Below are 56,751 nucleotides of genomic sequence, written 5' to 3' on the forward strand. Positions count from 1 at the left end.
TCCTTCAAGGACCTGCTCGGCGGCGGCTTCTTCTTCAAGCCGATCGTGTGGGTCGGCATCGGCCTGTCGGTCTTCCAGCAGTTCGTCGGCATCAACGTGGCCTTCTACTACTCGTCCACGCTGTGGCAGTCGGTGGGCGTCGACCCGACGGACTCGTTCTTCTACTCCTTCACGACGTCGATCATCAACATCATCGGCACCGTGATCGCGATGATCTTCGTGGACCGCGTCGGCCGCAAGCCGCTGGCGCTCATCGGCTCCGTCGGCATGGCGATCGGCCTCGCCCTGGAGGCCTGGGCCTTCTCCTACGACCTCGTCGGCGGCAAGCTCCCCGCCACGCAGGGCTGGGTCGCCCTGATCGCCGCCCACATCTTCGTGCTGTTCTTCGCCCTGTCCTGGGGTGTGGTCGTGTGGGTCTTCCTCGGCGAGATGTTCCCGAACAAGATCCGCGCCGCCGCCCTGGGCGTGGCCGCCGCCGCGCAGTGGATCGCCAACTGGGCGATCACCGCGAGCTTCCCGTCGCTGGCCGACTGGAACCTCTCCGGCACCTATGTGATCTACACGGTCTTCGCCGCGCTCTCCATCCCGTTCGTCCTGAAGTTCGTCAAGGAGACGAAGGGCAAGGCGCTGGAGGAGATGGGCTGACGCCCCCGAACTCGGGGAGAAGGGCCAAGTCCCCGCTGCCCTCTCCTCGACCCGTCCGCCGCCCCCGCCCGGCCACTGCCCGGGCGGGGGCGGCGGTGTCGTGTCACCCGGGACGATCAGCGTCGTGGCCCGCCACCGTCCGCGCGAACAGGCGCAGGCTGCGCCAGGCCTCCTCCACCGGCATCCCGCCCACCAGCGGATGCAGCACCAGGGTGTCCAGCCCCAGCCGCGCGCACTGCTCCGGAGTGACGATCCGGTACACCCCCTCCGCCCGCAGCTCCGCCACCGTCGTGGCCGCCGACCCCACCGCCGAGCGGACGCCGCCGGACTGCCAGGAGGTGTACGTCCGGGCCTCGTGCAGGAAGTGCTCCCCGTACAGCGCCCACGCCCGGTCCGGATCGTCGGCCAGGTGCAGCAGCGGGGTCTCGGCGCCGGGCATCAGCACCCAGCCCTCGGTGCCGTACTCCGCGAGCCGCTCCTTGTAGTACGCCTCCAGCTCGGGCAGGTGCGCGCTGGGGAAGAACGGCAGGCCGAGCCGTGCCGCCCGCCGCGCGGCGGCCCGGGAGGAGCCGCCCACCAGCAGCAGCGGATGCGGCTGGGTGTACGGCCGTGGGGTGACCCGCACCCGCCGGCCCCGGTACTCGAACTCCTCCCCGGACCACGCCCGCACCAGCGTGTGCAGGAGCTCGTCCTGGAGCCGGCCGCGCTGCCGGAAGTCGCGGCCGAACAGGGCGTACTCCTCGGGCCGGTACCCGATGCCCGCCACCGTCACCAGGCGCCCGCCGCTGAGCAGGTCCAGTACGGCGATCTCCTCGGCGAGCCGCAGCGGCTCGTGCAGCGGGCCGATCAGCGCGGACACCGTGACCGTGATCCGCCGGGTGGCCCCGAACACCGCGCCCGCGAAGGCCAGCGGCGACGGCAGCCAGTTGTCGCCGGAGCCGTGGTGCTCCTCCGTCTGCACCATGCCGATGCCGTGCTCGTCGGCGTAGGCGGCCATCTCCAGGGCCGCGCGGTAGCGGGCGGCCAGCTCGGCGGGGGAGGCGCCGGGAGCGACGAGGTTGAACCGGACGACCGTGACGGGCATGGAAAATCCCCCTCCGCAGGCGACTTCGCCGACGGAGGGGACAGTAGCTGACGGTGCGTCAGACAGCCAGGGTCTCGCGCTCCCGGTCCGCCTCGGCCGCCTGCGGGCCGGCGACGGCGGGCTTCGGCAGGACGAGGTACAGCAGCCCGGAGATCACGACGGTCGCGATCCAGCCCAGGCCGTACTCGCCGATGAAGTTGTTCTTCGCCAGCGGCCCGGTGAACCAGTCGGACGTGGTGAACATCAGCCCGGCGACGAGACCGGCCGCCCAGGCGACGACCGCCGCGGGGGAGAACCCGCCCCGGTACCAGTACGCACTGCTGCGCGTGGTGTCGGCCATGGCCGCACCGTCATACTCCTCGCGCCGCAGCATGTCCGCGCCGAAGACGCCGACCCACGCCGAGAAGGCGACGGCGAGCAGGGACAGGAAGGCGATGAAGGACCCCATGAAGCTGGTCGCGACCAGCATCAGCACACCGCCGAAGACCAGCGAGATCACGGCGTTCACGGACACCGCCCAGTGGCGCGGCACCTTGAAGCCGAGGGTCTGCGCGGTGAAGCCGGCCGAGTACATCGACATGGAGTTGATCAGCAGCATGCCGATCAGCGCGATGAGCAGGTAGGGCACGGCGATCCAGGTCGGCAGGATCTCGCCGAGGAAGGACACCGGGTCGGACGCCGACGCCAGGTCCGGCGTGGACACCGCCATCACCGCGCCCATCAGCACCATCGGCAGCACGACGATCCCGGCGCCGCCCACCGCCGTACCCACGATGGCCTTGGACGACGCGGTACGCGGCAGATAGCGGGTGAAGTCCGGAGCGGACGGGATCCAGCTGACACCGCCGGCCGCGATCATGCCGATACCGGTGATCACCGCGGCGGTGGAACCGGCGGAGTGCTCCATCACCTTCGACCAGTCGGTGTTCACGGCCAGGTACACCAGCACCAGCACCGAGAACGCGCCGAACAGATAGGTCGCGTACTTGTTGCACTTCTGCACAGCGTTGATGCCGAGGCCGGAGATCGCGAACGTCGCGACGACGAACAACAGCAGCATGACCATGTCCAGCACGCTGTTCGCGCCGATGCCGAAGACGATCTCCAGGATGGTGAGCATGGCGTAGGCGCCGGTCACCGCGTTGATCGTCTCCCAGCCCCAGCGGGCGACCCAGATCAGCGAACCGGGCAGCAGATTGCCGCGCTGCCCGAACACCGCGCGCGACAGCGCCATGCCGGGCGCCCCGCCGCGCTTGCCGGCGATGCCGATGAGCCCGACCAGGCCGTACGACACGACCGGCGCGACGGCCGCGACGACGAGCGCCTGCCAGATGTTCAGGTGGTACGCCACGACCAGGCTCGCGCCCATGGTCAACAGCAGCACGCTGATGTTGGCGCCCACCCAGGTGGGGAACAGCTCGCGGGTCTTGGCGGTGCGCTCGGCGTCCGGCACCTGTTCGATGCCGCGGGTTTCGAGAGCGCCTTCGGTCTCGGCGGTCTTACTCATGGAAAGGGGGAGCCTCAAGGTGGGGGGACAGGGTGACGTCGGGACTCTACGCGCGTTGATGTAGGGACCACCATCGTACTTTGGGCCGACTCCTGCCCTCCAGTGGCGTTTGTCTCTCAGAGGAAGCCACAAAACAGCTCTGGCGCACCCCCATGGCTGATACTGGACGAGTTATGGAAACCGTCATCCTTGCTGTAGTCATCGCCGTGGTCGCGATCGTCGCGCTCGGCGGGCTCGTGGTCGGCAGCCGACGGAAGAAGTCGCTGCCCCCGCCGCCCCCCGCCGCGCCCGACATCACCGCCCCTCCGGCCGAGCCGCACGTCGGCGACGAGGCCGAGACGCCGCGGGAGGAACCGCGGCGCACCATCGAGGAGGTGGATCTTCCGGGCGGCCCGGCCCCCGTCGTCGTAGAGGAACCGCCCGCCGAGGCCCCCGAGGCCCTTGTCGAGGCTCCGGAGATCGAGATCCCGGAGCCCACCGCCGGGCGCCTGGTGCGCCTGCGCGCCCGCCTGTCCCGCTCGCAGAACGCCCTGGGCAAGGGCCTGCTCAACCTCCTGTCCCGGGAGCACCTCGACGAGGAGACCTGGGAGGAGATCGAGGACACCCTGCTCACCGCCGACGTCGGTGTGCAGCCCACCCAGGAGCTGGTCGAGCGGCTGCGCGAGCGCGTGAAGGTGCTCGGCACCCGCACCCCCGCGGAACTGCGCGGCCTGCTGCGTGAGGAGCTGCTCACGCTGGTCGGCCCGGACATGGACCGCGTCGTCAAGACCGAGCCGGCCACCAGCAAGCCGGGCATCGTGATGGTCGTCGGAGTCAACGGCACCGGCAAGACCACCACCACCGGCAAGCTGGCCCGCGTCCTGGTGGCCGACGGCCGCTCGGTCGTCCTGGGCGCCGCCGACACCTTCCGCGCGGCGGCCGCCGACCAGCTCCAGACCTGGGGCGAGCGCGTCGGCGCCTACACCGTGCGCGGGCCGGAGGGCGGCGACCCCGCCTCCGTCGCGTTCGACGCGGTGAAGGAGGGCAAGGAGATGGGGTCGGACGTCGTCCTCATCGACACCGCCGGGCGCCTGCACACCAAGACCGGCCTGATGGACGAGCTGGGCAAGGTCAAGCGGGTCGTGGAGAAGCACGCTCCGCTGGACGAGGTGCTGCTCGTCCTCGACGCCACCACCGGCCAGAACGGCCTCGTCCAGGCCCGCGTCTTCGCCGAGGTCGTCGACATCACCGGCATCGTGCTGACCAAGCTGGACGGCACGGCCAAGGGCGGCATCGTGATCGCGGTCCAGCGCGAGCTGGGCGTCCCGGTCAAGCTGATCGGCCTCGGCGAGGGGGCGGACGACCTGGCCCCGTTCGAGCCGGAGGCGTTCGTGGACGCCCTGATCGGCGACTGAGGACCCACCGGCCCCGACCGACGCGAAGCGCCCGCCCCCGACATACAGCCGGGGGCGGGCGCCCGCGTATCAGGAGTGCGTGTCCGTCACATCGACCCAGGTCAGGCACGCGACCTGTGCGCCACGTACGCCAGCGTCCCCAGCACCAGCCGGGCCGCCGGTGGCCGGGTCGCCGAGTCCAGGCCCGGCGGCCGCAGCCAGCGCACCGGGCCCCGGCCGCCCCGGTCCGACGGCGGGGCCGTGATGTACGTGCCGGGGCCGAGGCCGCGCAGGTCCAGCGCCGGGTCGTCCCAGCCCATCCGGTACAGCAGTTTCGGGAGTTCCGCCGCCGCCCCCGGGGCCACGAAGAACTGCGCCCGTCCCTGGGGCGTCGCGGTCACCGGTCCCAGCGGGACCCCCATCCGCTCCAGCCGCACCAGCGCCCGCCGGCCCGCTGCCTCCGCCACCTCGATCACGTCGAACGAGCGGCCGACCGGCAGCATCACCGACGCACCCGGCACCTCGCCCCACGCCCTCGACACCTCGTCCAGCGTCGCCCCCGCTCGGACCTCGGACGCGAAGTCGAGCGGATGCGCGCCCGGCGCCGGGCAGTCGCCCCGGCCGCACGAGCACACCCCCGCCGCCGCCCGCGCGCCCGGCACCACGTCCCAGCCCCACAGGCCGGTGAACTCGGCCACGGCGGTGCAGTCCGACGAGCGGCCGCGACGGCGCGAGACGGACCGGATGTCGCGGATGCTCCGACTGCTGCCGATCGTGAAGCCCATGCCCCCTCCAACGGGTCCGACGCACCGGTGGTTACGAAAGACACTCAACCCGCTACGGAGCGTGTCCCCGACCCTGCCGTGGACGGCGTCCGGAAGTACCCGCGGTGGTGCAGTCGGCGACACGCGCCCCCGAGTGCATCCGTCCGCTCACTCCCGGCTGTCCTATGTCAAGTGAATCGCGGGAAGGCCACCGTGAGTTCATTCGAAGGGGTGGCGAATGGTGGCGTTTCCAGGATCGCCATGGCCGGACGGGTGATCGTAGGATTACTTTGAGTGCACGGTACCCCCGGGCACATGCGCTCGTGGGTATGCCGGAGGCAACTCGGCATTCCGTTCGAAGGGTGACAACCGCCGGACGGAAGCCGCGAGAACCGGCATTCTGATAGGGCTTGGCGCAGCGGCGCGGCAGGCGGTCTAGAGGGATGGGGGCGTTCCAGTGGGCGGCAACGGCGGTAGCGGGACGAACGCTGAGAAGCGCCCCAACGAGCTGCTGGGAAACTGGTTCGTGCGCAGCGGCTGGTCCAAGGGCGAGCTCGCCCGCCAGGTGAACCGCCGCGCGCGCCAGCTGGGCGCCAACCACATCTCCACCGACACCTCGCGCGTACGCCGCTGGCTGGACGGCGAGAACCCGCGCGAGCCCATCCCGCGCATCCTGTCCGAGCTGTTCTCCGAGCGCTTCGGCTGCGTCGTCTCCATCGAGGACCTCGGCCTGCGCGCGGCCCGGCCCTCCGCGTCCGCCTCCGGCGTCGACCTGCCCTGGACGGGCCCGCAGACGGTCGCCCTGCTCGGCGAGTTCTCGCGCAGCGACCTGATGCTGGCGCGGCGCGGCTTCCTCGGGAGCTCGCTGGCCCTGGCCGCGGGCCCGTCGCTCATCGAACCGATGCAGCGCTGGCTGGTGCCCACGCCCGCGCTGCCCGGCCAGCGCCACGAGCCCGACGCCCAGCCGGTGCCCACCAGCCGCGCCCGCGGCCGGCTGTCCAAGCCGGAGCTGGACCTGCTGGAGTCCACCACCGTGATGTTCCGGCAGTGGGACGCCCAGTGCGGCGGCGGCCTGCGCCGCAAGGCGGTCGTCGGCCAGCTGCACGAGGTCACCGACCTGCTCCAGGAACCCCAGCCCGCGTCCACCACCCGGCGCCTGTTCAAGGTCGCCGCCGAGCTGGCCGAGCTGGCCGGCTGGATGTCGTACGACGTCGGACTCCAGCCGACCGCGCAGAAGTACTTCGTCCTCGCCCTGCACGCGGCCAAGGAGGCCGGCGACAAGCCGCTCGGCTCCTACATCCTGTCCAGCATGAGCCGCCAGATGATCCACCTCGGCCGGCCCGAGGACGCCCTGGAGCTCATCCACCTCGCCCAGTACGGCAGCCGCGACTGCGCCAGCCCGCGCACCCAGGCCATGCTGTATGCGATGGAGGCCCGCGCCTACGCCAACATGGGCCAGCCCGGCAAGTGCAAGCGGGCCGTCCGCATGGCCGAGGACACCTTCGCCGACGCCGACGACTGGGACGAGCCGGACCCCGACTGGATCCGCTTCTTCTCCGAGGCCGAGCTGCACGGCGAGAACAGCCACTCCTTCCGCGACCTCGCCTATGTCGCCGGCCGCAGCCCCGCCTACGCCTCCCTGGCCGAGCCGCTGATGCAGCGCGCCGTGGAGCTGTTCGCCCAGGATGCCGAGCACCAGCGGTCGTATGCGCTGAACCTCATCGGTATGGCCACGGTCCATCTGCTGCGCCGCGAGCCCGAGCAGAGCACGGTGTACGCCGCGCAGGCCATGCGGGTCGCGAAGAAGGTGCGCTCCGAGCGGGTCAACACCCGTATCCGCAAGACCGTCGACACCGCCGCCCGCGACTTCGGCGACCTCGTCGAGATCGTCGACCTCACCGACCAGCTCGCCGCCGAACTGCCCGAGGCCGCCGAGGCGGTCTGACCACCGCACCAAACAGCCCGCACGACCCGCACCACCCCGCTGAACCCCGGCCGCGGCCGGCCCTCCCGAACTGCCCGACTCGGCTCCCCCATGCCAGGTCATCGGAAGGCCGACCGCGGCCGGTCCCGTCTCCCCGGCCGGGCCCGGCCGGGGAAGATTGCGCCACGATAACGATCGCTCGGCCGCCCATCCGGCAATTCATCGGCGCGTAACACGCGCGGCGCCTTCGTCACCCCGGCGAAACAACGGGGGGCTTCCACCGAAACGGCACTGCGCCAATCTCGTGGCCCATAACCGGCCCACCCCTCATCCCGCCCAGGGATCCGCCGAGGCATTCCGCTCAGGCTTCGCCCGCACGGGGCCGTACAACCACGAGGAGACGCCGATGGCACCAGCAGCCATCATGCTCGCGGCGGACGCACCCAAGCTGTCGTCCGCCAACACAGGCTTCATGCTCATCTGTTCCGCCCTGGTGATGCTCATGACCCCGGGCCTGGCCTTCTTCTACGGAGGCATGGTCCGCGTCAAGAGCACCCTGAACATGCTGATGATGAGCTTCATCAGCCTCGGGATCGTCACCATCCTGTGGGTGCTCTACGGCTTCTCCCTCGCCTTCGGCACGGACTCCGGCAGCCTCATCGGCTGGAACTCCGACTGGCTGGGGCTGAGCAACATCGGCCTGACCGAGCTCTGGGACGGCTACACCATCCCGGTCTTCGTGTTCATGGTCTTCCAGCTGATGTTCGCGATCATCACGCCCGCCCTGATCAGCGGCGCGCTCGCGGACCGCGTGAAGTTCAGCGCCTGGGCGCTGTTCATCGCGCTGTGGGCCACCGTCGTGTACTTCCCGGTCGCCCACTGGGTCTGGGGCGCGGGCGGCTGGGCCTACGAACTGGGCGTCATCGACTTCGCCGGCGGTACGGCCGTGCACATCAACGCCGGTGCCGCGGCGCTCGGCGTGATCCTCGTCATCGGCAAGCGCGTCGGCTTCAAGAAGGACCCGATGCGCCCGCACAGCCTCCCGCTGGTCATGCTGGGCGCGGGCCTGCTGTGGTTCGGCTGGTTCGGCTTCAACGCCGGCTCCTGGCTCGGCAACGACGACGGCGTGGGCGCGCTGATGTTCGTCAACACCCAGGTCGCCACCGGTGCCGCCATGCTGGCCTGGCTGATCTACGAGAAGATCCGCCACGGCGCGTTCACCACGCTGGGCGCCGCCTCCGGTGCCGTCGCCGGCCTCGTCGCCATCACCCCGTCCGGCGGCGCGGTCTCCCCGCTCGGCGCGATCGCCGTCGGCGCCATCGCCGGTGTGCTGTGCGCCATGGCCGTCGGCCTGAAGTACCGGTTCAACTACGACGACTCCCTCGACGTCGTCGGCGTCCACCTGGTCGGCGGCATCGCCGGCTCGCTGCTCATCGGCTTCTTCGCCACCGGCAAGGGCCAGTCCACCGCCACCGGCGTGTTCTACGGCGACCACACGTGGGACCAGCTGTGGAAGCAGTGCGCCGGTGTCGGCGCCGTCCTCGCCTACTCCCTGATCGTCTCCGCGATCCTCGCCTTCCTCCTCGACAAGACCATCGGTATGCGGGTCACCGAGGACGAGGAGATCGCCGGCATCGACCAGGCCGAGCACGCCGAGACCGCCTACGACTTCAGCGGCGCCGGTGGCGGAGCCGCCCGCACCAGCGCCGTCCCGGCCCCCGTGGCCGAAGCCGCGACCCGAAAGGTGGACGCATGAAGCTCATCACCGCCGTCGTCAAGCCGCACCGGCTCGACGAGATCAAGGAAGCCCTCCAGGCCTTCGGAGTCCAGGGCCTGACGGTCACCGAGGCCAGCGGTTACGGTCGGCAGCGGGGCCACACCGAGGTCTACCGCGGTGCCGAGTACACCGTCGACCTGGTCCCCAAGATCCGCATCGAGGTGCTGGTCGAGGACGACGACGCCGAGCAGCTGATCGAGGTCGTCGTGAAGGCGGCCCGAACCGGCAAGATCGGTGACGGCAAGGTCTGGTCGATCCCGGTCGACACGGCCGTACGGGTCCGCACCGGCGAGCGCGGCCCCGACGCGCTCTGACCGCAACGAGAACAGGAGTCGCTGGGTGACGAGTACGGACGTGCACGGCAAAGCAGAGGACTCCGGCCCCAGCGGCTACGCGGCGGCCCGGCTGCACCTCCTCACCGAGGGGGAGCAGTCCGGGCCGCCGCGCCGTACGGCCCTGTCCCAGCTCACCGACGACTGGCTGGCGGAGCTGTTCACGGCGGCCGCCGGCGATCTCACCGGGGTGTCGCTGGTCGCCGTCGGCGGCTACGGGCGCGGCGAGCTGTCCCCGCGCAGCGACCTCGACCTGCTCCTGCTGCACGACGGCGGCGCCCCCAAGGAGGTCGCCGCCCTCGCCGACCGCCTCTGGTACCCCGTGTGGGACCTGGGCCTGGCCCTCGACCACTCCGTGCGCACCCCGGCCGAGGCCCGCAAAACGGCCGGCGAGGACCTCAAGGTCCAGCTCGGCCTGCTGGACGCCCGCCATCTCGCCGGCGACCTCGGCCTCACCGCCGGCCTGCGCACCGCGATCCTCGCCGACTGGCGCAACCAGGCCCCCAAGCGCCTGCCCGAACTGCAGGAGCTGTGCGCCGAGCGCGCCGAACGCCAGGGCGAGCTGCAGTACCTGCTGGAGCCGGACCTCAAGGAGGCACGGGGCGGCCTGCGCGACGCCACCGCCCTGCGCGCCGTCGCCGCCTCCTGGCTCGCCGACGCCCCCCGCGAGGGCCTCGCCGACGCCCGGCGCCGCCTCCTCGACGTCCGCGACGCCCTGCACCTGACCACCGGCCGGGCCACCGACCGGCTCTCCCTGCAGGAACAGGACCAGGTCGCCGCCGAACTCGGACTGCTCGACGCCGACACCCTGCTGCGCCAGGTCTACGAGGCCTCCCGGGTCATCGCCTACGCCAGCGACGTCACCTGGCGTGAGGTGGGCCGCGTGCTGCGCTCCCGCGCGGTGCGTCCCCGGCTGCGCGCCATGCTGGGCGGCGGTAAGCCGGTCGCCGAGCGCTCCCCGCTCGCCGAGGGCGTCGTCGAACAGGACGGCGAGGTCGTCCTCGCCCGCGCCGCACGCCCCGAACGCGACCCCGTGCTCCCGCTGCGCGCCGCGGCCGCCGCCGCACAGGCCGGCCTCCCGCTCTCCCTGCACGCGGTCCGCCGGATGGCCGCCACCGTGCGCCCCCTGCCGGCGCCCTGGCCCGCCGAGGCCCGCGAACAGCTCGTCACCCTGCTCGGCTCCGGCCGCCCCACGGTCGAGGTCTGGGAGGCACTGGAGGCCGAGGGGCTGATCACCCGGCTGCTGCCCGACTGGGAGCGGGTGCGCTGCCGCCCCCAGCGCAACGCCGTCCACGTGTGGACCGTCGACCGGCACCTGATCGAGACGGCCGTGCGCGCCTCGGAGTTCACCCGCCGGGTCAGCCGCCCCGACCTGCTGCTGGTCGCCGCGCTGCTGCACGACATCGGCAAGGGCTGGCCCGGCGACCATTCGGTGGCCGGCGAGATCATCGCCCGCGACGTCGCCGCCCGCATCGGCTTCGACCGTGCCGACGTCGCCGTCCTCGCCACCCTCGTCCGCCATCACCTGCTGCTGGTCGAGACCGCCACCCGGCGCGACCTGGACGACCCCGCCACCGTCCGGCTGGTCGCCGAGGCCGTCGGCACCCCGTCCACGCTGGAGCTGCTGCACGCCCTGACCGAGGCGGACGCCCTGGCCACCGGCCCGGCCGCCTGGTCGTCCTGGCGCGGCTCGCTCGTCGCCGACCTGGTGCGGCGGGTCCTGGCCGTGCTCGCCGGGGACGCGCCGGACGAGCCCGAGACCGCCGCGCCCACCGCCGAGCAGGAGCGGCTCGCCCTGGAGGCGGTCGCCACCGGCGGACCCGTGCTGGCGCTGCGCGCGCAGACCGAGCCGCCCGCCGAGGAGCCCGCCACCGACCCCGAGCCGCTCGGCGTGGAGCTGCTCATCGCCGTACCCGACCAGCCCGGCGTGCTGCCCGCGGTGGCCGGCGTCCTCGCCATGCACCGGCTCACCGTCCGCACCGCCGAGCTGCGCGCGCTGGAGCTGCCCGACGGGGTCGACGGCTCGGTGCTGCTGCTGGACTGGCGGGTCGCGGCCGAGTACGGCTCGCTGCCGCAGGCCGCCCGGCTGCGCGCCGACCTCGTACGGGCCCTGGACGGCTCCCTGGACATCGCCTCCCGGCTCGCGGAACGCGACGCGGCCTACCCGCGCCGGCGCGGCGTCCTGCCGCCCCCGCCCCGGGTCAGCGTCCACCCGGCCGCCTCCCGCCTCGCCACGGTGATCGAGGTCCGCGCCCAGGACGCCCCGGGCCTGCTGTTCCGCATCGGGCGGGCGCTGGAGGACGCGAGCGTGAGCGTGCGCAGCGCCCATGTGTCGACGCTGGGCGCCAACGCGGTGGATGCCTTCTATGTCACAGGACCGGAGGGTGCGCCGCTGCCCGAGGAGGAGGCGTCGGCGGTGGCGAGGAAGCTGGAGGAGACCTTGCGAGGGTGAGCCCGCCCCGGTGACTTGTGTCGCCGGGATACCCTGGAGGGCGATTCGTCAGCAGCCACCGACCCCGAGGACCGCGAGCGCCGTGTTCGACACTCTCTCCGATCGCCTGTCAGCGACTTTCAAGAACCTGCGCGGCAAGGGACGGCTCTCCGAAGCGGACATCGACGCCACCGCGCGCGAGATCCGCATCGCGCTCCTCGAAGCCGACGTGGCCCTGCCCGTCGTCCGGACGTTCATCAAGAACGTCAAGGAGCGCGCCCTCGGCGCCGAGGTCTCCCGGGCGCTGAACCCGGCCCAGCAGGTTCTGAAGATCGTCAACGACGAGCTCGTCACGATCCTCGGCGGCGAGACCCGGCGCCTGCGCTTCGCCAAGCAGCCGCCCACCGTGATCATGCTGGCCGGTCTCCAGGGTGCCGGTAAGACCACCCTCGCGGGCAAGCTCGGCCGCTGGCTCAAGGAGCAGGGTCACTCCCCGCTGCTGGTCGCCTGTGACCTCCAGCGCCCCAACGCCGTCAACCAGCTGAGCGTCGTCGCCGAGCGCGCGGGCGTCGCCGTGTACGCGCCGGAGCCCGGCAACGGCGTCGGCGACCCGGTCAAGGTCGCCAAGGACTCCATCGACTTCGCCAAGTCCAAGGTCCACGACATCGTGATCGTGGACACCGCCGGCCGCCTGGGCATCGACCAGGAGATGATGCAGCAGGCCGCGGACATCCGGGACGCGGTCCAGCCGGACGAGATCCTGTTCGTCGTCGACGCGATGATCGGTCAGGACGCCGTCAACACCGCCGAGGCCTTCCGCGACGGCGTCGGCTTCGACGGCGTGGTGCTCTCCAAGCTCGACGGTGACGCCCGCGGTGGTGCCGCCCTGTCGATCCGCCAGATCACCGGCAAGCCGATCATGTTCGCGTCGAACGGCGAGAAGCTCGACGACTTCGACGCCTTCCACCCCGACCGGATGGCCTCCCGCATCCTCGACATGGGTGACCTGCTCACCCTGATCGAGCAGGCGGAGAAGACGTTCAGCCAGGAAGAGGCCGCCAAGATGGCCTCCAAGCTGGCGTCGAAGAAGGGCCAGGACTTCACCCTGGACGACTTCCTGGCCCAGATGGAGCAGGTCAGGAAGATGGGCTCCATCTCCAAGCTGCTCGGCATGCTGCCCGGCATGGGCCAGATCAAGGACCAGATCAACAACATCGACGAGCGCGACGTCGACCGCACCGCCGCGATCATCAAGTCGATGACCCCGGCCGAGCGCCAGGACCCGACGATCATCAACGGCTCCCGCCGCGCCCGTATCGCCAAGGGTTCCGGTGTCGAGGTCAGCGCCGTGAAGAACCTCGTCGAGCGGTTCTTCGACGCCCGCAAGATGATGTCCCGCATGGCGCAGGGCGGCGGTATGCCCGGCATGCCGGGGATCCCGGGCATGGGCGGCGGCCCCGGCCGGCAGAAGAAGCAGCAGAAGAAGGCCAAGGGCAAGCAGCGCTCCGGCAACCCGATGAAGCGCAAGCAGCAGGAGCAGGAGGAGGCCGCCCGCCGCGCGGCCGCCGCCGAGAACGGCGGCGCCTTCGGCCTGCCGGGCCAGCAGGCCGGCCAGGACTTCGAGCTTCCGGACGAGTTCAAGAAGTTCATGGGCTGACCGCCCGAGTCGTACGTCCCCGGGGGCGCCCTTCGCCAGGAAGGGCGCCCCCGGCGTCGTACAGGGGGCTGCGCCCCGGCGTCGTACACCCGCATGCCTGTGCGGCTTTCCTGGCGTACCGTCCCGATATGACCAACCCTGCGCCGCCGCGGAAGTCTCCCGACCAGCCCTGGCGTACCGAGGGCACCCCCGAGGAGCCGCCGAAACCGTCGTCCGGCGGGCGGCGGATGCGGGGCGGCTGGTGGCGGCTGATCGTCGCCGCGCTGGTCGTGTACCTGATCGCCAACCTCATCCTGTCCTTCCAGGACGAGGCGACCGAGCCGACGATCTCCTACACCGAGTTCAGCAAGCAGGTCGACGCCGGCAACGTCAGCAAGATCTACGCCAAGGGCAACGCGATCCAGGGCGAGCTGAAGAAGGCCCAGGACAACCCCAAGGACTCCGGCACCTACACCAAGTTCAAGACGGAGCGGCCGACCTTCGCGGACGACCGGATCTGGGACTCGCTGACCAAGCACAACGTCACGGTCACCGCGGAACCGGTCGTCCAGCACCGCAGCTTTCTCGCCAACCTGCTCATCTCGCTGGCGCCGATGGTGCTGCTGATCGCGGTGTGGGTGTTCATCGCCCGGCGGATGCGCGCGGGGCTCGGCGGTGCCGGCGGCATGCTGGGCCGCAAGGCGCCGCCCAAGCCGGTCGAACTGGAGCCCGGTCAGCAGCGCACCACCTTCGCCGACGTGGCCGGCATCGACGAGGTCGCGGGCGAGCTGAACGACGTCGTCGACTTCCTGAAGAATCCCGACGACTACCGCCGTATGGGTGCCAAGATGCCCCGCGGTGTGCTGCTGGCGGGACCGCCGGGCACCGGCAAGACACTGCTCGCGCGGGCCGTGGCCGGGGAGGCCGGGGTGCCGTTCTTCTCGGCGTCCGCCTCCGAGTTCATCGAGATGATCGTCGGTGTCGGCGCCTCCCGGGTGCGGGAGCTGTTCGCGGAGGCGCGCAAGGTCGCCCCGTCGATCATCTTCATCGACGAGATCGACACCATCGGCCGGGCCCGAGGCGGCGGCGCGAGCGTCGGCGGCCACGACGAGCGGGAGCAGACCCTCAACCAGATCCTGACCGAAATGGATGGGTTCTCCGGCTCCGAGGGAGTCATCGTCATCGCCGCCACCAACCGGGCCGACGTCCTCGACCCGGCGCTCACCCGGCCCGGCCGCTTCGACCGGATCGTGCAGGTCTCGCCCCCCGACCGGGGCGGCCGCGAGGCCATCCTGCGCATCCACACCCGCGAGATCCCCCTCGCCGGCGACGTCGACCTCGCCCAGGTCGCCAAGACCACCCCGGGCATGACCGGCGCGGAACTCGCCAACCTCGCCAACGAGGCCGCGCTCCTCGCCGTCAAACGCGGCCAGCGGCACGTCACCCAGTCGGACATGTCCGACGCCCTGGAGAAGGTGCAGCTCGGCGCGGAGCGCGCGCTCGTCATGCCGTACGAGGAACGGCGGCGCACCGCCTACCACGAGAGCGGGCACGCGCTGCTCGGCATGCTGCAGCCGGGCGCCGACCCGGTCCGCAAGATCACCATCGTGCCGCGCGGCCGCGCCCTCGGCGTCACCCTGTCCACACCGGACGCGGACAAGTACGCGTACACCGAGGAGTACCTGCGCGGCCGGATCATCGGCGCCCTCGGCGGCATGGCGGCCGAACAGGTCGTCTACGGCGTCATCACCACCGGCTCCGAGAGCGACCTGGAACAGGTCACCCGCATCGCCCGCGGCATGGTCTCCCGCTGGGGCATGAGCGAACGCGTCGGCCGGCTCTCGGCGCTGCCCGACGACGCCCAGCAGGCCTACGGCCTGGCCGCCGCCCCGCAGACCCTCGACGCGATCGACGAGGAGATGCGCCGGGTCGTCGACGAGTGCTACGAGGAGGCCCGCCGCAAGCTGCGCGAGCACCGCGGGCAGCTGGACGCCCTGGCCGAGGCGCTGCTGGACCGCGAGACGCTTCAGGAGGCCGACGCCTACCGCATCGCGGGCGTCCCGCGCCTGGCCAAGGACGAGTCCTGAAAGCCTCTTACCGCACGCGGGCTATCAGGTAGCGGAAGACGTTCGGCATCCATACCGTGCCGTCCTGCCGCCGGTGCGCGTGCAGCGCCTCGGTCAGCTCCTTGTCGACCTGCTCCTGGTCGGCGGCCGCGATCGCCGCGTCGAACAGCCCGGTCGACAGCATGCCGCGCACCGCGCTGTCCACGTCGGCGTACCCGAACGGGCAGGCCACCCGTCCCGAGCCGTCCGGGCGCAGTCCCGCGCGGTGGGCGACCTCCTCCAGGTCGTCGCGCAGGGCGGGGCGCCAGCTGCCCGGGCTGCGCAGCGGATCGGCCAGCTTCCCGGCCACCCGCAGCACCGACGAGGTGGCGCACCGCTCGGGCGGCCCCCAGCCGGCCAGCACCACGGGGGTGCCGCGCTCGGCGAGCGGTACGGCCCCGGCGAGCAGCTCGGCGAGCCCGTCGGAGTCGCCGGCCGTGCACCCGATGGGCTCGAACGCCGTCACCAGGTCGTACGGGGCGGCCGCCCGCTGCGGGGTCTCGCGCACCAGCCTGGCTCCGCCCCGCGCGGGTGCGTCGGACGCCTCCGGACGCAGCCGCTCGCGGGCCAGGGCCAGCCGTTCGGGGGAGCGGCACTCGACGCCGGTGACCTCCGCGCCGCGCACCGCCGCCATCAGCAGGGCCAGGCCGGAGCCGCAGCCCAGGCCCAGCACACGGGTGCCGGGCCCCACTTCCAGTCGCTCGTAGACGGCTTCGTAGAGCGGCACGAGCATCCGCTCCTGGATCTCCGACCAGTCACGCGCGCGTGCACCGAGGTCCACGCGAGGGGCCGAACCCGCGTGAGGGAGGTGCTGCCGCACGAGCGTAGGTGTCATAGGTACGCGCCCCAATCCGCCGAGAGAAAGTCGCTGTGCCCGTATCGCAGGGAGTTGCCCGGTCATGCGTGGCCCCCGTTGCAGTGCGCTCGCACTGACCCCCGTATGCCAGGAAACTCCGGGCTCGGCGGTGCGTCCAGTGGAAAGCGGCCCCGGTTTGAGAGTTGGCCGCCCGGGTGGCGGGATTTCACCTGCGCGCAACACGGCGCGCACGGCGCCCGGCACCCGGCGCAGGGGCGGTGCCGGAGGCCGGCCGGACACCCGGTAACGTCGCGGTCGTCGCAGGCGCTGACCAAGGTGGCACGGCCTCACCGCACGGGTGACCGAAAGGCCCCTTGCGCAGCCGCCGGTCCCGTGGGGCGCGGCGCGTCGACACGATCTACGCGCAGGTACGTACGTACGCCTACGTCGGGCTACGCACCGGCTTGGTACGAGCTGTGCGGCATATCCGCAGATCAGCGCACCCGTCCTCGTCAGGACGCATCAGCGGCAACTGACGGGTACGTGCAAATTATTTGGGATGCCCCGGAATCGGAACACAGCGGCACCCCGGCTCGTTGTCATTACGTGAGCACGACACAGACACCACCTGTTCTCGCCGCCGAGCTGGCGCAGGCGTGGGCCGACATTCAGCGGCACCACCCCGAGCTGCCGGACCTGGCCGCGCCGGAGTCCCTGATCGGAGAGTCGTCGTCCGCGTGCGGGCACGAGCTCTCCTTCGAGCGGCTGCTGCACGAGGCAGTGCACGGCATCGCCGCGGCGCGCGGCGTGCGCGACACGTCCCGGGCCGGCCGCTACCACAACCGCAGATTCCTCGCGATCGCCGAGGAGCTGGGTCTGGACCACCCCGAGGAGCCGCACCCGAGCAGCGGCTTCTCCCTGGTCACGCTCAGCCCCGAGGCGAAGCGGCGCTACCGGCCGACCATCGAGCGCCTCCAGCGGGCCCTGAAGGCCCACTCGGCGGCGACCTCCTCCGACGCCACGCGCGCCTTCCGCGGCCCCGCCGCGCGGCACGGCTCCTCGGGCGGCGGCGTCCGCGTCAAGGCGGTGTGCGACTGCGGCCGCAACGTCCGGGTCGTTCCGTCCGTCCTGGCCCAGGCGCCGATCGTCTGCGGCGGCTGCGGCAAGCCGTTCCGGATCCCCGAGGTCGTGGGCGCGGCGTAGCCCCCGGCCGCGCACACCGGCATCTCGTGGCTGCCGGTGCGAGGAGGCGGGCGCCGACTGTGGGGTGCGGGCCACCCGTGCTGCCCGGCCGCGGGCAGTCGTGCCGCAGGGCGGCACGGGTGGGCGCCGTCCGGCACCCCGCAGCGCCGGGCCGCGCACCCGACGGCGGACACCGTGGCCGCCGGGTGCTCTTCAGGCATGCCCATGCTCAGCTCACCCTCGGCCAGGAAGGCCCCCGGGGTGTGGCACAATGGCTAGCTGTACTCGACAGCCGCACAGGACCCCTCTCTCCTCCGGCTGACGCGTCCATCGGGCACTCGGGTACCGCAACCCCACGCGGCAACTTCGCCGTGCCCAACCACGTCAAAACCAGGAGAACCCACTCCCGTGGCAGTCAAGATCAAGCTGAAGCGTCTGGGCAAGATCCGTTCGCCTCACTACCGCATCGTCGTCGCCGACTCCCGTACCCGTCGTGACGGCCGTGCGATCGAGGAGATCGGCAAGTACCACCCGACCTACAACCCGTCGGTCATCGAGGTGGACGCCGAGCGTGTGGCGTACTGGCTGGGTGTCGGCGCGCAGCCGACCGAGCCGGTTCTCGCCATCCTGAAGAAGACCGGCGACTGGCAGAAGTTCAAGGGCGAGCCGGCTCCCGCGCCGCTGCTCGTCGCCGAGCCGAAGCCGGCCCGTCCGTCGTTCGAGGCTCTCGGCGGTGACGACGAGGGCAAGGGTGAGGCCATCACCCAGAAGAAGAAGGCTGAGAAGAAGGACGAGGCGGCTGCCGAGTCCGAGTCGACCGAGGCCTGAGCAGCATGCTCGAAGAGGCGCTTGAGCACCTCGTGAAGGGCATCGTCGACAACCCTGACGATGTGCAGGTGGCCTCGCGCAACCTGCGCCGCGGACGTGTGCTGGAGGTCCGGGTCCACCCGGACGATCTCGGCAAGGTCATCGGCCGCAACGGCCGTACCGCACGCGCTCTGCGCACCGTCGTGGGCGCCATCGGCGGCCGCGGTGTCCGCGTCGACCTCGTCGACGTCGACCACGTCCGCTGACGCTTCGCAGCACCGGCTCGGGCCGGGGAGGGCCACAGGGCCGTCCCCGGCCCGCAGTCGTATGACAGGAGATCACGCACAGTGCAGCTGGTAGTCGCACGGATCGGCCGCGCCCACGGCATCAAGGGCGAGGTCACCGTCGAGGTACGCACCGACGAACCGGAGCTCAGGCTCGCGCCGGGCGCCGTCCTGACCACCGACCCCGCCGCCACGGGGCCGCTCACCATCGCAACCGGCCGCGTGCACAGCGGCCGCCTCCTCCTGCGGTTCGAGGGTGTGAACGACCGCAACGCCGCCGAGGCGCTGCGCAACACCCTCCTGATCGCCGAGGTCGACCCGGACGAGCTGCCCGAGGAGGAGGACGAGTACTACGACCACCAGCTGATCGACCTGGACGTGGTCACCGAGGACGGCACCGAGGTCGGCCGGATCACCGAGATCTCCCACCTGCCCTCCCAGGACCTGTTCATCGTCGAGCGGCCCGACGGCAGCGAGGTGATGATCCCGTTCGTCGAGGAGATCGTCACCGAGATCGACCTGGCCGAGCAGAAGGCGGTCATCGCGCCGCCGCCCGGGCTGATCGACGACCGCGCGGTGATCGCCTCCTCCCGCGAGGAGCCGGGGGACGAGAGCGCATGAGGCTCGACGTCGTCACGATCTTCCCCGAGTACCTCGACCCGCTGAACGTCTCCCTCGTCGGCAAGGCACGCGCGCGTGGCCAGCTGAACGTCCACGTCCACGACCTGCGGCAGTGGACGTACGACCGGCACAACACCGTCGACGACACCCCGTACGGCGGCGGCCCCGGCATGGTGATGAAGACCGACCCCTGGGGCGACGCGCTCGACTCCGTCCTCGCCGACGGCTACGAGAGCGGCGCGGGCGAGCCCACCCTCATCGTGCCCACGCCCAGCGGCCGGCCCTTCACCCAGGAACTCGCCGTCCACCTCTCCGAACGGCCCTGGCTGATCTTCACCCCGGCCCGCTACGAGGGCATCGACCGCCGCGTCATCGACGAGTACGCCACCCGCATGCCGGTCCACGAGGTGTCCATCGGCGACTACGTCCTGGCCGGCGGCGAGGCGGCCGTCCTGGTCGTCACCGAGGCCGTCGCCCGGCTGCTGCCCGGCGTCCTCGGCAACGCCGAGTCCCACCGCGACGACTCCTTCGCGCCCGGCGCCATGGCCAACCTGCTGGAAGGCCCCGTCTACACCAAGCCGCCCGCCTGGCGCGGCCGGGAGATCCCGGAGGTGCTGCTCAGCGGCCACCACGGGAAGATCGCCCGCTGGCGCCGCGACGAGGCCCTGAAGCGGACGACCCTGAACCGGCCCGACCTCATCGAGCGGTGCGACCCCAAGGCCTTCGACAAGAAGGACCGCGAGATGCTCTCCATCCTGGGCTGGGAGCCCGACCCGGCGGGCGAGCCGTACGGCCGATTTTGGCGCCGGGCCGAGGGCGTGGAAGAATAGACCGCTGCTGTCCGTCCGTCCGGCGTGCGCCCCTGCCACAGGGGGAGACGACGCCCGCTCCGACCCGGACAGCGTTCCACTGGAAGAACTAGTTTCCGTTGATGACCTGTGGCATCAGCGAGGAAAGCAGACGAAATGTCTCACCTGCTCGACTCCGTCGACGCCGCGTCGCTGCGCAGCGACGTCCCGGCCTTCCGCCCGGGTGACACCGTCAACGTCCACGTCCGCGTCATCGAGGGCAACCGCTCTCGTGTGCAGCAGTTCAAGGGCGTTGTGATCCGTCGCCAGGGTTCCGGCGTGCGCGAGACCTTCACGGTCCGCAAGGTCTCCTTCTCCGTCGGCGTCGAGCGCACCTTCCCGGTGCACACCCCGATCGTGGAGAAGATCGAGCTCGTCACCCGCGGTGACGTGCGTCGCGCCAAGCTGTACTACCTGCGCGACCTGCGCGGCAAGGCGGCGAAGATCAAGGAGAAGCGCGAGAGCTGAGCGCTTTCCCGGGGTCACAGCGGGGCCGGATAGCATTCGGCCCCGATGGACACCGAAGCACAGCCCACGGAGCGCGACCGCTCCTCCCCACCCGCGACGCCGGGTGCGGAGGGACGGTCGCGTTTCGCGTTGGCGGCGCGGATCGCCGAGTGGCTTCCCGGCGGCCGCCTCACCCTGACCCTGCTGGTCTGCCTGGTCTTCCTGCTGCTCCTCAACGTCTTCGTGGTGCGGCCGTTCCAGATTCCCTCCGGTTCCATGGAGTCGGGGTTGAGGATCGGGGACAGGGTTCTCGTAAATGAGTTGGCGTACCGTTTCGGAGCCGAGCCGCGGCGCGGCGACGTCGTCGTGTTCGACGGCAGCGGGTCCTTCGGGGACGGCGACTACATCAAGCGCGTTGTCGGTGTGGGGGGAGACCACGTGGTCTGCTGCGACACGGAGGGGAGGATCCGGGTGAACGGCCGGTCGGTCGACGAGTCGGCGTTCCTGTACCCCGGGGACAGCCCCTCCACGGTGCCCTTCGACGTCGTGGTGCCCGCCGGCCGCCTGTTCGTGCTCGGCGACCACCGCAGCGACTCCAGCGACTCACGCGACCACCTCGGCTCGCCGGGGGGCGGCATGGTCCCGGTCGGGGATGTCGTCGGACGGGCCGACTGGATCGTCTGGCCGTTCGGGCACGCGACGCATCTGGAGCGGCCGGGGGCGTACGCGCGGGTGCCGGCGCCGGGAGGCACGGAGAGTGGGCATGGGTAGCCGCGGCAGGCCGCGCGGTGCGTCCGGAGGCGGGGTGGACGAACCCCTGCCCACTGGTACGCGGCGTGCCCCGGCGGCTGCCGGGCGGGCCTCGGCGACCACCGGTGGCGGCCGCACCCGCGCGGAGCGGCGCAAGCTGCAGCGCAAGGTCAAGCGCAAGCGGCGGCGCAGCGCGGTGAAGGAGGTCCCGCTGCTGGTGGGGGTCGCGGTGCTGATAGCGCTGGTGCTCAAGACCTTCCTCGTCCAGGCGTTCGTGATCCCCTCGGGCTCCATGGAGCAGACGATCCGCATCGGCGACCGCGTCCTGGTCGACAAGTTCACCCCGTGGTTCGGGGCGAAGCCCCAGCGCGGGGACGTCGTGGTGTTCAAGGACCCCGGCGGCTGGCTGCGGGACGAGCAGCCGACGGCCAAGAAGGACGACCCGGTCGTCGTCAAGCAGGTCAAAGAGGGGCTGACCTTCATCGGGCTGCTGCCGTCGGACAACGAGAAGGACCTGATCAAGCGGGTCGTCGGAGTCGGCGGGGACCACGTCAAGTGCTGTGACGCGCAAGGGCGGATCACCGTCAACGGCGTTCCCCTGAACGAGGACTATCTGAACCCCGGGGACACCCCCTCCGACACGCCGTTCGACGTCACCGTTCCGCCGGGCCGGCTGTGGGTGATGGGTGACCACCGGTCCAACTCGGCGGATTCCCGCTCGCATCAGGACACCGAGTACGGCGGTACGGTCTCGGAGGACGAGGTGGTCGGGCGGGCCATGGTCATCGCCTGGCCCTTCGGCCACTGGAGCACCCTGAAGGAGCCGTCGGCGTTCGAGCCGGTGCCGTCGGCGGCGGGGCCGGTGCGGGATGCCGAGGACTCGGCGTACGGCGCGGCGGTGTACGGGTCGGCCATGGCCGGGCCGGTGTCGCATAGGGTTGCACCCGGTGATCCGCAGGGGACCGCTCCTGCGGATCGGAACGAAATGATCCAGCTCCCGACCCCTGCGGAACTCCCGCTCGTTATGGGAGTGGTGGGCCTGCGTCGTGCACGGGGCAGGCAGCGACACGGAGTAAGGAGTTGGCGTGGGGGATGTGGCGGTTGGCGCTCGGTCCGGTCACGACGGCGAGGAACACCGCGGACGCCCCGTGGAGTCCGCCGCCTTGGCCGCGGACGGCGCCGTGACCTCGGGGAACGACTCTGACGTGGAGGGCGGCGCGGTGCCGGTGCCGGGCGAGGCTGGGCGGACGGCGGAGCAGGGTTCGGCGGCTGCCGGGCCGAAGAAGCCGCGCTCCTTCTGGAAGGAGCTGCCGATCCTCATCGGGATCGCGCTGGTGCTGGCGCTGCTGATCAAGACGTTCCTGGTGCAGGCGTTCTCCATCCCCTCGGCGTCCATGCAGAACACGCTGCAGGAGGGTGACCGGGTCCTCGTCGACAAGCTCACGCCGTGGTTCGGGTCCGAGCCGGAGCGGGGCGAGGTCGTCGTCTTCCACGACCCGGACAACTGGCTGGCGGGCGAGGCGACCACCAACCCCAACGCCGTGCAGAAGGTGCTCAGCTGGATCGGGCTGATGCCGTCGGCGGAGGAGAAGGACCTGATCAAGCGGGTCATCGGGGTCGGCGGTGACACGGTCGAGTGCAAGGGCACCGGGCCGCTGCTGGTGAACGGCAAGGCGCTCGACGAGCGGGACTACGTGTACGCCGGGAACACGCCGTGCAGCGATGACGACGGTGGCGGGCAGTTCAAGGTGACGGTGCCCAAGGGCTACATCTGGGTCATGGGTGACCACCGGCAGGACTCGAAGGACTCGCGGTACAACCAGAGCGACAAGCACCACGGCATGGTGCCGGTGAAGGACGTCGTCGGACGCGCGATCGTGAAGGCGTGGCCGATCAATCGCTGGGGGACGCTGCCGGTTCCGGACACGTTCGACCAGCCGGGGCTGGCGGCGTCGCCCTCTGCTGCGGCTGCGCCGGGCGCGGTTGCGGTGCTGGGTGTGGTGCCGGTGGTGGTGTGGCGCCGGCGTCGGCGGTAGTCGTTCGTCTGCGGGTGCGTGGGTGGTCGCTCGCGCAGTTCCCCGCGCCCCTGAAATGCCTGAGGCGGCCCGTCGCTGTCGCGTCGTGGCGTGCGTAGCGCCTGCGGTTCGTTGTGGGTCGGGGCCGGGGTGGGGGGTATCCGTCCTCGGTCCGGCCCGCTGTCTCCGACGCGGTGAGGGTCGGCGGTGCCGGCCGCTGCGGGCGGACACCCCCCACCCCGTCCCCTTCTCGCCGTCGGCGGCTTTCCCCGCATAGCTGCGGGCAGCCGTGCCGCCAGGGCACCGCTCGGTGCCGGTGCGGGTTGGATCTTCCGCTCGGGCGGAGCCCAAGGGTGGGAAAGGGGCCGTACCCCCGGGTAGGGTGCGGGGCCATGGGTGAGCGCATACGTACGGGCGGCGGCAACAAGGTGGGCCAACGGCTCTCCGGGCTCGCCGTCGCACTGGGGCTGGTGCTGTTTCTCGGCGGCTTCGCCTGGGGCGCCGTCGTCTACCGGCCGTACACCGTGCCGACCCCTTCGATGACCCCGACGATCGACATCGGCGACCGCGTCCTGGCCCAGCGCGTCGACGGCAGCGAGGTGCGCCGGGGCGACGTGGTGGTGTTCACCGACAAGACCTGGGTCACCAACGCCCCCGTGGTCAAGCGTGTCGTCGCGGTCGGCGGGGACACCGTCTCCTGCTGCACGGACGGCAAGCTGACCGTCAACGGCAAGGAGATCGACGAGCCGTACCTGGCCAAGGGCAGCCCCGCGGAGATCACGAACTTTCCCGAGGTCACCGTTCCGAAGGGGCGCCTGTTCCTGCTCGGTGACGAGCGCCAGGGCTCCCTGGACTCCACCGCCCACCTGACCGACGCGGCCCGCGGCACGGTCGACGAGAGCGCCGTGACCGCGCGGGTCGACGCCGTCGTATGGCCCATGGACGGCATGCTGAAGCGGCCCACCGGCTTCGAGGCCCTCGGCGCGCTGTCCCAGCCCGGTCCGCTGCGCACCATCGTCGGGTTGGTCGTCGCCGGCGCGGTCCTCGTCTTCCTGGGCGGGGCGTACGGGCCCATCGCCAAGCGGGCGGCGGGCCGGGACCGGGGCGCCGCGCGGACGGAGCCCGCCGGTGCCCGCTGAGGCCGGTCTGCGCAAGGTCGCGCGGGTGGTGCTGCTCGATCCCGAGGACCGCGTCCTGCTGCTGCACGGACATGAGCCGGACGATCCCAAGGACGACTGGTGGTTCACGCCCGGCGGCGGTGTGGAGGGCGACGAGACCCGTGAACAGGCCGCGCTGCGGGAACTCGCCGAGGAGACGGGTGTCACCGAGGTGGACCTCGGCCCGGTGCTGTGGCGGCGGACGTGCTCGTTCCCGTTCGCGGGTCGCCGCTGGGACCAGGACGAGTGGTACTACCTGGCCCGTACGACGACGACGGTGATCCGGGCGGCGGCGCTCACGGAGCTGGAACGGCGCAGTGTCGCGGGAGCGAGGTGGTGGTCCTGTGCCGAACTGACGCGGACACGTGAGACGGTGTATCCGACCAGACTCGCCGAGCTGTTGCGCAGGCTGCTCGACGAAGGTCCCCCGAGCCGGCCTGTGACCCTGGAGACGGAAATCGTCTAGGGGCGCGCGGGACTGGCGCACAATGGGGGGATCGCACGGCTGAAGGGGAACATGCCATGAGCGCCGAGGACCTCGAAAAGTACGAGACCGAGATGGAGCTGAAGCTCTACCGGGAGTACCGCGATGTCGTCGGTCTGTTCAAATACGTGATCGAGACCGAGCGGCGCTTCTACCTGACCAATGACTACGAGATGCAGGTGCACTCGGTCCAGGGTGAGGTGTTCTTCGAGGTGACGATGGCGGATGCCTGGGTCTGGGACATGTACCGGCCGGCTCGCTTCGTCAAGCAGGTCCGCGTTCTCACGTTCAAGGACGTGAACATCGAGGAGCTGAACAAGAGCGACCTGGAGCTGCCGGGCAGCTGACGGCCGCTGTTCGGTCACCCGTGTGGGTGGCTGAGTTTTCCACAATCGGTCAGCTGTCCACCAAGATCCACTTCTTGGCCGGGAGTGCGTGATCGTTGGCGCCGGAGGTGGTGCCGACATGAACGCACGCAGTGCCCTGGGCAGGTACGGAGAGAGTCTGGCCGCACGACGGCTGGCCGATTCCGGACTGGTGATCCTGGAGCGCAACTGGCGCGCAGGACGGTCCGGAGAGATCGACATCGTGGCGCGGGAGCGCGACGTCCTGGTCGTCTGCGAGGTCAAGACCCGCAGGGACGGCGCCTTCGAGCATCCGATGGCCGCCGTCACCCCGGACAAGGCCGATCGGCTGCGGGCCCTGGCCGAGCGATGGATCCAGGCGCACGGCGGGGCCCACCGGGAGGCGTCCGCATCGACGTCGTCGGCGTGGTCCTGCCGCGCCGGGGAGCGCCGGTCGTCCAGCATGTCCGGGGGGTGGCCTGACATGGGCTTCGCACGTACGTGTTCCGTGGCCCTGGTCGGTGTCGAGGGCGTCGTCGTGGAGGTCCAGGCCGACCTCGAACCCGGCGTCGCCGCGTTCACCCTGGTGGGCCTGCCGGACAAGAGCCTGACGGAGAGCCGTGACCGGGTGCGGGCGGCCGTGGTGAACTCCGGGGCCGAGTGGCCGCAGAAGAAGCTGACCGTGGGGCTCTCGCCCGCCTCGGTGCCGAAGGCGGGCAGCGGATTCGACCTGGCCGTGGCCTGCGCGGTGCTGGGCGCCGCCGAGCGGATCGACCCCCGGGTGCTGGCCGACATCGTGATGATCGGCGAGCTGGGGCTGGACGGGCGGGTGCGGCCGGTGCGCGGCATCCTGCCCGCCGTCCTCGCCGCCGCCGACGCGGGGTACGAGCAGGTGGTCGTGCCCGAGTGCGCCGCCGCCGAGGCCTCCCTGGTGCCGGGGGTGTCGGTGCTCGGCGTCCGCAGCCTGCGGCAGCTGATCGCCGTACTGACCGATGAGCCCGTCCCGGACGAGGAGCCCGACGAGCTGGGCCGCCCCGATCCGCTGCTGGCCGGGCTGCGGGTGCCCGGCACGGGCGCGGCCACCGGCATGCACAGCATGGGCGCCGCACACCAGGACGCCGGGCACGACCTCGCCGACGTCGTCGGCCAGATCTCCGCGCGCACGGCGGTGGAGGTGGCCGCGGCCGGCGGGCACCACCTGTTCCTGGAGGGGCCGCCCGGTGCGGGCAAGACCATGCTCGCGGAGCGGCTGCCCGCCGTGCTGCCGCGGCTGACCCGGGAGGAGTCGCTGGAGGTCACGGCCGTGCACTCGGTGGCCGGCCTGCTGCCGCCGGGCAAGCCGCTGATCGACGTCCCGCCCTACTGCGCCCCGCACCACTCGGCGACCATGCAGTCCCTCGTCGGCGGCGGCCCGAACATCGCCCGGCCCGGCGCGGTCTCGCTGGCCCATCGGGGCGTCCTGTTCCTCGACGAGACCCCCGAGTTCAGCGGTCAGGCGCTGGACGCGCTGCGGCAGCCGCTGGAGTCGGGGCACGTCGTGATCGCGCGCAGTGCCGGCGTGGTGCGCTTCCCGGCGAGGTTCCAGATGGTGCTCGCGGCGAACCCCTGCCCCTGCGGGCGCTTCTCGCTCCGCGACAGCCTGTGCGAGTGCCCGCCCTCGGCGATCCGCCGCTACCAGGCGAGGATCTCCGGCCCACTGCTCGACCGCGTCGACCTGCGGGTGGAGGTGGACCCGGTGGGCCGGGCCGAACTGGCGCAGCGCGGCCCCGGAGGGGAGTCGACGGCGACGGTCGCCGCGCGGGTACGGGCGGCCCGGGAGCGGGCGGCCGGCCGGCTGGCGGGCACGCCCTGGCGCACCAACAGCGAAGTCCCGGGCCGTGAGCTGCGCACCCGCTGGCACGCCGCGCCCGGCGCCATGGACGAGGCCGAACGCAACATGGAGCGCGGGGTGCTCACGGCCCGCGGACTGGACCGCGTCCTGCGGGTCGCCTGGACCGTCGCCGACCTCGTGGGCCACGACCGGCCCGAGGTCACCGACGTGGCCCTGGCGCTGCAACTGCGCACGGGCGTCCCACGCGGCGTCCCGATGGCCATCGGAGCGCTGACGTGACCGGCGGAGCCGGACCGGCCGGGGAACTGCTCGGCCGGGTCCTCCTCACCCGGGTCGTCGAGCCCGGGGACGAGGCCGGCGGGCGGTGGGTGCGGGAGTACGGGGTGGCGGAGGTCGTACGGCGGCTGCGGGCCGGCGGGCCGGCGCTGCCCGGGGTGAGCGCGCAGCGCTGGGCCGGGCTGCTGGCCCGTGCCGGGCGGGCCGAGCCCGAGGCCGACCTGGCCACCGCGCAGGCCGCCGGCGTGCGGTTCGTGGCGCCCGGCTGCACCGAGTGGCCCGGACAGCTGGACGACCTCGGCGACGCCCGCCCGCTCGGGCTGTGGGTGCGGGGCCGGCCCAGCCTGCGCATGTGGGCGCTGCGCTCGGTCGCCGTGGTCGGCGCACGCGCCTGCACGGAGTACGGCGCCCACATGGCGGCCACCCTCGCCGCCGGGCTCGCCGAACGTGGCTGGGTCGTCGTCTCCGGCGGCGCCTACGGCATCGACGGCGCCGCCCACCGCGGGGCCCTCGGCGCGGGCGGTGCCACCGTCGCCGTCCTGGCCTGCGGGGTGGACCGGCCCTACCCGCGCGGTCACATCGAGCTGATCAACCGGATCGCCGAGCAGGGGCTGGTGGTCGGTGAGCTGCCGCCGGGCGACCATCCGACGCCGAGCCGGTTCATCCTGCGCAACCGGGTCATCGCCGCGCTGACCCGGGGCAGCGTGGTCGTGGAGGCCGCCCACCGCAGCGGCTCCCTCGTCACCGCACGGGCCGCGCAGCGCCTGGGCCGTCACACGATAGGAGTACCCGGCCCCGCCACCAGCGGCCTGTCCGCCGGCGTGCACGAGCTGCTGCGCGGCGGCGCCACCCTGGTCACCGACGCCGCGGAGGTCGTCGAACTGGTGGGTGACATCGGGGAGCTGGCACCGGAGCGGCGCGGCCCCGTCCTCCCGCGCGACCTGCTGGCCGCGGGCACCCGCCGGGTTCTGGCCGCGCTGCCCGGCGGGCGCACCGCCTCCCCGTCCGAGATCGCGTGCGGCGCGCAGACCACCCGGGACGACGCCATCGCGAGACTGTACGAACTCAGGGCACTTGGTTACGTCGAACGACACGGCGACGACTGGAAGTTGACACGCCAGGCCGTGCTGTCCGCCAGAGGGGGTCGCGGGACCGGCTGACGGGGTGCGTTCGGCCGTCCGGGGGAAGCGTGAAGCCCGGGGAAACAGCGGCGAGTTGGCGCCTGGCGGAGAGTGGGCGCGGCGAGCGCCGCACTCCGCCGGGGCGTCCAGCGGAACGTATCTGCGGATCCTCCGGGACGCTTTCTTCGCGCACCGCGATCCCTCAGTCACGCTACGCTCACGAGGATCGGCGACGACATCCCTACCTTCACCCGTACGGCACTGCAGAACGGCACAAGGCGACGAATGCCCCAGCACACTTCCGGGTCCGACCGGGCGGCGATCCCCTCAGCCGCCCGTGACGGTGGCAGCGTGCGGCCGCCCGCTCCCTCGACGCTCGACGAGCTGTGGCGGTCGTACAAGGCGACGGGAGACGAACGGCTGCGGGAGCAGCTGATCCTGCACTACTCGCCCCTGGTGAAGTACGTGGCGGGCCGGGTGAGCGTGGGCCTGCCGCCCAATGTGGAGCAGGCCGACTTCGTCTCCTCCGGGGTGTTCGGGCTGATCGACGCGATCGAGAAGTTCGACATCGACCGGGAGATCAAGTTCGAGACGTACGCGATCACCCGGATCCGCGGGGCCATGATCGACGAGCTGCGGGCGCTGGACTGGATCCCGCGCTCGGTGCGGCAGAAGGCGCGCAACGTCGAGCGCGCCTACGCCACCCTGGAGGCCCGGCTGCGGCGCACCCCGAGCGAGCAGGAGGTCGCCGCCGAGCTGGACATCCCGGTGGACGAACTGCACGCGGTGTTCAGCCAGTTGTCGCTGGCCAACGTCGTCGCCCTGGAGGAGCTGCTGCACGTCGGCGGTGAGAGCGGGGACCGGCTGAGCCTGATGGACACGCTGGAGGACACCGCCGCCGACAACCCGGTGGAGGTCGCGGAGGACCGGGAGCTGCGCCGGTTCCTCGCGCGGGCGATCAACACGCTGCCCGAGCGGGAGAAGACCGTCGTCACGCTGTACTACTACGAGGGCCTGACGCTGGCGGAGATCGGCAACGTGCTCGGGGTGACGGAGAGCAGGGTCAGCCAGATCCACACCAAGTCGGTGCTCCAGCTGCGCGCCAAGCTCGCGAGCTTCGGACGCTGACGGGGCGGTGACCGGTGAGTGACTCCCCTCCGGGGTGGCGCGTCCGTAGAGTGGTTGACGTGCCAAGGATTCGAGCGGCCTCCGTGGCCGAGCACCGGTCGATGCAGCGCGCCGCCCTGCTGGACGCGGCGCGTTCCCTGCTGTCCGAGGGCGGCACCGAAGCGCTGACGTTCCCGGCCCTGGCCGAGCGGACGGGGCTCGCGCGGTCGTCCGTGTACGAGTACTTCCGCTCGCGGGCGGCGGTGGTCGAGGAGCTGTGCGCGGTCGACTTCCCCGTCTGGGCGGCGGAGGTGGCGGCCGCCATGGAGCAGGCGGCCACGCCCGAGGGCAAGATCGAGGCGTATCTGCGCAAGCAGCTGGAGCTGGTGGGAGACCGGCGCCACCGGGCCGTCGTCGCCATCTCCGCCAGTGAGCTGGACGCCGGGGCGCGGGAGAAGATCCGGGCGGCGCACGGCGGGCTGGTCGCGATGATCGTCGAGGCGCTGGAGGCCCTGGGACACGGGGAGGCCCGGCTGGCGGCGATGCTGGTGCAGGGGGTCGTGGACGCGGCGGTGCGGCGGCTTGAGCTCGGTGCGGCGGAGGAACCCGCGGTGATCGCGGAGGCGGCCGTGGCGATGGTGCTCCGGGGCGTGCGGGGCTGACCTCCGCTACGAGGGCAGCGGCACCCCCAGCACCGGCAGCAGCCGAGACGAGCCTCCATTGCGCAGGCGGGGCGGGAGCAGCAGCAGCGGGTTCAGATAGGTACCGGCTCCGCGCAGGCCCCAGTGGACGCAGGTGAGCGTGCAGTGGGACCCCGTCGGCTCCACCGTGGCGATCACCGCCCCCGCCGGCACCTCGTCGCCCCTCTTCACCGACGGGCGGACGGGCTCGTACGTCGTGCGCAGCGGTGGCGTCCCGGTCCCCGCCAGTTCCACCGACACCACGCCCTTGTCGGCCACCCGTCCCGCGAACGACACCCGGCCGGCCGCCACGGTCCGCACGGGAGCGCCCGGCCCGGCCGCCAGGTCGACTCCGCGGTGTCCCGGGCCGTAGGGCGACGCCGGCGGCGACCAGCCCCGCAGGATGCGGGGCCGTACGCCGACCGGCCAGGTCGTCGCCACGGCCGGCACCCGCGTCTGCGGTCCCCGCGGCCCCGGCGACGGGCCACGAGCCCACTGAGCCCCCTGCGCCCACGCCAGCGGTGCCAGGGCGGCCACCACCAGCCCCACCAGCACCGCCCACATCACCCGTGCGTATCGCTGTGTCCCCAGCTGTGTCCCCAGTTGTGTCCCCATGGGTGAGACGGTCCCGCACTACCGCCGATCCGTCCGGAGGCTGTGGACAACTCCCCGGTTGTGGACAGCGGCGTCACCCGCTGCCTCCCCGGTCCCGTACACTTCTTCTGGCGATCCGGGTCACCGGGTCGACTTCGCACGCCCCGGTACGGCCACCGGCAACGGTCCGTATCAGCGCCCCTCGGTCCTTCGTGGCACGGCGCACCCAGGGCGTCAGGCGCGACCGCCGTCCGGCGGACGCGGCACAACCGAGAAACTCAAGGAGATACGGCCATGGCCGTCGTCACGATGCGGGAGCTGCTGGAGAGCGGCGTCCACTTCGGTCACCAGACCCGTCGCTGGAACCCGAAGATGAAGCGCTTCATCTTCACCGAGCGCAACGGCATCTACATCATCGACCTGCTCCAGTCGCTGTCGTACATCGACCGCGCCTACGAGTTCGTCAAGGAGACCGTCGCCCACGGCGGCACGGTCATGTTCGTCGGCACGAAGAAGCAGGCGCAGGAGGCCATCGCCGAGCAGGCCACCCGCGTCGGCATGCCCTACGTCAACCAGCGCTGGCTGGGCGGCATGCTCACCAACTTCTCGACCGTCTACAAGCGCCTGCAGCGCCTGAAGGAGCTGGAGCAGATCGACTTCGAGGACGTCGCGTCCTCCGGTCTGACCAAGAAGGAGCTCCTGGTCCTCTCCCGCGAGAAGGCCAAGCTGGAGAAGACCCTCGGCGGTATCCGCGAGATGCAGAAGGTGCCCAGCGCCGTCTGGATCGTGGACACCAAGAAGGAGCACATCGCCGTTGGTGAGGCCCGGAAGCTGAACATTCCGGTCGTCGCGATCCTCGACACCAACTGCGACCCCGACGAGGTCGACTACAAGATCCCGGGCAACGACGACGCGATCCGCTCCGTCACCCTGCTCACCCGCGTGATCGCCGACGCCGTGGCCGAGGGCCTCATCGCCCGCTCCGGCGGTGGCGAGGGCAAGGGCGAGAAGGCCGAGGGCGAGCCGCTCGCCGAGTGGGAGCGCGACCTGCTTGAGGGTGAGAAGAAGGCCGACGAGGCTGCTCCGGCCGCCGAGGCCCCCGCCGCCGAGGCCCCCGCCGAGGCCGCGCCGGCCGAGGGCGAGAAGGCCGCCGAGGGCGAGCAGGCCTGACCGTCAGCGTCAGCGTTGACGGCGGGGGCAGTGACATGGAGTCCGCCCCCGCCGTTCACCCGTAGGTCAGCGGCAGGACAGCGGCCTCCGACCACATGGAGTCCGCACCCCGCAGATCTTCGATCCTCCAGACTTCGAGAAAGATTCACAGACTCATGGCGAACTACACCGCCGCCGACGTCAAGAAGCTCCGCGAGCTCACGGGCGCCGGCATGATGGACTGCAAGAAGGCGCTGGACGAGGCCGAGGGCAACGTCGAGAAGGCCGTCGAGGCGCTCCGCATCAAGGGCCAGAAGGGCGTCGCCAAGCGCGAGGGCCGCTCCGCCGAGAACGGCGCCGTGGTCTCGATCATCGCCGACGACAACTCCTCCGGTGTCCTGGTCGAGCTGAAGTGCGAGACGGACTTCGTCGCCAAGGGTGACAAGTTCCAGGCCGTCGCCAACACGATCGCCGAGCACGTCGCCAAGACCTCCCCGGCCGACATCGAGGCCCTGCTCGCCTCCGAGATCGAGCCCGGCAAGACCGTCCAGGCGTTCGTGGACGAGGCCAACGCCAACCTCGGCGAGAAGATCGTCCTGGACCGCTTCGCGCAGTTCGCCGACGGCTTCGTGCTCGCCTACATGCACCGCACGATGCCCGACCTGCCCCCGCAGATCGGTGTCCTCGTCGAGCTGGACAAGCCGAACGCCGAGGTCGCCAAGGGCATCGCGCAGCACATCGCCGCGTTCGCCCCGAAGTACCTCTCCAAGGACGAGGTCCCGGCCGACGTCGTCGAGTCCGAGCGCCGCATCGCCGAGGAGACCACCCGCGCCGAGGGCAAGCCCGAGGCCGCGATCGCCAAGATCGTCGAGGGTCGCCTCAACGGCTTCTTCAAGGACGCCACGCTCCTCGGCCAGCCCTACGCGCTGGACAACAAGAAGAGCGTCGAGAAGGTCCTGCAGGAGGCCGGTGTCACCCTGAAGCGCTTCGCGCGTATCAAGGTCGGCATCTGAGTCCGTACGGCGATCGACGCTCGACCCCGATAGGGTCGACATCAGTCGTCCCTGTCGTCCGCGCACGGCGTGGCCCACGCGCGCGTGGCGGACGGCAGCAGATCTGACGAGGAGGCCATTGCCGCATGGGATGTGAACGCCCCATTGGCAGTGGCCTTCTTCGCATGTGCACCACGTTGAAAGAGGCGGGATCCCGATGACCACCAAGTCCGAGAAGAGCGACGACGGCAAAGTACGCGGCCGGTTTCTGCTGAAGCTGTCCGGAGAGGCCTTCTCCGGCGGCGGCGGCCTCGGCGTCGACCCCGACGTGGTGCACGCGATCGCCCGTGAGATCGCCGCCGTCGTCCGTGACGGCGCGCAGATCGCGGTCGTCATCGGCGGTGGCAACTTCTTCCGCGGGGCCGAGCTCCAGCAGCGCGGCATGGACCGTGCCCGCTCCGACTACATGGGCATGCTCGGCACCGTGATGAACTGCCTCGCCCTTCAGGACTTCCTGGAGAAGGAGGGCATCGTCTCCCGCGTCCAGACCGCCATCACCATGGGCCAGGTAGCGGAGCCGTACATCCCGCTGCGCGCCGTGCGCCACCTGGAGAAGGGCCGAGTGGTCATCTTCGGCGCCGGTATGGGCATGCCGTACTTCTCCACCGACACCACCGCCGCCCAGCGTGCCCTGGAGATCGACGCCGAGGCGCTGCTCATGGGCAAGAACGGCGTGGACGGGGTCTACGACTCCGACCCGAAGGCCAACCCCGACGCCGTGAAGTTCGACTCGCTCGGCTACGGCGAGGTCATCACGCGCGACCTGAAGGTCGCCGACGCCACGGCCATCACGCTCTGCCGCGACAACAAGCTCCCGATCGTGGTCTTCGAGCTCCTGAAGGAGGGCAATATCGCCCGCGCCGTCAAGGGTGAGAAGATCGGCACGCTTGTGGGTGACCAGGGCAGCCGGGCCTGACCGGATTCACCCGGACCCTGACCGGGATTCACCCGGACCCTGACCGGGTATCGCCTCGGACCCTGACCGGGGGATGGACAATGTCCTACCGGTCGGGAACCGTGCAGGAAGAAGACGCGACGCAGCCGGCCGCCGACCGCAGCCAAGGAACCGCAGCCGGGCCTACTCAGACACGCAGGAGCAAGTGGTGATCGAAGAGACCCTCCTCGAAGCCGAGGAGAAGATGGAGAAGGCCGTCGTGGTCGCCAAGGAGGACTTCGCCGCGATCCGCACCGGCCGTGCGCACCCGGCGATGTTCAACAAGATCGTGGCCGACTACTACGGTGCGCCGACGCCGATCAACCAGCTGGCCTCGTTCTCCGTGCCGGAGCCGCGCATGGCCGTCGTGACCCCGTTCGACAAGAGCGCGCTGCGCAACATCGAGCAGGCGATCCGCGACTCCGACCTGGGCGTCAACCCGAGCAACGACGGCAACATCATCCGTGTGGTGTTCCCCGAGCTCACCGAGGAGCGCCGCCGCGAGTACATCAAGGTGGCCCGCGGCAAGGGCGAGGACGCCAAGATCTCCATCCGCTCCGTGCGCCGCAAGGCCAAGGACGCCCTCGACAAGCTGATCAAGGACGGCGAGGTCGGCGAGGACGAGGGCCGCCGTGCGGAGAAGGAGCTCGACGACACCACCGCGAAGTACGTCGCCCAGGTGGACGAGCTCCTCAAGCACAAGGAAGCGGAGCTGCTTGAGGTCTGATGAACGACTCTTCCTGGGGAGCGCCGCCGCACGCCGGCCAGGCCGGGTACTGGGGCCCCGCAGACCAGGGGCCCGTGCCTGGCGCCGGCCCGGCGGGTCCCGCGTACGATGCGCAGGAAGCGCAGCAGACTCGCCCCATGCCCATCGTGCCCGACGGACCCGCACACGGCGGAGACCAGGATGACGACCGGGGGGCCGCTCGGCTGAGCGGCCCCTTGTTCCGCGACGAGAACGTCCGCGGCGGCGTCCACGACGGTGCCGTCCACGGCGGTGCCGTCCAGGGCGCCGGCGTTCACGACGGCGGCGCCCTGGACGCCGGCGTTCACGACGGCGGCGTCCGCCCGCAGAACGTCCGCCAGGACCAGGTCCGTACCCACACCTCCCGCGACCAGAATCCGGAGCCCATGCCCGACGCCCCGCAGCCGGCGCCCGCCCCGCAGAAGAAGAGCGCGGGCCGCGACCTGAGCGCCGCCATAGGGGTCGGGGTCGGGCTCGGCGCGGTCATCATCGCCTCGCTGTTCATCGTCAAGGCCGTGTTCGTCGGCGTGATCGCCGTCGCCGTCGTCGTCGGCCTGTGGGAGCTGACCAGCCGGCTGCAGGAGCGCAAGGAGATCCGTGCGCCCCTGGTGCCGCTCGCGGTCGGCGGGGCCGCGATGGTCGTCGCCGGGTATGTGCGCGGTGCGGAGGGCGCGTGGGTCGCCATGGCGCTCACGGCGCTCGCGGTGCTGGTCTGGCGGATGACCGAGCCGCCGGAGGGCTACCTCAAGGACGTCACGGCGGGCGTCTTCGCGGCGTTCTACGTGCCGTTCCTGGCGACGTTCGTCGCGATGATGCTCACCGCCGACGACGGCCCCTGGCGGGTGCTGACGTTCCTCCTGCTCACGGTCGTCAGCGACACCGGCGCGTACGCCGTCGGCTGGCGCTTCGGCAAGCACAAGCTGGCTCCGCGCATCAGCCCCGGCAAGACGCGGGAGGGCCTGTTCGGCGCGGTCGCGTTCGCGATGGTCGCCGGCGCGCTGTGCACGCAGTTCCTGATCGACGACGGTGCCTGGTGGCAGGGCCTGCTGCTGGGCCTCGCGGTGGCGGCCAGCGCGACGCTGGGCGACCTCGGCGAGTCGATGATCAAGCGGGACCTGGGCATCAAGGACATGGGCACCCTGCTCCCCGGGCACGGCGGCATCATGGACCGCCTGGACTCGCTCCTGCCGACGGCGCCGGTGGTGTGGCTGCTGCTGGTGCTGTTCGTCGGCGCCGGCTGATCTGACACGGCTGTCGAGCCCCCGTCCTCCCTCCCGGAGGACGGGGGCTCGTCGCGTAGGGCCTGGCCCGCGGGATGGCTGGCCCCACGGCGAACACAGTGGGACGATTCTGACGAAAAGACCCATCAGCTCCGAACCGGCTCGCCCTGGAAAGGGGGCCACCATGTCCGGTTTCCATGAGGAGATCGTCCTCGACTGCCGCCCCGACGAGGTGTGGACCTACGTCACCGACCCCGCCCATCTGCCGGAGTGGCAGGCGAGCGCGGTGTCCGCCGAGCAACTCGACGCCGGTCCGTTCGGACTCGGCTCCCGGGTCAAGGTCATCCGGCACGTCGGCCGCCGCGAGATGCCGATGACGATGCAGTGCACCGAGTACGAGCCCGGCCGCTCGTGGAGCGTGCACGGCATCGACGGGCCGGTACGCGGCAACTTCCACGGCGAGATCACCCCCGTCGACGAGGGCCGGCGCACCCGCCTGACCATGGACCTCGACTTCGAGGGCCACGGCCTCGGCAAGGTCCTGATCCCCCTGGTCGTCCGCCCCCAGGTCCGCAAGGAGTTCCCCCGCAACGAACAGCTGCTGAAGCAGCACCTGGAACACACGGCCGCGTAGATCCCGTCCAACGAGACACACACAGACCAGGCGGGGCACCACCAGCCCCGCCTGACCGAGCCGGGCGGATAACTCGTTGTCCGGAGCCGATGAGCTGTGCCCATAGTGGCGCATGAGCAGGTACGCGGAGGTCATGGTCCTGGCGAGGGATGCCGAGGAGGTCATGGAGCCCCTCACCCGTCCCGATGAGAACCGGGAGTGGCACCAGTGCTTCACGCGGGTGGAAGACCGGGTGTTCGCCGGACGGAGCGGGGGATCGCATGAGTGCTACGCCTGGGTCATCCAGTTCATCCGCCACAACTGGCACGGGTTGCTCGGACACCTGGAGTCGCTGCCCTGGCCGGACCCGCATTCCGTGCAGGTCCTGGTCCGGGACGAGGAAGACGACTGCTTCGGTCTGTGGATGATCTACGACGGCAAACTGATCGAGGTACCCCTGCCCCGCACGAGGCGTGAGCCCTTCTCGGCATCGGTCACCGGAGTCCTCTCCCGGACCGACCGCCGCTTCGGTGAGCCGGACTGATCCACGCTCCTCAAGACCCGCCAGATGACTGACGATCCCTTCGCATCCCCGCGGCGAACGACGCGGCACCCACTCCGGCACTGACCAGCGCCGCGACACAGGTGAGGATCGTAGGGAGGTCGGACCCCCCGGACCCGGCGCCGGCCTGGGTGGAATAGACCCGCTGGACCGTCTCAGTGACCGTCACGGTCACGGCGGGAGCAGATGCCGGGAGGCTGGCCTCCGTGCTGCCGGAAGAGCTTTGAGTCGGCTCTTCGGTGTCGGTCTCGCTGGGAGATGTTCCCGGGGGCTCTCCGGCGCTGGGCTCGCTCTCGGTCGGCGTTGGAGGCGGTGACGGCGATTGCAGCGTTGCGGAGGATGTGGGGGACGGCGACGTCGAACGGCCCGATTCCTGACCGTTCAAGCCGCTGAGAACAGCCACGACGAGCACCACCACACTGACACCCATCAAGGCAGCGCCAACCCATATCAGGCGCGATCGTCGGTCCCTCATACCCCCAGGTTGCAGCAGCCTCACAGACCATGCGACAGGACCAGGACCTCTCTGGCATCACCAGTACCGCAAGCACACCGGGGCAAGCGGCCCCAGCCCACCCAAGTCGATCTGCGACACTGGTAGCACCATGCCCAAGCCCGGAGAACTTACCTTTGTCGCGCCGCGCGGTGCCAAGGCGCCGCCGCGGCATCTTGCCGATCTCTCGCCCGCCGAGCGCAAGGCCGCTGTCGCCGAGATCGGGGAGAAGCCCTTTCGCGCCAAGCAGCTGTCGCAGCACTACTTCGCGCGGTACGCGCACGAGCCCGAGCAGTGGACCGACATTCCCGCCGGTGCGCGGGACAAGCTGCGCGAGGCGCTGTTTCCCGAGTTGATGACCGTCGTGCGGCATCTGTCGACCGACGAGGGGACGACGCGCAAGACGCTGTGGCGGCTGTTCGACGGGACGCTCGTCGAGTCCGTGCTGATGCGGTATCCGGACCGGGTGACCATGTGCATCAGCTCGCAGGCCGGGTGTGGGATGAACTGTCCGTTCTGTGCGACCGGGCAGGCCGGGCTGGACCGGAATCTGTCCACCGCCGAGATCGTGCACCAGATCGTGGAGGGCATGCGGGCGCTGCGGGACGGGGAGATCCCCGGGGGGCCGTCGCGGCTGTCCAACATCGTCTTCATGGGGATGGGTGAGCCGCTCGCCAACTACAAGCGAGTGGTGGGGGCCATTCGGGCGCTGACCGACCCCGCTCCCGACGGGCTCGGGCTGTCGCAGCGCGGGATCACCGTGTCGACCGTCGGGCTCGTGCCCGCCATCCACCGGTTCGCGGACGAGGGCTTCAAGTGCCGGCTCGCGATCTCGCTGCACGCCCCCGACGACGAGCTGCGCGACACCCTCGTCCCCGTGAACACGCGGTGGAAGGTGCGCGAGGTGCTCGACGCCGGGTTCGAGTACACGGAGAAGTCCGGGCGTCGGCTTTCCATCGAGTACGCGCTGATCCGGGACATCAATGATCAGGCCTGGCGCGGGGACCGGCTCGGGCGGCTGCTCAAGGGCAAGCCTGTGCATGTCAACCTCATCCCGCTGAACCCGACGCCCGGGTCCAAGTGGACCGCCTCCCGCCCCGAGGACGAGAAGGCGTTCGTCGAGGCCATCGCCGCCCATGGTGTACCGGTGACCATTCGGGACACCCGTGGCCAGGAGATCGACGGGGCGTGTGGTCAGCTCGCCGCCACCGAGCGGTAATCTGACCTTCGTCAGTACATCTACATATTCCGACAGGGGAGCGCCACAGCGCTGAGAGTGCGGCGGACAGGGCCGCAGACCCTCCGAACCTCGCCCAGGTCATTCTGGGTAGGGAGATCGGTCATCACTCTAGCTGTTGCGCCCTGCCCGGGCCGTCGTCAGGCGTCCCGGGCAGGGCCGCGTCTCTTCCTGGTCCCTCCAGGAGGAATGTCAGTGAGCATCACCAAGAAGGCCACGGTCGCGGTGGTCGGCCTCGGGCTCGTCACGCTGTCCGCGTGCGGGTCGTCGGGCGGGAGCGAGAAGACCTCTGCCACCGAGTCCAAGACCGTCACTCTGGTCAGCCATGACTCGTGGGCCGTGTCCAAGAACGTCCTCGCGGACTTCGAGAAGAGCTCCGGGTACAAGGTCAACGTCCTCACCAGCGGCGACGCCGGGCAGGCCGTCAACAAGGCGATCCTGACCAAGGACAACCCGCAGGGCGACGTCTTCTTCGGCGTCGACAACACCCTGCTCTCCCGGGCGCTGGACAACGGACTGTTCCAGTCGTACGAGGCCAAGGGGCTCGGCTCCATCGGCGCCCAGTACCAGCTGGACAAGGACAAGCACCGGGTCACGCCGATCGACTTCGGCGACATCTGCGTCAACTACGACAAGCAGTACTTCGCCGACCACAAGCTGACCCCGCCGGCCTCCTTCGACGACCTGGTCAAGCCCGAGTACAAGAACCTGCTGGTCACCGAGAACGCGTCCACCTCCTCGCCCGGCCTCGGCTTCCTGCTCGGCACCGCCGCCAAGTACGGCGACGACGGCTGGCAGGACTACTGGAAGAAGCTCAAGGCCAACGGCGTCAAGGTCGTCGACGGCTGGGAGCAGGCCTACGACCAGGAGTTCTCCGGCTCGGCCGGCGGCAAGAAGGCGCACGGCGACCGGCCGCTCGTCGTGTCGTACGCCTCCTCCCCGCCCGCCGAGGTCGTCTTCGCCAAGCCGCAGCCGAAGACCGCGCCCACCGGCGTGGCCGCCGGCACCTGCTTCCGGCAGATCGAGTTCGCGGGTCTGCTGAGCAACGCCAAGAACACCAAGGGCGGCAAGGCGCTGATCGACTTCCTGGTCTCCAAGGAGTTCCAGGAGGACATGTCGCTGAACATGTTCGTCTACCCGGTCCTCGACGGCGCCAAGGTGCCCGCCGAGTTCACCCAGTACGGCCCCGCGGCCAAGGACCCCCAGACCATGGCCCCCGGCACCATCGCCGACCACCGTGACCAGTGGGTCAAGCAGTGGACCTCGCTCGTACTGAGGTAGTCCGCCGGAAGGACCGCGCGGGGAGCGCGGCGCGGCTCGGGCTGATGGCCCTGCCCGTCGCGTTCTTCGCCGTGTTCTTCGCCTACCCCGTGGCCGCGATCGTCGCCCGCGGACTCAAGGTCGACGGCGTGTGGCAGTTCGGCCGGCTCCCCGACGTCCTCGGACAGTCCGACATCCGGCACGTGCTGTGGTTCACCACCTGGCAGGCGCTGGTCTCCGCCGGGCTCACCCTGCTCCTCGCGCTGCCCGGCGCCTACGTCTTCGCCCGCTTCGACTTCCCCGGCAAGCGGCTGCTGCGGGCCGTGGTCACGGTGCCGTTCGTGCTGCCGACCGTCGTCGTCGGCACCGCCTTCCTGGCGCTGGTCGGGCGCGGCGGGCTGCTCGACGACCTGTGGGGCGTACGGCTGGACACCACCGTGTGGGCGATCCTGCTCGCGCACGTCTTCTTCAACTACGCCGTCGTCGTACGCACCGTCGGCGGCCTGTGGGCACAGCTCGACCCGCGGCAGGAGGAGGCGGCGCGCATGCTCGGCGCCTCCCGCTTCACCGCCTGGCGCAAGGTCACCCTGCCCGCGCTGGCGCCCGCCGTCGCCGCGGCCGCGCTGATGGTGTTCCTGTTCTGCTTCACCTCCTTCGGCATCGTCCAGATCCTCGGCGGACCCGCCTACTCCACCCTGGAGGTGGAGATCTACCGGCAGACCGCCGACGTCTTCGACCTGTCCACCGCCGCCGTGCTGACGATCGTCCAGTTCGTCGCGGTCGGCGTGATCCTCGCCGTGCACGCCTGGACGGTACGGCGCCGGGAGAGCGCGCTGAAGCTGGTGGACGCGGCGACGACGGCACGCCGGCCGCGCGGCGCCGGGCAGTGGGCGCTGCTCGCCGGGGTGCTGCTGACCATCGCGCTGCTGCTCGTGCTGCCGCCCGCGGTGCTGGTGCAGCGCTCCCTGGACGGCGGCCTCGGCTACTACCGGGCGCTGACCGGCCAGGACGGCAACACCTTCCTCGTCCCGCCGATCGAGGCCATCGGCAACTCGCTGCAGTACGCCGTCGCCGCCACCGGTATCGCGCTGCTGATCGGCGCGCTCGCCGCCGCCGCGCTCACCCGCCGGGACGCCGGGCGCCTGGTGCGCGGCTTCGACGCGCTGCTGATGTTGCCGCTCGGTGTGTCCGCGGTGACCGTCGGCTTCGGCTTCCTGATCACGCTCGACACGCCCCCGCTGGACCTGCGCAGCTCCTGGATCCTCGTGCCGCTCGCCCAGGCGCTCGTCGGCGTCCCCTTCGTCGTACGGACCATGCTGCCCGTGCTGCGCGCGGTGGACGGGCGGCTGCGGGAGGCTGCGGCCGTGCTCGGGGCATCGCCGTGGCGGGTGTGGCGCGAGGTCGATCTGCCGATGGTGCGGCGGGCACTGCTGATCGCCGCCGGGTTCGCCTTCGCCGTGTCGCTGGGCGAGTTCGGGGCGACCGTGTTCATCGCGCGGCCGGACACCCCGACACTGCCGGTGGCCGTCGCCCGGCTGCTGTCGCGGCCCGGTGATCTCAACTACGGGCAGGCGATGGCCCTGTCGACGATTCTGATGGTGGTGTGCGCCGTGGCGCTGCTGGTCCTGGAGAGCCTGCGGGTGCCCGACCGGACGGGGGAGTTCTAGATGCTGCTCAGCCTCGCTGCCGCGACCGTCCGCTTCGGTGAGCGGACCGTGCTCGACGCCGTCGATCTGGACGTCGCCGAGCACGAGGTGGTGTGTGTGCTCGGGCCCAGCGGCAGCGGCAAGTCGACGCTGCTGCGGGCGGTCGCCGGGCTCCAGCCGCTGGACGCGGGCCGGATCGTGCTGGACGGCCGGGACCAGACGCGGGTGCCCGCGCACAAGCGGGGCGTGGGGCTGATGTTCCAGGACCACCAGCTGTTCCCGCAGCGGGACGTGGCCGGAAACGTCGCCTTCGGGCTGCGCATGCACGGTGCCGCGCGGAGTGAGCAGGCCGAGCGGGTCGGGGAGTTGCTGGACCTGGTGGGCCTGCCCGGCGCCGGCCGGCGGGCGGTCGGCGCGCTGTCCGGTGGCGAGCAGCAGCGGGTCGCGCTCGCCCGGGCGCTCGCGCCCCGGCCCCGGCTGCTGATGCTGGACGAGCCGCTCGGCCAGCTGGACCGCTCACTGCGTGAACGTCTCGTCGTCGAACTGCGGGAGCTGTTCGGCCGGTTGGGCACGACCGTGCTCGCGGTCACCCACGACCAGGGCGAGGCGTTCGCGCTCGCCGACCGGGTCGTGGTGATGCGGGACGGGCGGATCGCCCAGTCCGGCACGCCTCTTGAGGTGTGGCAGCACCCGGCGGACGCGTTCGTCGCCCGCTTCCTCGGCTTCGACAACGTGGTCCCGGGGACGGTCGCCGGCGCGGCGGCCGACACGCCGTGGGGCAAGCTGCCGGTGCCCGACGGTTCCCCGCAGGGGGCGTGTGACCTGCTGGTGCGCCCGGCGGGCGTCCGGCTCACCGGCGTGGAGGACGGCCTGCGCTGCACGGTCACCGCCCGCACCTTCAAGGGCACCCATGTCGCCGTCCACCTCCAGCCCGAGGACGCGCCCCGGCTGGAGGCGGCCTGTGCGCTGCGCGAGGCACCCGAGGTCGGCGACGAGGTCGGGGTCGCCTTCGACATGGCGGAAATCGTCGTGCTCGGCTGATCGCCGGCTGCCTAGGGTGGCCGCATGACACAGCTGACCCATGACCGCTACTGCGACGAAATAGCCCGCCAGATCGACCAGTTGACGTCGATCGTGACCTCCGGGGCCGACCTGACGGCGACCGTGCCGACCTGCCCGGACTGGACGCTGGACGAGCTCGTACGGCATGTGGGCCGCGCCCTGCGCTGGGCGGATCAGCTGGTGCGCACCCGCGCCGAGGAGAACATCCCGGACGAGAAGGTGCCGGACAGGGCCGGCCCGGACGCCGTGGGTGACGCCGCCGCACTGGGGGCCTGGCTCGCCGAGGCCGGCGACCTGGTCGTCGAGGCGCTGCGCGAGGCCGGTCCGGATGCCGCGGCGTGGGCATGGTCGGGGCAGGCCACGGCCGGTTTCTGGGCCCGCCGGATGACGCACGAGATCACCGTCCACCGCGCGGACGCCGCCCTGGCCGCCGGCCTGCCCTACGAGGTCGCGCCCGAGGTGGCCGCCGACGCGATCGACGAGTGGCTGGAGATCGTGCAGTTCATCCAGCGGATGGGCCTCACGGAGGGGGCGAAGGAGCTGTGTGGCGACGGCCGCAGCATCCACCTCCACGCCACCGACACCCCGGCGGAGCTGGACGCCGAGTGGCTGGTGGAGCTCGCCGAGGACGGCGTGCGCCGGCGGCGTGGGCACGCCAAGGCGACGGTCGCGCTGCGCGGACCGCTGACCGACGTTCTGCTCGCCTTCTACCGGCGGCTGCCGCTGGACACGCCCGGCCTGGAGATCCTCGGCGAGCGGGAGCTGCTGGAGTTCTGGCTGAGCCGGGCCACCTTCGGCTGATCCGCCGTATCACGCCCGCGCGCCCCGCCCCGGTCGCCGGACACGCGGACGGCCCGCCCCCGGTGACCGGGGACGGGCCGTTCGCGCGCGTCGGGCCTCAGTTGCCGCTCTTGGCCCCGCGGCGGCGCATGCCGAAGAAGACCGCGCCACCGCCGACGACGACCAGGGCGCCCGCGACGCCGGCGATCAGGCCGGTGTTGGAGTTCGCGCCGGTCTCGGCGAGGTTGGAGTCACCGACCGCCGGGGACGGGGCGTTGCTCACGGTGTCCGCGGGGGCGGTGCTGGTGGACGCCGACGGGGCCGGCGTCTCCTCGGCCGGGGTGGAGGCGGACGGCGACGGCGCCGGGCTGCTCGGCGTGGCCGGCGGCGTCGTCGGGGTGTCCTTCTTGCAGCCTTCGGACGGGGTGGTCAGGTTGCCCTTGATGTCCTCGTCCACGAGGTTGCCGGCCTTGACGTGGACGCGGTAGGTCGCGTTGGGCTTCCAGTCCTCGGCGAAGGTGATCGTCGCACCTTCGCGCGAACCCCGGACCTCCTGCTCACCGATCTTCTTTTCGTCGCCGCCGTTGTTCTCCAGGAAGACGGAGACGACGGCCGGGGTGCCGGAGGCGTCGACGTCGGTGACGGTGATGACGCCCTTGTCACCTTCGCACGAGGCCTTGGCGGAGAATTCGCTGATGTTGCAGGCGAGCGCGTTGCCGGCGACACCGAGCGCGAGAGCCGCCGCGGCGGAGGCGACCCCGAGGGCGCGCACGGAACGGGCGGCGGTACGGCGAGATATGGACACGTTTGTCCTTTACGGGATGCAACTGCGGGGGGTGGAAGGGGACTTGGGTCGTCGAACGGTCGCGGGAGCAACCCTCCGGCAACACCGCCCCCATGAGGCTCACAGGTTTATAAGCGCTCCGTAAGGAGTGTCAATGCACAGACCGGTCAAGCCAGTTGCCTTTGCCGTCTTATTAACCGACGAGACGTTTCAGCGCCTCCGGAGCCTCCTCGATCCCGTCGACCAGCGCGATCCGGGCGCGCATCGAGCGGTCCCCCGCCAGCGACTCCAGCAGCGGCCAGGCCGGCAGCCGCTCCGTCCAGTGCGCCCGGTCCACGAGCACCATGGGCGTGGGCTCGCCCCGTGACTCGTAGTAGTTCGGCGTCGCGTTGTCGAAGATCTCCTGTACGGTGCCGGCGGCGCCCGGCAGGAACACCACACCGCCGGTGCAGCGGGCCAGCAGGCCGTCCTCGCGGGTGGCGTTGGCGAAGTACTTGGCGATGTGCGTGGCGAACGGGTTCGGCGGCTCATGGCCGTAGAACCAGGTCGGGATGCCGATCGACGAGCCGCCGCGCGGCCACTGGGCGCGCACCTCGAACGCGGCCCGCGCCCAGTCGGTGATCGACGGTGTGAACGACGGCGTAGCGGCGAGGAGTTGCAGGGCCTCGCCCAGCATCTCGTCGTCGAAGGGGGCCGCGTACGCGCCGAGGTTCGCGGCCTCCATAGCGCCCGGGCCGCCGCCCGTCGCCACGGTGAGGCCGGTGCGGGCCAGGGCGCGGCCGAGGCGCGCGGCACCGGCGTACTCCCGCGTCCCGCGCGCCATAGCGTGGCCGCCCATGACGCCGACGACCCGTGCGCCGACCAGGACTTCGTCGAGGGCGTCGGAGACGGCGTCGTCGTGCAGGGAGCGGAGCATGGAGGCGAATATGTCGCCGTCCGCCCTGGTCCGCTGGAACCAGGCGTAGGTGAGCGCGTCCGGGGTGGCCTCGTAGCCCCGGTCCAGCCCGGCGAAGAGTTCCTCGGGGGAGTAGACGAACCCCCGGTACGGGTCGAAGGGCAGGCCCGGGACGGGCGGGAAGACCAGGGCGTCGGACGCGCGGACGCGGGCGGCCGCCTCGGGGGCCATCGGGCAGCCGAGGAAGACGGCGCCCGCGGTGTCCACGGACAGCAGCACCTCCGTACGGCCCGTCAGGTCCACTGCCTGGACCCGGAAGCCGGCGAGCGTGCCGTGGAGTCCCACCACCTCGTCGAACTCGGCGAGGGACTCGATCTCACGGTCGTGGGAGCCGTCGAACGGCTGGGCGGGTGTCGGATGCACCCGCCCATGCTAGGCACGGCCGTCGGGCGGGGAGGGTCAGCCCTGCACCGCCGCCGGGTCCATCCACACGACCTCCCAGGTGTGGCCGTCGAGGTCGTCGAAGGCGCGGCCGTACATGAAGCCCATGTCCTGCGTCTTGCCGGTGGCCGTGCCGCCGAGCGAGAGCGCGCGGTCGACCAGCTCGTCGACCTTCTCGCGGCTCTCGGCGCTCAGACAGACCAGCACCTCGCTCGTCTTCGTCGCGTCGGCGATCTCCTTGTCGGTGAAGGTCGCGTAGAACGGCTTGGTGAGCAGCATCGCCACGATCGTGTCGCTGATCACGACGGAGGCGGCGTTGTCGTCGCTGAACTGCGGGTTGATCGTGTAGCCGAGGTCGGTGAAGAACTTCTTGGAGGCCTCCAGGTCGTTCACGGGCAGGTTCACGAAGATCATCTGCTGGTACATGCGGGCCTCTCCCGTCGGTGGTGCGGTGTTGTCGGTCGGTAGACCGGGGGGCCGCGCGGAACTCATCGGTGGCCGCTGATCTTTTTTCGCTGAGCCTCAGTGGGTCAGGGGCAGTGCCGCCAGCTCGGCGACCAGCAGCGTCAGGGGGGCGAACACGGCCAGCAGCGCGGCCGTGCGCAGCAGCGCCGCCGAGCGCAGCATCGTGGCCGGTGCGCCCAGGCGCAGCAGCGCGGCGGTGGTGTCGGCACGCTGCTGCCGGGCCTCCACGGCGGCGGTGAGCAGTGTCGCCACCGTGCAGCCGGCGACGACCAGGGCGCCGAGGGTGGTCAGCGGGCCGAACTCGGCCTGGCCGGTGCCGCGCAGGGCGGTCGTGGCGAACGCGGCGGAGGCGACGGCGCAGACGACGCCGAGGGGGCGGCCGATGCGGGTGGCCTCCGCCATCAGGACGCGGCCGGCCAGCAGGCGCAGGGCGCCGGGGCGGGCGGCCTGCAGCAGGCGGCCGGTGAGGTGGGTGAGGCCGGGGCCGGCCAGGGCGAGGCCGACGGCGGTGAGGAGCCAGCCGAGGAGGACGGCGACGGAGCCGGTGCGCATGCCGCTGGGCATCAGGAGGGTCTTGGCCGCTCCGGTGCGCAGGGCGTAGGCCTCCGTGGCGAGGCCGGCGGCGAGGAGGGTGATGCCCCAGGGGAGGGTGGTGGTGGGGGTGGGTTCGGGGTCGGTGGTGCGGTTGGTCGGGGCGGCCGGGGGTTCGGGGGTGCCGTCCGTCGCGGTGTGGGGGTCGGTCGCGCTGCCCGGCGCTTGCGGGGTGCCGGCCGCGCCCACCCGTGCCGCCCCAGCGGCACGACTGCCCGCGGACTCAGCGGGCTGATGAGCAGCGTCCGCCGGCGCCGGCGCCGACGCCGTGACAAGGCCTCCCGCGGCCTGGTGGTCGGCGTCCGACGGCGTCGGCGTGGTGACGAGGTTCCTCGCCGACTGGACGAGGGGCTGGGAGCCGTCCGCGGACGTGGGGCCTGCGCCGGGGTGTCGCTCCTTGGCGCCCAGGTGGGTGCCGAAGCGGCCGTATGCGCCGAACGTCTCCCGGACCACGGTCCTGCTGTACGCGCCGAAGCGGCCGTACCGGTGCGGGGTGTGCGGGCGGTGCGGGTCGCGGGGGCGGTGGGTCAGGGCCACCGCTGCCGAGGCCGTCGCCGGGAGGACGGCCAGCAGGGTCAGCGCCGCCGGTACCGGCAGCGGCTGGTCCGCCGCGAGGAACTCCGACGCCGCCCCGTCGAACGGCATGCCCGTGAGGTCGCCGCGCAGGTGCAGGAAGACCAGCAGGGCCAGCGTCGAGCCCAGCGTCGTGGACAGGGCCGTCGTCAGTGCCGAGACCGCCATCAGGCGGGCCGGGCCCAGGCCGACGGCAGACAGGCCGGGGCGCGGTCTGGTCGCGGGGTCGGTGCGGGCGACGGCCAGGGCGAACCACACCGTGGCGGCCAGCGGTACGACGCACCACGCCAGGCGCAGCAGCAGGGCCGCCGGGGAGGCGCCCGGGTGGGCGAGGGCGTAGCCGAGGGTGCACAGGAGCAGGAAGCCGGTGCCGCCCGACGCCGCCGCCACGAGCAGACGGCGCAGGTGGACGGCCGGGTGGGCGCCGCGGGTCAGACGGAGAGCGACCACGCGGCCCGGCCTTCCGTCTCGGTGACCGGCGGGAGGTGCACCGTCCTCACCCGGCGTCCGTCGAGCAGGGACACCGTGCGGTCGGCGAGCGCGGCCGTCTCCGGGTCCGCGGTGGCCAGCACGACGGTGATGCCGTGCGAGCGGGCGGCCGTGGTGAGGGTGCGCAGGACGTGGGCGCGGTCGGCGCGGTGCAGGGGGGCGGTGGGCTCGTCGGCGAAGAGGACCGCGGGCGCGGGGGCGAGGGCGCGGGCGATGCAGGCGCGCTGCCGCTCGGCCTGGGTGAGTTCGTGCGGGCGCCGGCGGGCCTTGTCGCCGATGTCGACGCGCTCCAGCCACTCCGTCGCGGCGACCTTGGCGCGGCGCCGGCTGACGCCGCGCAGCATCAGCGGGAGGGCGGCGTTCTCCCACACGTTCAGTTCGGGGACCAGCACCGGGGCCGGGTCGATCCAGCCGAAGCGGTCGCGGCGCATCCGCTCGCGGGCCATCGGGCCCAGGGTGTGCACCGGCACGCTGTTGAACCACACCTCGCCGCGCTGGGCCGGGGTGAGCCCGGACAGACAGCGCAGCAGGGTCGTCTTGCCGCTGCCGCGCGGGCCACCGACGGCGAGGATCTCGCCCTCGCGCACGCCGAGCGAGACGCCTTGGAGCGCGGGGGAGCCGTCGCTGTGCGTGAAGTGCAGGGAGCGTGCCCAGAGCACGTCGTTGTCCGGCGGGGCCTCCATGGGCGTACACCTCGTGTCAGATCCGTAGTTCCCGTGCCATTCCCCCGTGCGGGGGAACGAAGGCAGGGCCGATCGGTCACTGGCACGCTAGGCAGGTGACGGCGCAAGCCCGGACAGCACGCGGCCCCGGGCCCCCGTTCTTCACTCGAACGGGGGGCACCGGGGCCGGGATGATCATCCAGACGGAAGATCGGCCAGGGGAGGACCGCCGATCAGGGGCGTCGGATGATCGGGACCGTCGGGACGGTGAGGGCCGTCCGGACGATCAGAGCTTCGTCCACGCCTCCGTGAGCGTCGCCCGCAGGATCTGCTCGATCTCGTCGAAGGTCTCCTGGTTGGAGATCAGCGGCGGGGCGAGCTGGATGACCGGGTCGCCACGGTCGTCGGCACGGCAGTACAGGCCGTTGTCGAACAGCGCCTTGGAGAGGAAGCCGTACAGGACGCGCTCGGTCTCCTCGTCGTTGAAGGACTCCTTGGTGTTCTTGTCCTTCACGAGCTCGATGCCGTAGAAGAAGCCGTTGCCGCGGACGTCGCCGACGATCGGCAGGTCGTGCAGCTTCTCCAGGGTGGCCTTGAAGGCGCCCTCGTTGTCCAGCACGTGCTGGTTGAGGCCCTCACGCTCGAACAGGTCGAGGTTGGCGATGCCCACCGCCGCGGAGACCGGGTGGCCACCGAAGGTGTAGCCGTGCAGGAAGGTGTTGTCACCCTTGTAGAACGGCTCCGCCAGGCGGTCGGAGACGATGCAGGCGCCGATCGGGGAGTAACCCGAGGTCATGCCCTTGGCGCAGGTGATCATGTCCGGGACGTAGCCGAACTTGTCACAGGCGAAGGTGGTGCCGAGGCGGCCGAAGGCGCAGATGACCTCGTCCGAGACGAGCAGCACGTCGTACTGGTCGCAGATCTCGCGCACGCGCTGGAAGTAGCCGGGCGGCGGCGGGAAGCAGCCACCGGCGTTCTGCACCGGCTCAAGGAAGACCGCGGCGACGGTGTCGGGGCCCTCGAAGAGGATCTGCTGCTCGATCTGGTCGGCGGCCCAGCGGCCGAAGGCCTCGGGGTCGTCACCGAAGAGCGGGGCGCGGTAGATGTTGGTGTTCGGGACCTTGTGCGCACCCGGGACGAGGGGCTCGAACGGGGCCTTCAGGCCGGGCAGACCCGTGATGGACAGGGCGCCCTGCGGGGTGCCGTGGTAGGCGACCGCACGCGAGATGACCTTGTGCTTGGTGGGCTTGCCGACCAGCTTGAAGTACTGCTTGGCGAGCTTCCAGGCGGTCTCGACCGCCTCGCCGCCGCCGGTGGTGAAGAAGACCTTGTTCAGGTCGCCCGGGGCCTCGTTGGCCAGGCGCTCGGCCAGCTCGACGGCCTTGGGGTGGGCGTAGGACCACACCGGGAAGAAGGCGAGCTCCTGGGCCTGCTTGAGGGCGGTCTCGGCGAGTTCCGTGCGGCCGTGACCGGCCTGGACCACGAACAGGCCGGCGAGACCGTCCAGGTAGCGCTTGCCCTTGTCGTCGTAGATGTAGGTGCCCTCGCCCCGGACGATCGTCGGGACGGGGGAGTTCTCGTACGAGGACATGCGGGTGAAGTGCATCCACAGGTGGTCGTACGCGGACTTGCTGAGGTCCTTTGTGCTCACGGTTATCGGGTTCCCCACATGTAGGTCTGCTTCTTGAGCTTGAGGTAGACGAAGCTCTCGGTGGAGCGCACGCCGGGCAGGGCCCGGATGCGTTTGTTGATGACGTCCAGCAGGTGGTCGTCGTCCTCGCAGACGATCTCCGCGAGGATGTCGAACGAGCCCGCGGTCATCACCACGTACTCGACTTCCGACATGGCGGTCAGCGCGTCGGCCACCGCCTCGACGTCGCCCTCGACGTGCAGTCCGACCATCGCCTGCCTGCGGAAGCCCACGGTGAGCGGGTCCGTGACGGCGACGATCTGCATCACGCCCTGGTCGAGCAGCTTCTGGACGCGCTGGCGCACGGCCGCCTCGGAGAGGCCGACGGCCTTGCCGATGGCGGCGTACGGCCTGCGGCCGTCCTCCTGGAGCTGCTGGATGATGGCGAGGGAGACGGCGTCCAGGTTGGGGTTGGATCCGTTCCTGGACGGGGTGTCGCGGGGGGACTCGCGGGAGTCCCTCGCGTCCCTGGGGTCTGCGCTTCGACTGGCCACGACCTCACTGTGCACGACGTCTCGACAGTTCCGCAAGCCCCGATCGATGAAATTCGTTGTCTGCGAGATCGGGATCGACGGATTTCGCAGAAGTCAGGGGACCAGGGGTGTTGAAAACGTGGGTTCAGCGATTAGTCTGGGCATCTCAGTGATTGGACACCCGAACTTGGAGGGCCGGCAGTGAGCACCGAGCTGCGTCGTCTGCGCAACTACATCGACGGTGAGTTCCGGGACGCCGCCGACGGACGGACCACCGAGGTGGTCAACCCCGCGACGGGCGAGGCGTACGCGACCGCGCCGCTGTCCGGCCAGGCGGACGTCGACGCCGCCATGGAGGCCGCCGCGCGCGCCTTCCCGGCCTGGCGCGACACCACCCCGGCCGAGCGCCAGAAGGCCCTGCTGAAGATCGCGGACGCGTTCGAGGCGCGCGCCGAGGAACTCATCGCGGCCGAGGTGGAGAACACGGGCAAGCCGATCGGGCTGACCCGCTCCGAGGAGATCCCGCCGATGGTCGACCAGATCCGCTTCTTCGCGGGTGCTGCGCGACTGCTGGAGGGCCGCTCGGCCGGCGAGTACATGGAGGGGATGACCTCGATCATCCGCCGTGAGCCGGTCGGCGTCTGCGCGCAGGTCGCGCCGTGGAACTACCCGATGATGATGGCCGTGTGGAAGTTCGCGCCGGCCATCGCCGCGGGCAACACCGTCGTGCTGAAGCCGTCGGACACCACCCCGGCGTCCACCGTGCTGATCGCCGAGATCCTCGGTGAGATCCTGCCCAAGGGCGTCTTCAACGTCGTCTGCGGCGACCGCGAGACCGGCCGCATGATGGTCGAGCACCCGACCCCGGCGATGGCCTCCATCACCGGCTCGGTGCGCGCCGGCATGTCGGTGGCCGAGTCCGCCGCCAAGGACGTCAAGCGCGTCCACCTGGAGCTGGGCGGCAAGGCCCCGGTCGTGGTGTTCGACGACACCGACATCGCCAAGGCCGTCGAGGACATCTCGGTGGCGGGCTTCTTCAACGCCGGCCAGGACTGTACGGCCGCCACGCGCGTGCTGGTGCACGAGTCGATCCACGACGAGTTCGTCTCCGCGCTGGCCAAGGCCGCGTCCGAGACCAAGACCGGTCAGCCGGACGACGAGGACGTGCTCTTCGGCCCGCTGAACAACCCCAACCAGCTCAAGCAGGTCGAGGGCTTCATCGAGCGGCTGCCCGCCCACGCGCGCGTGGAGGCCGGCGGCAAGCGCGTCGGCGACCAGGGCTACTTCTTCGCCCCGACCGTCGTCTCGGGTCTGAAGCAGGACGACGAGATCATCCAGAACGAGGTCTTCGGCCCGGTCATCACCGTCCAGTCCTTCGCGGACGAGGACCAGGCCGTCGAGTGGGCCAACGGCGTCGAGTACGCGCTGGCCTCCTCGGTGTGGACCAAGGACCACGGCCGCGCCATGCGGATGTCCAAGAAGCTCGACTTCGGCTGCGTGTGGATCAACACCCACATCCCGCTGGTCGCCGAGATGCCGCACGGCGGCTTCAAGAAGTCCGGCTACGGCAAGGACCTGTCGGCGTACGGCTTCGAGGACTACACCCGCATCAAGCACGTCATGACGTCCCTGGACGCGTGACCCAGCCCCTGCGGGCACGCTGAGGCCGACGGCCTCGGATGAGACTCGCGGCCCCGGACGGAGGACGGACCGTCCGGGGCCGCGGTGTGTCCGGCGGCACCTCGGGCATCGCGTCGGGGCGTCCGCACTGCCCGCGCGGGCCGACACGGCGACGGCGCGGGTCCCCGGCCCGGGGGCCGGACGTCGCGGGTGGCGTTCCCGGCTCGGGCCCGGTCGTACGGCCACCACCCGGGGGCGTGGACCACCACCCAGGCCGGCGGCCGGCGACGCGGGGCGCCGGCCGGCGACGCGTGGCCCGATGAGGACGGACCGCCTCCGCGGCCCGGGGTGTTCGGTGGCGGGGGATGATCGACAAGGTGTCCGGCGCACGGGCCCGTACTCGACGCCGCGTCAATTGATCACGCGTGTCAGTGGGCGCCATGCTGCACCCATGCCCCTCCCACACCACCCCCTCTCCCGCCGTTCCCTGCTGCGCGGCCTCGGCGGTACCGCCGGGCTCGGTGCGCTGGCCGGCTGCGGAGTGCCCGCGGCGTACGTGCAGCCCGGCGATCGGGCCGCGGCCGACACCTCGGCCAGCGACAAGCGCCTGACGTGGGCGAACTGGCCGCTGTACATCGACACCGACGACGACCACCCCAGCCGGCGGCCCACCCTGGAGTCGTTCGAGAAGCAGACCGGGATAGCCGTCGACTACGTCGAGGAGATCAACGACAACGACGAGTTCTTCGGCAAGATCAGCCCCGCGCTGATGAACCACCAGTCCACCGGCCGGGACCTCGTCGTCATCAGCGACTGGATGTGCGCGCGGTTCGTGCGGCTGGGCTGGGTGCAGCAGATGGACCGCGCCCGCCAGCCGAACGTCACCCGGTACCTGGACCCCCTGCTGCGCTCCCCGGCGTTCGATCCGGGCCGCAGGTTCACCGTGCCGTGGCAGTCCGGCATCACCGGCATCGCCTACAACCGCCGCAAGCTCGGCCGTGAGATACGGCACGTCTCCGATCTGTGGGCCGACGACCTGCGCGGCCGGGTCACCCTGCTCTCCGGTCTGGACGAGTCGTTCGCGCTGCTGATGCTGGGCAACGGTGTCGACATCACCCGGTGGACGGCGGACGACTTCCACCGGGTGTGCGACCAGGTCCAGGCCCAGGTGCACCGCGGCCAGATCCGCCGCTTCACCGGCAACGACTACACCAAGGACCTGGTCAGCGGCGATGTCCTGGCCTGCCAGGCGTACTCCGGCGATGTGATCCAGCTGCGGGCGGACAACCCCGACATCGAGTTCGTCGTGCCCGAGGAGGGCGCCGAGCTGTGGGCGGAGTCGCTCATGGTGCCCAACCTGGCCGGGCACAAGGCCAACGCCGAGCGGCTGATCGACCACTACTACCGGCCCGAGGTCGCCGCCGAGCTGGCCGCCTGGGTCAACTACGTCTGCCCGGTCCCGGCCGCCCAGGACGTCCTGGCCTCCTCCGACGACGAGGACACTGCCGCCCTCGCCGAGAACCCGCTGATCTTCCCGGACGCGGGGATGCGCCGCCGGCTGGCCATCGCCCGCGACATCACGGCCGAGGAACGGACGGAGTTCGCCAAGCGGTGGAACAGGATCGCCGGGCTGTAGCCGGGCAGGACCCCGGTCAGGCCGGGTCCGTCACCTGGCGCCGGGTGGCCAGGACCATCAGTCCGCCGATCACGGCGACGCCCGTCAGCACCGAGCCGAAGATCGTGGCGCCGTCGGTCAGGCCCACGGCGTCGCTGAGGTAGCCGGCGCAGACGGGCAGCGCACCGGCCGGGATGTAGCCGCCCACGTTCAGCGCGGCGTTGGCCTCGGCCAGGCGCTGCGGCGGAATGCCGGAGTTGAGCAGGGACAGCCCGCCGAGCTGGCCCATGCCCTGGCCGGCGCCGGCCAGCAGCGCGGACAGGATGAGCACCGCCACCGCCGAGGTGTGCACGGCGCTCACCAGCGTGACCATGCTGAGCGTGGTGCTCACCGCGCCGGCCGTGAGGATGGTGCGGCGGCGCAGCCGCTGGACGGCGAACTGCACCCCGGTGGCGGCGAGGAACATCACGAAGGCCATGGCGCCGGCGACGATCCGGTTGGTGGTGCCGAGCAGTCCGGACAGCAGCGAGGGGCCGAGCGAGAGCACGAAGGACGTGGCGGTGATGCCGGGCGCGAACACCGCGATGCCGAGGGCGAGTCGGCGGCCGTTGCCGTGCGGCACGCCGGGCACGCGCACCCAGGCGCCCTCGGCGCGGACCTCGGGACGGCGCACCGGCATCCGCAGCACGCACAGCACCGCGGTGAGCAAAAGCGCGCCCTCGACGACGAAGACCGTGACGGTCGGTCCGGGGGCCGTCTCGGAGAGCACGCCGGCGAGCAGCGGGCCGAGCCCGGCGCCGAAGACCATCGCGCAGGAGGCGAGCAGGGCGGCGATCCGCTTGCGCCCGGGGCCGGCGACATCCGTCACGGCGGCCATGCCGGCCGAGACGACGGCGCCGACCGCGATCCCGGTGAACAGCCGGGCCACGATCAGCGCGGCCACACTCGTGGCGGTGGCGAAGATCGCGCACGCGGCGAGGGCGAGCACCAATGCGGGCAGCAGGACGGGCTTGCGGCCGACCCGGTCGGAGACCACGCCGCAGACCAGCAGTGAGCCGATGAGGCCGACGATGTAGAAGGCGAACACCACGGTCAGGGTGCCCTTGGAGAAGCCGATGTCGCGCTGCCACAGCACGTACAGCGGCGTCGCCGCGTTGGAGAGCACGAACACGGCCGTCACCGGCCAGGCGGCCAGCCACACCCACCACAGTGGCGCGACGGAGCGCCCGCCGGTGTCCGCGCCGCGTGTGTGCCGCCTCCCGTGGAGGGCCTGGACGGTTGGGGTCCGGGTCTCGGACATGACTGTTCCTCCCGATCTTCCCTGCCGGCATCCAGCAGTACGAGTCGAGTCGAACTTAGCATCCAGTACGATTGAACTCGTACAAAGGAACGGTGTCTTGAGGAGTTGTCCATGTCCGCGACCACGGCCGCCGCGCCCGCCATCAGGGTGTTCCCCGAGCCGCCCGACCTGCCGGAACCCCTGCCGGAGCCGGGGGTGGACGAGCTGCGCCTGGACACCGTGCTCGGCGCGCTCAGCGATCCCCTGCGGCTGACCATCGTCCGCAAACTCCTGCTGGAGTCGGAGAACTTCGACCACTCCTGCGGCTGGTTCGGCTTCGACCGGCCCAAGTCGTCGCTCACCCACCACTTCAAGGTGCTGCGCGAGGCGGGGCTCACGCGGCAGCGCCAGTACGGCCTGGAACGCCGCAGCCAGGTGCGGGTCGACGATCTCAACGCCCGGTTCCCCGGCCTGCTGGACCTGGTGGCGGCCTGGACCCCGCCGGAGTGACGGCGGTGCGCCTGTACGTCCGATATTCGCCTTTCGTTCATTTCGCTGTCATTTGCCCTTGCCTTGGGGGATGCGAGTGAGCAGAATGGCTCGTATATTTACGGCGTAAACGTACAGATCGCGGTTTTCTGTACGGGCCCGACGTCGACGCAGCCCCACGTCCGGAGGCCGCTATGGACCTCAATGACATGCCGCACACCGGCCGCCGCGTCAGTCAGGGGGAGCCGGCGACGCCTGCCGCGCCCCGCCTGACCGTCGTCGTGCCGACCCGGAACGAGCAGGAGGTCGTCCCGCTCCTGCTGCGTGCGCTGGGGACCGCATTCGCCGCACTGGACGCCGAGGTCCTGCTCGTCGACGACAGCGACGACGACACGCCCGCGGTCGCCGCGGCGCACGGGCCGCGCTGCCCCCTGCCCGTGCGCATGCTGCACCGCCCGCCCGGCCGGCGCGCGGGCGGACTGTCCGGCGCCGTGATCGCCGGTGCCCGCGCGGCGCGCGGCGGCTGGGTGCTGGTCATGGACGCCGACCTGCAGCACCCGCCGGAGGCCGCGGCCGCGCTCGCCCGCACCGCCCTGGGCCACGACGTCGACATCGTCGTCGGCACCCGGCACGCAGGAACCGGCTCCAGCGGCGGCCTGGACGGCGCCGCACGGTCGCTCGCGTCCTCCGGCAGCGCCCTGCTCGCCAAGCTGTTCTTCCCGCGCCGCCTGGCCACCGTCACCGACCCGATGAGCGGGCTGTTCGCCTTCCGCCGCGACCGGATCGACCTGGACCGGCTGAACCCGCTCGGCTTCAAGATCCTCCTTGAGCTGCTCGTCCGCCATCCGTCCGCCCGGGTCGCCGAGGTGGCCTACACCTTCGCCCCGCGCGCCGCGGGCACCTCCAAGGCGTCGCTGCGCGAGGGCCTCACCTATCTGCGCCATCTCGTGCGGCTGCGCGGAACGACCCGCAGCGGCGGCGAGCGCGCCGCGGCGTTCGGCCGGCTGCTC

53 protein-coding genes and 1 riboswitch (2 of these 54 running past the window's edge) are annotated in these 56,751 nt (G+C 71.4%); of the genes, 40 read left to right on the plus strand and 13 right to left on the minus strand.

What is annotated here, in order from left to right; all coding sequences use genetic code 11:
- A protein-coding gene (locus tag C3489_RS11665) for a sugar porter family MFS transporter (protein ID WP_103781685.1) crosses the window boundary here: on the plus strand, positions 1–645 show its 3' end. Its footprint begins 774 nt before the window's first position; only the last 645 of its 1,419 coding nucleotides appear in the window; its start codon lies beyond the left edge, outside the window; the stop codon is at positions 643–645.
- 103 nt (positions 646–748) lie between these two features.
- Here the strand turns inward: C3489_RS11665 and C3489_RS11670 are convergent, their stop codons facing one another.
- Both C3489_RS11670 and C3489_RS11675 read right to left on the minus strand, forming a co-directional pair.
- Positions 749–1,729 carry an LLM class flavin-dependent oxidoreductase gene (locus tag C3489_RS11670; RefSeq protein ID WP_103781686.1) on the minus strand — a complete coding sequence of 327 codons (981 nt, stop codon included), beginning with the start codon at positions 1,727–1,729 and terminating at the stop codon, positions 749–751.
- Between the two features lie 58 nt (positions 1,730–1,787).
- A complete protein-coding gene (locus C3489_RS11675) occupies positions 1,788–3,236 on the minus strand; it encodes a cytosine permease (RefSeq protein ID WP_103781687.1) in 1,449 nt (482 codons plus the stop codon).
- Positions 3,237–3,409: 173 nt separating this feature from the next.
- On the opposite strand from C3489_RS11675, the gene ftsY reads away from it, so the two are divergent.
- Positions 3,410–4,630, plus strand: coding sequence for a signal recognition particle-docking protein FtsY (gene ftsY, locus C3489_RS11680; RefSeq protein WP_103781688.1), 1,221 nt, complete (start codon positions 3,410–3,412; stop codon positions 4,628–4,630).
- Between the two features lie 101 nt (positions 4,631–4,731).
- Here ftsY and C3489_RS11685 read toward each other — a convergent pair whose 3' ends face one another.
- Positions 4,732–5,394: a bifunctional DNA primase/polymerase gene (locus C3489_RS11685; protein WP_103781689.1), complete on the minus strand. Its 663-nt coding sequence runs from the start codon at positions 5,392–5,394 to the stop codon at positions 4,732–4,734.
- 436 nt (positions 5,395–5,830) lie between these two features.
- Here C3489_RS11685 and C3489_RS11690 point away from each other — a divergent pair, with 436 nt between their 5' ends.
- The 6 genes from C3489_RS11690 (at position 5,831) to ftsH (ending at position 15,560) form a co-directional block, all read left to right on the plus strand.
- Entirely contained in the window at positions 5,831–7,318 is a 1,488-nt protein-coding gene (locus C3489_RS11690) for a hypothetical protein (protein ID WP_103781690.1), read from the plus strand.
- Between the two features lie 385 nt (positions 7,319–7,703).
- Complete coding sequence (locus C3489_RS11700) at positions 7,704–9,053, plus strand: ammonium transporter (protein WP_103781691.1); 1,350 nt, start codon at positions 7,704–7,706, stop codon at positions 9,051–9,053.
- Positions 9,050–9,388, plus strand: a complete 339-nt coding sequence (locus C3489_RS11705) for a P-II family nitrogen regulator (protein WP_103781692.1) — start codon at positions 9,050–9,052, stop codon at positions 9,386–9,388. The genes C3489_RS11700 and C3489_RS11705 overlap by 4 nt, the downstream gene beginning before the upstream one ends.
- A 25-nt stretch (positions 9,389–9,413) precedes the next feature.
- Positions 9,414–11,858 carry a [protein-PII] uridylyltransferase gene (locus C3489_RS11710; protein ID WP_103781693.1) on the plus strand — a complete coding sequence of 815 codons (2,445 nt, stop codon included), beginning with the start codon at positions 9,414–9,416 and terminating at the stop codon, positions 11,856–11,858.
- 82 nt (positions 11,859–11,940) lie between these two features.
- On the plus strand, positions 11,941–13,494 hold the full coding sequence (ffh, locus tag C3489_RS11715) for a signal recognition particle protein (protein WP_103781694.1): 1,554 nt from the start codon (positions 11,941–11,943) through the stop codon (positions 13,492–13,494).
- Between the two features lie 128 nt (positions 13,495–13,622).
- Positions 13,623–15,560: an ATP-dependent zinc metalloprotease FtsH gene (gene ftsH / locus C3489_RS11720; protein WP_103781695.1), complete on the plus strand. Its 1,938-nt coding sequence runs from the start codon at positions 13,623–13,625 to the stop codon at positions 15,558–15,560.
- Positions 15,561–15,567: 7 nt separating this feature from the next.
- Here the strand turns inward: ftsH and C3489_RS11725 are convergent, their stop codons facing one another.
- Positions 15,568–16,413 carry a class I SAM-dependent methyltransferase gene (locus C3489_RS11725; RefSeq protein WP_103781696.1) on the minus strand — a complete coding sequence of 282 codons (846 nt, stop codon included), beginning with the start codon at positions 16,411–16,413 and terminating at the stop codon, positions 15,568–15,570.
- A 567-nt stretch (positions 16,414–16,980) separates the two neighbouring features.
- Between C3489_RS11725 and C3489_RS11730 the strand changes: the two genes are divergently transcribed.
- The 16 genes from C3489_RS11730 to C3489_RS11810 all read left to right on the plus strand — a co-directional run bounded on the left by C3489_RS11730 (position 16,981) and on the right by C3489_RS11810 (position 30,310).
- On the plus strand, positions 16,981–17,577 hold the full coding sequence (locus C3489_RS11730; protein WP_103781697.1) for a hypothetical protein: 597 nt from the start codon (positions 16,981–16,983) through the stop codon (positions 17,575–17,577).
- Positions 17,578–17,964: 387 nt separating this feature from the next.
- The gene (rpsP, locus tag C3489_RS11735) at positions 17,965–18,384 is read left to right on the plus strand and encodes a 30S ribosomal protein S16 (RefSeq protein WP_030785131.1); all 420 of its coding nucleotides are present in this window, start codon (positions 17,965–17,967) and stop codon (positions 18,382–18,384) included.
- Positions 18,385–18,389: 5 nt separating this feature from the next.
- Positions 18,390–18,629 carry an RNA-binding protein gene (locus C3489_RS11740; RefSeq protein WP_003973401.1) on the plus strand — a complete coding sequence of 80 codons (240 nt, stop codon included), beginning with the start codon at positions 18,390–18,392 and terminating at the stop codon, positions 18,627–18,629.
- A gap of 81 nt (positions 18,630–18,710) precedes the next feature.
- The gene (gene rimM / locus C3489_RS11745) at positions 18,711–19,268 is read left to right on the plus strand and encodes a ribosome maturation factor RimM (RefSeq protein WP_103781698.1); all 558 of its coding nucleotides are present in this window, start codon (positions 18,711–18,713) and stop codon (positions 19,266–19,268) included.
- Positions 19,265–20,098: a tRNA (guanosine(37)-N1)-methyltransferase TrmD gene (gene trmD, locus C3489_RS11750; protein WP_103781699.1), complete on the plus strand. Its 834-nt coding sequence runs from the start codon at positions 19,265–19,267 to the stop codon at positions 20,096–20,098. The genes rimM and trmD overlap by 4 nt, the downstream gene beginning before the upstream one ends.
- Before the next feature lie 135 nt (positions 20,099–20,233).
- The gene (rplS, locus tag C3489_RS11755; RefSeq protein WP_103781700.1) at positions 20,234–20,584 is read left to right on the plus strand and encodes a 50S ribosomal protein L19; all 351 of its coding nucleotides are present in this window, start codon (positions 20,234–20,236) and stop codon (positions 20,582–20,584) included.
- Between the two features lie 45 nt (positions 20,585–20,629).
- Positions 20,630–21,334: a signal peptidase I gene (gene lepB, locus C3489_RS11760; protein WP_103781701.1), complete on the plus strand. Its 705-nt coding sequence runs from the start codon at positions 20,630–20,632 to the stop codon at positions 21,332–21,334.
- Complete coding sequence (gene lepB, locus C3489_RS11765) at positions 21,327–22,517, plus strand: signal peptidase I (protein ID WP_103781702.1); 1,191 nt, start codon at positions 21,327–21,329, stop codon at positions 22,515–22,517. Before lepB (C3489_RS11760) ends, lepB (C3489_RS11765) begins: the two co-directional genes overlap by 8 nt.
- Positions 22,399–23,349: a signal peptidase I gene (gene lepB / locus C3489_RS11770; protein ID WP_146075311.1), complete on the plus strand. Its 951-nt coding sequence runs from the start codon at positions 22,399–22,401 to the stop codon at positions 23,347–23,349. Before lepB (C3489_RS11765) ends, lepB (C3489_RS11770) begins: the two co-directional genes overlap by 119 nt.
- Before the next feature lie 371 nt (positions 23,350–23,720).
- A complete protein-coding gene (gene lepB / locus C3489_RS11775) occupies positions 23,721–24,467 on the plus strand; it encodes a signal peptidase I (RefSeq protein WP_103781703.1) in 747 nt (248 codons plus the stop codon).
- Positions 24,457–24,951 (plus strand): NUDIX hydrolase, encoded by a 495-nt coding sequence (locus C3489_RS11780; protein ID WP_103781704.1) that lies wholly within the window; start codon positions 24,457–24,459, stop codon positions 24,949–24,951. The genes lepB (C3489_RS11775) and C3489_RS11780 overlap by 11 nt, the downstream gene beginning before the upstream one ends.
- A 56-nt stretch (positions 24,952–25,007) precedes the next feature.
- Positions 25,008–25,316, plus strand: a complete 309-nt coding sequence (locus C3489_RS11785; protein ID WP_006139554.1) for a DUF2469 domain-containing protein — start codon at positions 25,008–25,010, stop codon at positions 25,314–25,316.
- A gap of 118 nt (positions 25,317–25,434) precedes the next feature.
- Positions 25,435–27,423, plus strand: a complete 1,989-nt coding sequence (locus tag C3489_RS11795) for a YifB family Mg chelatase-like AAA ATPase (protein WP_258054660.1) — start codon at positions 25,435–25,437, stop codon at positions 27,421–27,423.
- Positions 27,420–28,580 carry a DNA-processing protein DprA gene (gene dprA, locus C3489_RS11800; RefSeq protein WP_103781706.1) on the plus strand — a complete coding sequence of 387 codons (1,161 nt, stop codon included), beginning with the start codon at positions 27,420–27,422 and terminating at the stop codon, positions 28,578–28,580. The genes C3489_RS11795 and dprA overlap by 4 nt, the downstream gene beginning before the upstream one ends.
- A gap of 246 nt (positions 28,581–28,826) precedes the next feature.
- Positions 28,827–29,669: an RNA polymerase sigma factor WhiG gene (gene whiG / locus C3489_RS11805; protein WP_103781707.1), complete on the plus strand. Its 843-nt coding sequence runs from the start codon at positions 28,827–28,829 to the stop codon at positions 29,667–29,669.
- 83 nt (positions 29,670–29,752) lie between these two features.
- Positions 29,753–30,310, plus strand: a complete 558-nt coding sequence (locus C3489_RS11810; RefSeq protein ID WP_103781708.1) for a TetR/AcrR family transcriptional regulator — start codon at positions 29,753–29,755, stop codon at positions 30,308–30,310.
- 6 nt (positions 30,311–30,316) lie between these two features.
- Here the strand turns inward: C3489_RS11810 and C3489_RS11815 are convergent, their stop codons facing one another.
- Complete coding sequence (locus tag C3489_RS11815; protein WP_258054661.1) at positions 30,317–30,943, minus strand: murein hydrolase activator EnvC; 627 nt, start codon at positions 30,941–30,943, stop codon at positions 30,317–30,319.
- A 273-nt stretch (positions 30,944–31,216) separates the two neighbouring features.
- Here C3489_RS11815 and rpsB point away from each other — a divergent pair, with 273 nt between their 5' ends.
- From rpsB to C3489_RS11875, 12 genes are all read left to right on the plus strand, one after another.
- The gene (gene rpsB / locus C3489_RS11820) at positions 31,217–32,092 is read left to right on the plus strand and encodes a 30S ribosomal protein S2 (RefSeq protein ID WP_103781710.1); all 876 of its coding nucleotides are present in this window, start codon (positions 31,217–31,219) and stop codon (positions 32,090–32,092) included.
- 155 nt (positions 32,093–32,247) lie between these two features.
- On the plus strand, positions 32,248–33,084 hold the full coding sequence (gene tsf, locus C3489_RS11825; protein WP_103781711.1) for a translation elongation factor Ts: 837 nt from the start codon (positions 32,248–32,250) through the stop codon (positions 33,082–33,084).
- A 196-nt stretch (positions 33,085–33,280) separates the two neighbouring features.
- Positions 33,281–34,039, plus strand: a complete 759-nt coding sequence (pyrH, locus tag C3489_RS11830) for a UMP kinase (protein ID WP_103781712.1) — start codon at positions 33,281–33,283, stop codon at positions 34,037–34,039.
- Positions 34,040–34,226: 187 nt separating this feature from the next.
- The gene (frr, locus tag C3489_RS11835) at positions 34,227–34,784 is read left to right on the plus strand and encodes a ribosome recycling factor (protein ID WP_103781749.1); all 558 of its coding nucleotides are present in this window, start codon (positions 34,227–34,229) and stop codon (positions 34,782–34,784) included.
- The gene (locus tag C3489_RS11840; protein WP_103781713.1) at positions 34,784–36,043 is read left to right on the plus strand and encodes a phosphatidate cytidylyltransferase; all 1,260 of its coding nucleotides are present in this window, start codon (positions 34,784–34,786) and stop codon (positions 36,041–36,043) included. Before frr ends, C3489_RS11840 begins: the two co-directional genes overlap by 1 nt.
- 163 nt (positions 36,044–36,206) lie before the next feature.
- The gene (locus C3489_RS11845; protein ID WP_103781714.1) at positions 36,207–36,656 is read left to right on the plus strand and encodes an SRPBCC family protein; all 450 of its coding nucleotides are present in this window, start codon (positions 36,207–36,209) and stop codon (positions 36,654–36,656) included.
- 112 nt (positions 36,657–36,768) lie between these two features.
- A complete protein-coding gene (locus C3489_RS11850; RefSeq protein WP_103781715.1) occupies positions 36,769–37,179 on the plus strand; it encodes a hypothetical protein in 411 nt (136 codons plus the stop codon).
- Positions 37,180–37,802: 623 nt separating this feature from the next.
- On the plus strand, positions 37,803–38,909 hold the full coding sequence (rlmN, locus tag C3489_RS11855; protein WP_103781716.1) for a 23S rRNA (adenine(2503)-C(2))-methyltransferase RlmN: 1,107 nt from the start codon (positions 37,803–37,805) through the stop codon (positions 38,907–38,909).
- Between the two features lie 24 nt (positions 38,910–38,933).
- Positions 38,934–39,042, plus strand: a riboswitch (TPP riboswitch).
- 74 nt (positions 39,043–39,116) lie between these two features.
- Entirely contained in the window at positions 39,117–40,208 is a 1,092-nt protein-coding gene (locus tag C3489_RS11860) for a thiamine ABC transporter substrate binding subunit (protein ID WP_103781717.1), read from the plus strand.
- A 44-nt stretch (positions 40,209–40,252) separates the two neighbouring features.
- Positions 40,253–41,854 (plus strand): iron ABC transporter permease, encoded by a 1,602-nt coding sequence (locus tag C3489_RS11865; RefSeq protein ID WP_103781718.1) that lies wholly within the window; start codon positions 40,253–40,255, stop codon positions 41,852–41,854.
- A complete protein-coding gene (locus tag C3489_RS11870) occupies positions 41,855–42,874 on the plus strand; it encodes an ABC transporter ATP-binding protein (protein WP_103781719.1) in 1,020 nt (339 codons plus the stop codon).
- Positions 42,875–42,898: 24 nt separating this feature from the next.
- Positions 42,899–43,696, plus strand: a complete 798-nt coding sequence (locus C3489_RS11875; protein WP_103781720.1) for a maleylpyruvate isomerase family mycothiol-dependent enzyme — start codon at positions 42,899–42,901, stop codon at positions 43,694–43,696.
- A gap of 97 nt (positions 43,697–43,793) precedes the next feature.
- Here the strand turns inward: C3489_RS11875 and C3489_RS11880 are convergent, their stop codons facing one another.
- The 7 genes from C3489_RS11880 to C3489_RS11910 form a co-directional block, all read right to left on the minus strand.
- Complete coding sequence (locus tag C3489_RS11880; RefSeq protein ID WP_103781721.1) at positions 43,794–44,480, minus strand: LAETG motif-containing sortase-dependent surface protein; 687 nt, start codon at positions 44,478–44,480, stop codon at positions 43,794–43,796.
- Positions 44,481–44,652: 172 nt separating this feature from the next.
- Positions 44,653–45,777: an LOG family protein gene (locus C3489_RS11885; RefSeq protein WP_103781722.1), complete on the minus strand. Its 1,125-nt coding sequence runs from the start codon at positions 45,775–45,777 to the stop codon at positions 44,653–44,655.
- Positions 45,778–45,813: 36 nt separating this feature from the next.
- Entirely contained in the window at positions 45,814–46,221 is a 408-nt protein-coding gene (locus tag C3489_RS11890) for a VOC family protein (protein ID WP_103781723.1), read from the minus strand.
- A 96-nt stretch (positions 46,222–46,317) separates the two neighbouring features.
- Positions 46,318–47,874 carry a hypothetical protein gene (locus C3489_RS11895; protein WP_103781724.1) on the minus strand — a complete coding sequence of 519 codons (1,557 nt, stop codon included), beginning with the start codon at positions 47,872–47,874 and terminating at the stop codon, positions 46,318–46,320.
- The gene (locus tag C3489_RS11900) at positions 47,856–48,596 is read right to left on the minus strand and encodes an ABC transporter ATP-binding protein (RefSeq protein WP_103781725.1); all 741 of its coding nucleotides are present in this window, start codon (positions 48,594–48,596) and stop codon (positions 47,856–47,858) included. The genes C3489_RS11895 and C3489_RS11900 overlap by 19 nt, the downstream gene beginning before the upstream one ends.
- Positions 48,597–48,861: 265 nt before the next feature.
- Positions 48,862–50,226, minus strand: a complete 1,365-nt coding sequence (locus tag C3489_RS11905; protein ID WP_103781726.1) for an aspartate aminotransferase family protein — start codon at positions 50,224–50,226, stop codon at positions 48,862–48,864.
- A 2-nt stretch (positions 50,227–50,228) separates the two neighbouring features.
- Positions 50,229–50,774: an Lrp/AsnC family transcriptional regulator gene (locus C3489_RS11910; protein WP_103781727.1), complete on the minus strand. Its 546-nt coding sequence runs from the start codon at positions 50,772–50,774 to the stop codon at positions 50,229–50,231.
- A gap of 165 nt (positions 50,775–50,939) precedes the next feature.
- On the opposite strand from C3489_RS11910, the gene C3489_RS11915 reads away from it, so the two are divergent.
- Together C3489_RS11915 and C3489_RS11920 are read left to right on the plus strand one after the other, a co-directional pair.
- The gene (locus C3489_RS11915; RefSeq protein WP_103781728.1) at positions 50,940–52,379 is read left to right on the plus strand and encodes a gamma-aminobutyraldehyde dehydrogenase; all 1,440 of its coding nucleotides are present in this window, start codon (positions 50,940–50,942) and stop codon (positions 52,377–52,379) included.
- Positions 52,380–52,809: 430 nt separating this feature from the next.
- Entirely contained in the window at positions 52,810–53,994 is a 1,185-nt protein-coding gene (locus tag C3489_RS11920; RefSeq protein ID WP_103781729.1) for a spermidine/putrescine ABC transporter substrate-binding protein, read from the plus strand.
- A gap of 16 nt (positions 53,995–54,010) precedes the next feature.
- On the opposite strand, the gene C3489_RS11925 is transcribed toward C3489_RS11920, so the two are convergent.
- Positions 54,011–55,273: an MFS transporter gene (locus C3489_RS11925; RefSeq protein ID WP_103781730.1), complete on the minus strand. Its 1,263-nt coding sequence runs from the start codon at positions 55,271–55,273 to the stop codon at positions 54,011–54,013.
- Positions 55,274–55,384: 111 nt separating this feature from the next.
- Here C3489_RS11925 and C3489_RS11930 point away from each other — a divergent pair, with 111 nt between their 5' ends.
- Positions 55,385–55,762 (plus strand): helix-turn-helix transcriptional regulator, encoded by a 378-nt coding sequence (locus tag C3489_RS11930; RefSeq protein WP_103781731.1) that lies wholly within the window; start codon positions 55,385–55,387, stop codon positions 55,760–55,762.
- Positions 55,763–55,935: 173 nt separating this feature from the next.
- Positions 55,936–56,751, plus strand: partial view of a glycosyltransferase gene (locus C3489_RS11935; protein ID WP_103781732.1) — the start only. 1,740 nt of this gene lie beyond the right edge of the window; the window shows 816 of its 2,556 coding nt (coding positions 1–816); the start codon lies at positions 55,936–55,938; its stop codon lies beyond the right edge, outside the window.

The organism is Streptomyces sp. Ru71 (assembly GCF_002920535.1).
In the GTDB taxonomy this organism is placed as follows: Bacteria; Actinomycetota; Actinomycetes; order Streptomycetales; family Streptomycetaceae; genus Streptomyces.

What these genes read in the sequence shown, in the direction of transcription:
- C3489_RS11705 (WP_103781692.1), top strand. Translation starts at nt 9,050, where the DNA reads ATGAAGCTCATCACCGCCGTCGTCAAGCCGCACCGGCTCGACGAGATC.
- lepB (WP_103781701.1), top strand. Translation starts at nt 20,630, where the DNA reads ATGGACACCGAAGCACAGCCCACGGAGCGCGACCGCTCCTCCCCACCC.
- C3489_RS11900 (WP_103781725.1), bottom strand. Translation starts at nt 48,596, where the DNA reads ATGGAGGCCCCGCCGGACAACGACGTGCTCTGGGCACGCTCCCTGCAC.
- C3489_RS11845 (WP_103781714.1), top strand. Translation starts at nt 36,207, where the DNA reads ATGTCCGGTTTCCATGAGGAGATCGTCCTCGACTGCCGCCCCGACGAG.
- C3489_RS11685 (WP_103781689.1), bottom strand. Translation starts at nt 5,394, where the DNA reads ATGGGCTTCACGATCGGCAGCAGTCGGAGCATCCGCGACATCCGGTCC.
- C3489_RS11785 (WP_006139554.1), top strand. Translation starts at nt 25,008, where the DNA reads ATGAGCGCCGAGGACCTCGAAAAGTACGAGACCGAGATGGAGCTGAAG.
- C3489_RS11920 (WP_103781729.1), top strand. Translation starts at nt 52,810, where the DNA reads ATGCCCCTCCCACACCACCCCCTCTCCCGCCGTTCCCTGCTGCGCGGC.
- pyrH (WP_103781712.1), top strand. Translation starts at nt 33,281, where the DNA reads ATGACCACCAAGTCCGAGAAGAGCGACGACGGCAAAGTACGCGGCCGG.
- ftsY (WP_103781688.1), top strand. Translation starts at nt 3,410, where the DNA reads ATGGAAACCGTCATCCTTGCTGTAGTCATCGCCGTGGTCGCGATCGTC.
- C3489_RS11925 (WP_103781730.1), bottom strand. Translation starts at nt 55,273, where the DNA reads ATGTCCGAGACCCGGACCCCAACCGTCCAGGCCCTCCACGGGAGGCGG.
- C3489_RS11725 (WP_103781696.1), bottom strand. Translation starts at nt 16,413, where the DNA reads ATGACACCTACGCTCGTGCGGCAGCACCTCCCTCACGCGGGTTCGGCC.
- lepB (WP_103781702.1), top strand. Translation starts at nt 21,327, where the DNA reads ATGGGTAGCCGCGGCAGGCCGCGCGGTGCGTCCGGAGGCGGGGTGGAC.
- C3489_RS11850 (WP_103781715.1), top strand. Translation starts at nt 36,769, where the DNA reads ATGAGCAGGTACGCGGAGGTCATGGTCCTGGCGAGGGATGCCGAGGAG.
- C3489_RS11740 (WP_003973401.1), top strand. Translation starts at nt 18,390, where the DNA reads ATGCTCGAAGAGGCGCTTGAGCACCTCGTGAAGGGCATCGTCGACAAC.
- C3489_RS11675 (WP_103781687.1), bottom strand. Translation starts at nt 3,236, where the DNA reads ATGAGTAAGACCGCCGAGACCGAAGGCGCTCTCGAAACCCGCGGCATC.
- C3489_RS11930 (WP_103781731.1), top strand. Translation starts at nt 55,385, where the DNA reads ATGTCCGCGACCACGGCCGCCGCGCCCGCCATCAGGGTGTTCCCCGAG.
- C3489_RS11870 (WP_103781719.1), top strand. Translation starts at nt 41,855, where the DNA reads ATGCTGCTCAGCCTCGCTGCCGCGACCGTCCGCTTCGGTGAGCGGACC.
- rplS (WP_103781700.1), top strand. Translation starts at nt 20,234, where the DNA reads ATGTCTCACCTGCTCGACTCCGTCGACGCCGCGTCGCTGCGCAGCGAC.
- whiG (WP_103781707.1), top strand. Translation starts at nt 28,827, where the DNA reads ATGCCCCAGCACACTTCCGGGTCCGACCGGGCGGCGATCCCCTCAGCC.
- C3489_RS11815 (WP_258054661.1), bottom strand. Translation starts at nt 30,943, where the DNA reads ATGGGGACACAACTGGGGACACAGCTGGGGACACAGCGATACGCACGG.
- rlmN (WP_103781716.1), top strand. Translation starts at nt 37,803, where the DNA reads ATGCCCAAGCCCGGAGAACTTACCTTTGTCGCGCCGCGCGGTGCCAAG.
- trmD (WP_103781699.1), top strand. Translation starts at nt 19,265, where the DNA reads ATGAGGCTCGACGTCGTCACGATCTTCCCCGAGTACCTCGACCCGCTG.
- ftsH (WP_103781695.1), top strand. Translation starts at nt 13,623, where the DNA reads ATGACCAACCCTGCGCCGCCGCGGAAGTCTCCCGACCAGCCCTGGCGT.
- tsf (WP_103781711.1), top strand. Translation starts at nt 32,248, where the DNA reads ATGGCGAACTACACCGCCGCCGACGTCAAGAAGCTCCGCGAGCTCACG.
- lepB (WP_103781703.1), top strand. Translation starts at nt 23,721, where the DNA reads ATGGGTGAGCGCATACGTACGGGCGGCGGCAACAAGGTGGGCCAACGG.
- C3489_RS11840 (WP_103781713.1), top strand. Translation starts at nt 34,784, where the DNA reads ATGAACGACTCTTCCTGGGGAGCGCCGCCGCACGCCGGCCAGGCCGGG.
- C3489_RS11700 (WP_103781691.1), top strand. Translation starts at nt 7,704, where the DNA reads ATGGCACCAGCAGCCATCATGCTCGCGGCGGACGCACCCAAGCTGTCG.
- rpsB (WP_103781710.1), top strand. Translation starts at nt 31,217, where the DNA reads ATGGCCGTCGTCACGATGCGGGAGCTGCTGGAGAGCGGCGTCCACTTC.
- C3489_RS11865 (WP_103781718.1), top strand. Translation starts at nt 40,253, where the DNA reads ATGGCCCTGCCCGTCGCGTTCTTCGCCGTGTTCTTCGCCTACCCCGTG.
- C3489_RS11670 (WP_103781686.1), bottom strand. Translation starts at nt 1,729, where the DNA reads ATGCCCGTCACGGTCGTCCGGTTCAACCTCGTCGCTCCCGGCGCCTCC.
- C3489_RS11875 (WP_103781720.1), top strand. Translation starts at nt 42,899, where the DNA reads ATGACACAGCTGACCCATGACCGCTACTGCGACGAAATAGCCCGCCAG.
- C3489_RS11795 (WP_258054660.1), top strand. Translation starts at nt 25,435, where the DNA reads ATGAACGCACGCAGTGCCCTGGGCAGGTACGGAGAGAGTCTGGCCGCA.
- C3489_RS11860 (WP_103781717.1), top strand. Translation starts at nt 39,117, where the DNA reads ATGTCAGTGAGCATCACCAAGAAGGCCACGGTCGCGGTGGTCGGCCTC.
- C3489_RS11890 (WP_103781723.1), bottom strand. Translation starts at nt 46,221, where the DNA reads ATGTACCAGCAGATGATCTTCGTGAACCTGCCCGTGAACGACCTGGAG.